Source organism: Nakamurella multipartita DSM 44233 (genome assembly GCF_000024365.1).
GTDB lineage: Bacteria > Actinomycetota > Actinomycetes > Mycobacteriales > Nakamurellaceae > Nakamurella > Nakamurella multipartita.
Genome location: NC_013235.1, coordinates 2974380 through 3031729 on the forward strand (window position 1 = coordinate 2974380; position 57350 = coordinate 3031729).

The 57350-nt window shown below is 70.5% G+C and carries 58 protein-coding genes (2 of these 58 cut by a window edge); 22 read left to right on the forward strand and 36 right to left on the reverse strand.

Annotated elements, in window-relative coordinates:
* The 20 genes from NAMU_RS13385 to NAMU_RS13470 form a co-directional block, all read left to right on the forward strand.
* Nucleotides 1-843, forward strand: the 3' portion of a protein-coding gene (locus NAMU_RS13385) for a hypothetical protein (protein WP_138180188.1). It extends 78 nt beyond the left edge of the window; only the last 843 of its 921 coding nucleotides appear in the window; its start codon lies beyond the left edge, outside the window; it ends in the stop codon at nucleotides 841-843.
* Nucleotides 844-916: 73 nt separating this feature from the next.
* Entirely contained in the window at nucleotides 917-2548 is a 1632-nt protein-coding gene (locus tag NAMU_RS13390) for a RecB family exonuclease (protein ID WP_015747937.1), read from the forward strand.
* A gap of 140 nt (nucleotides 2549-2688) precedes the next feature.
* On the forward strand, nucleotides 2689-3225 hold the full coding sequence (locus NAMU_RS13395; protein ID WP_015747938.1) for a hypothetical protein: 537 nt from the start codon (nucleotides 2689-2691) through the stop codon (nucleotides 3223-3225).
* Between the two features lie 220 nt (nucleotides 3226-3445).
* Entirely contained in the window at nucleotides 3446-3886 is a 441-nt protein-coding gene (locus NAMU_RS13400) for a hypothetical protein (RefSeq protein ID WP_015747939.1), read from the forward strand.
* A 149-nt stretch (nucleotides 3887-4035) separates the two neighbouring features.
* Nucleotides 4036-4683 carry a J domain-containing protein gene (locus NAMU_RS13405; RefSeq protein ID WP_015747940.1) on the forward strand — a complete coding sequence of 216 codons (648 nt, stop codon included), beginning with the start codon at nucleotides 4036-4038 and terminating at the stop codon, nucleotides 4681-4683.
* Nucleotides 4684-4797: 114 nt separating this feature from the next.
* On the forward strand, nucleotides 4798-5418 hold the full coding sequence (locus NAMU_RS13410; RefSeq protein WP_041368910.1) for a hypothetical protein: 621 nt from the start codon (nucleotides 4798-4800) through the stop codon (nucleotides 5416-5418).
* A 120-nt stretch (nucleotides 5419-5538) separates the two neighbouring features.
* On the forward strand, nucleotides 5539-5724 hold the full coding sequence (locus NAMU_RS29325) for a hypothetical protein (RefSeq protein WP_015747942.1): 186 nt from the start codon (nucleotides 5539-5541) through the stop codon (nucleotides 5722-5724).
* 62 nt (nucleotides 5725-5786) lie between these two features.
* On the forward strand, nucleotides 5787-6893 hold the full coding sequence (locus NAMU_RS13415) for a hypothetical protein (RefSeq protein WP_015747943.1): 1107 nt from the start codon (nucleotides 5787-5789) through the stop codon (nucleotides 6891-6893).
* 199 nt (nucleotides 6894-7092) lie between these two features.
* Complete coding sequence (locus tag NAMU_RS13420; protein WP_041368912.1) at nucleotides 7093-8193, forward strand: hypothetical protein; 1101 nt, start codon at nucleotides 7093-7095, stop codon at nucleotides 8191-8193.
* Between the two features lie 30 nt (nucleotides 8194-8223).
* Nucleotides 8224-9546, forward strand: a complete 1323-nt coding sequence (locus NAMU_RS13425) for an ATP-binding protein (protein WP_169312498.1) — start codon at nucleotides 8224-8226, stop codon at nucleotides 9544-9546.
* Between the two features lie 82 nt (nucleotides 9547-9628).
* Nucleotides 9629-10750: a hypothetical protein gene (locus tag NAMU_RS13430; protein WP_138180190.1), complete on the forward strand. Its 1122-nt coding sequence runs from the start codon at nucleotides 9629-9631 to the stop codon at nucleotides 10748-10750.
* On the forward strand, nucleotides 10747-11268 hold the full coding sequence (locus NAMU_RS13435; protein ID WP_015747947.1) for a hypothetical protein: 522 nt from the start codon (nucleotides 10747-10749) through the stop codon (nucleotides 11266-11268). The genes NAMU_RS13430 and NAMU_RS13435 overlap by 4 nt, the downstream gene beginning before the upstream one ends.
* Nucleotides 11265-13601, forward strand: a complete 2337-nt coding sequence (locus tag NAMU_RS13440; protein ID WP_015747948.1) for an ATP-dependent DNA helicase — start codon at nucleotides 11265-11267, stop codon at nucleotides 13599-13601. Before NAMU_RS13435 ends, NAMU_RS13440 begins: the two co-directional genes overlap by 4 nt.
* A 190-nt stretch (nucleotides 13602-13791) precedes the next feature.
* Nucleotides 13792-15738 (forward strand): SNF2-related protein, encoded by a 1947-nt coding sequence (locus tag NAMU_RS13445; RefSeq protein ID WP_015747949.1) that lies wholly within the window; start codon nucleotides 13792-13794, stop codon nucleotides 15736-15738.
* Nucleotides 15739-15798: 60 nt separating this feature from the next.
* Nucleotides 15799-16194, forward strand: coding sequence for a hypothetical protein (locus NAMU_RS13450; RefSeq protein WP_015747950.1), 396 nt, complete (start codon nucleotides 15799-15801; stop codon nucleotides 16192-16194).
* A 232-nt stretch (nucleotides 16195-16426) separates the two neighbouring features.
* A complete protein-coding gene (locus NAMU_RS29970) occupies nucleotides 16427-16603 on the forward strand; it encodes a hypothetical protein (RefSeq protein ID WP_015747951.1) in 177 nt (58 codons plus the stop codon).
* Nucleotides 16604-16732: 129 nt separating this feature from the next.
* Nucleotides 16733-17506, forward strand: coding sequence for an HsdM family class I SAM-dependent methyltransferase (locus NAMU_RS27430; RefSeq protein ID WP_015747952.1), 774 nt, complete (start codon nucleotides 16733-16735; stop codon nucleotides 17504-17506).
* 408 nt (nucleotides 17507-17914) lie between these two features.
* Nucleotides 17915-18409: a hypothetical protein gene (locus NAMU_RS13460; RefSeq protein ID WP_015747953.1), complete on the forward strand. Its 495-nt coding sequence runs from the start codon at nucleotides 17915-17917 to the stop codon at nucleotides 18407-18409.
* A gap of 145 nt (nucleotides 18410-18554) precedes the next feature.
* Nucleotides 18555-18875 carry a WhiB family transcriptional regulator gene (locus NAMU_RS13465; RefSeq protein ID WP_015747954.1) on the forward strand — a complete coding sequence of 107 codons (321 nt, stop codon included), beginning with the start codon at nucleotides 18555-18557 and terminating at the stop codon, nucleotides 18873-18875.
* Nucleotides 18872-19363, forward strand: a complete 492-nt coding sequence (locus NAMU_RS13470) for a macro domain-containing protein (protein ID WP_015747955.1) — start codon at nucleotides 18872-18874, stop codon at nucleotides 19361-19363. Before NAMU_RS13465 ends, NAMU_RS13470 begins: the two co-directional genes overlap by 4 nt.
* A gap of 147 nt (nucleotides 19364-19510) precedes the next feature.
* On the opposite strand, the gene NAMU_RS13475 is transcribed toward NAMU_RS13470, so the two are convergent.
* The 21 genes from NAMU_RS13475 to NAMU_RS13570 form a co-directional block, all read right to left on the reverse strand.
* Nucleotides 19511-20311, reverse strand: coding sequence for a hypothetical protein (locus NAMU_RS13475; RefSeq protein WP_138180193.1), 801 nt, complete (start codon nucleotides 20309-20311; stop codon nucleotides 19511-19513).
* A 101-nt stretch (nucleotides 20312-20412) separates the two neighbouring features.
* The gene (locus NAMU_RS13480; RefSeq protein WP_015747957.1) at nucleotides 20413-20742 is read right to left on the reverse strand and encodes a hypothetical protein; all 330 of its coding nucleotides are present in this window, start codon (nucleotides 20740-20742) and stop codon (nucleotides 20413-20415) included.
* A 133-nt stretch (nucleotides 20743-20875) separates the two neighbouring features.
* Nucleotides 20876-21037, reverse strand: a complete 162-nt coding sequence (locus NAMU_RS29975) for a hypothetical protein (RefSeq protein WP_169312499.1) — start codon at nucleotides 21035-21037, stop codon at nucleotides 20876-20878.
* Nucleotides 21034-21573 carry a hypothetical protein gene (locus NAMU_RS29330; RefSeq protein ID WP_138180195.1) on the reverse strand — a complete coding sequence of 180 codons (540 nt, stop codon included), beginning with the start codon at nucleotides 21571-21573 and terminating at the stop codon, nucleotides 21034-21036. Before NAMU_RS29330 ends, NAMU_RS29975 begins: the two co-directional genes overlap by 4 nt.
* Nucleotides 21574-21697: 124 nt before the next feature.
* Nucleotides 21698-22384 (reverse strand): hypothetical protein, encoded by a 687-nt coding sequence (locus tag NAMU_RS31030; protein ID WP_245544895.1) that lies wholly within the window; start codon nucleotides 22382-22384, stop codon nucleotides 21698-21700.
* 132 nt (nucleotides 22385-22516) lie between these two features.
* Nucleotides 22517-25288, reverse strand: a complete 2772-nt coding sequence (locus tag NAMU_RS13495) for a hypothetical protein (RefSeq protein ID WP_041368921.1) — start codon at nucleotides 25286-25288, stop codon at nucleotides 22517-22519.
* Nucleotides 25289-25611: 323 nt separating this feature from the next.
* A complete protein-coding gene (locus tag NAMU_RS13500; RefSeq protein ID WP_138180197.1) occupies nucleotides 25612-26187 on the reverse strand; it encodes a hypothetical protein in 576 nt (191 codons plus the stop codon).
* Nucleotides 26188-26233: 46 nt separating this feature from the next.
* On the reverse strand, nucleotides 26234-26530 hold the full coding sequence (locus tag NAMU_RS13505; RefSeq protein ID WP_015747962.1) for an acetate CoA-transferase subunit alpha: 297 nt from the start codon (nucleotides 26528-26530) through the stop codon (nucleotides 26234-26236).
* 76 nt (nucleotides 26531-26606) lie between these two features.
* On the reverse strand, nucleotides 26607-27059 hold the full coding sequence (locus tag NAMU_RS13510) for a hypothetical protein (protein ID WP_041368923.1): 453 nt from the start codon (nucleotides 27057-27059) through the stop codon (nucleotides 26607-26609).
* Entirely contained in the window at nucleotides 27056-28039 is a 984-nt protein-coding gene (locus NAMU_RS13515; protein WP_015747964.1) for a hypothetical protein, read from the reverse strand. Before NAMU_RS13515 ends, NAMU_RS13510 begins: the two co-directional genes overlap by 4 nt.
* Before the next feature lie 44 nt (nucleotides 28040-28083).
* On the reverse strand, nucleotides 28084-28557 hold the full coding sequence (locus tag NAMU_RS13520; protein ID WP_015747965.1) for a hypothetical protein: 474 nt from the start codon (nucleotides 28555-28557) through the stop codon (nucleotides 28084-28086).
* A 135-nt stretch (nucleotides 28558-28692) separates the two neighbouring features.
* Nucleotides 28693-29613: an HNH endonuclease family protein gene (locus NAMU_RS13525; protein ID WP_015747966.1), complete on the reverse strand. Its 921-nt coding sequence runs from the start codon at nucleotides 29611-29613 to the stop codon at nucleotides 28693-28695.
* A gap of 31 nt (nucleotides 29614-29644) precedes the next feature.
* A complete protein-coding gene (locus NAMU_RS29335; RefSeq protein ID WP_138180198.1) occupies nucleotides 29645-30370 on the reverse strand; it encodes a hypothetical protein in 726 nt (241 codons plus the stop codon).
* A 122-nt stretch (nucleotides 30371-30492) separates the two neighbouring features.
* Nucleotides 30493-33132, reverse strand: a complete 2640-nt coding sequence (locus NAMU_RS13535) for a C40 family peptidase (RefSeq protein ID WP_015747968.1) — start codon at nucleotides 33130-33132, stop codon at nucleotides 30493-30495.
* Between the two features lie 83 nt (nucleotides 33133-33215).
* Complete coding sequence (locus NAMU_RS13540; RefSeq protein ID WP_169312500.1) at nucleotides 33216-33827, reverse strand: HAD domain-containing protein; 612 nt, start codon at nucleotides 33825-33827, stop codon at nucleotides 33216-33218.
* 44 nt (nucleotides 33828-33871) lie between these two features.
* Nucleotides 33872-34378: an HNH endonuclease gene (locus NAMU_RS27440; protein ID WP_169312501.1), complete on the reverse strand. Its 507-nt coding sequence runs from the start codon at nucleotides 34376-34378 to the stop codon at nucleotides 33872-33874.
* Complete coding sequence (locus tag NAMU_RS29980) at nucleotides 34338-34541, reverse strand: hypothetical protein (RefSeq protein WP_169312502.1); 204 nt, start codon at nucleotides 34539-34541, stop codon at nucleotides 34338-34340. The genes NAMU_RS27440 and NAMU_RS29980 overlap by 41 nt, the downstream gene beginning before the upstream one ends.
* 240 nt (nucleotides 34542-34781) lie before the next feature.
* Entirely contained in the window at nucleotides 34782-35336 is a 555-nt protein-coding gene (gene ssb, locus NAMU_RS13555) for a single-stranded DNA-binding protein (protein WP_015747971.1), read from the reverse strand.
* Between the two features lie 119 nt (nucleotides 35337-35455).
* Nucleotides 35456-35641, reverse strand: coding sequence for a hypothetical protein (locus NAMU_RS13560; RefSeq protein ID WP_015747972.1), 186 nt, complete (start codon nucleotides 35639-35641; stop codon nucleotides 35456-35458).
* Nucleotides 35642-35697: 56 nt separating this feature from the next.
* Complete coding sequence (locus NAMU_RS13565; RefSeq protein WP_015747973.1) at nucleotides 35698-39966, reverse strand: DNA polymerase III subunit alpha; 4269 nt, start codon at nucleotides 39964-39966, stop codon at nucleotides 35698-35700.
* Between the two features lie 95 nt (nucleotides 39967-40061).
* Nucleotides 40062-40607, reverse strand: a complete 546-nt coding sequence (locus NAMU_RS13570; protein WP_015747974.1) for a hypothetical protein — start codon at nucleotides 40605-40607, stop codon at nucleotides 40062-40064.
* A 164-nt stretch (nucleotides 40608-40771) separates the two neighbouring features.
* Between NAMU_RS13570 and NAMU_RS13575 the strand changes: the two genes are divergently transcribed.
* Nucleotides 40772-41698 carry a hypothetical protein gene (locus NAMU_RS13575; RefSeq protein ID WP_015747975.1) on the forward strand — a complete coding sequence of 309 codons (927 nt, stop codon included), beginning with the start codon at nucleotides 40772-40774 and terminating at the stop codon, nucleotides 41696-41698.
* Here the strand turns inward: NAMU_RS13575 and NAMU_RS13580 are convergent.
* The 15 genes from NAMU_RS13580 to NAMU_RS29340 all read right to left on the reverse strand — a co-directional run bounded on the left by NAMU_RS13580 (nucleotide 41674) and on the right by NAMU_RS29340 (nucleotide 55841).
* Nucleotides 41674-42582 (reverse strand): hypothetical protein, encoded by a 909-nt coding sequence (locus NAMU_RS13580; RefSeq protein ID WP_041368928.1) that lies wholly within the window; start codon nucleotides 42580-42582, stop codon nucleotides 41674-41676. The two genes, NAMU_RS13575 and NAMU_RS13580, sit on opposite strands and share 25 nt — an antisense overlap.
* The gene (locus NAMU_RS13585) at nucleotides 42579-43667 is read right to left on the reverse strand and encodes a site-specific integrase (protein ID WP_015747977.1); all 1089 of its coding nucleotides are present in this window, start codon (nucleotides 43665-43667) and stop codon (nucleotides 42579-42581) included. Before NAMU_RS13585 ends, NAMU_RS13580 begins: the two co-directional genes overlap by 4 nt.
* A gap of 56 nt (nucleotides 43668-43723) precedes the next feature.
* Nucleotides 43724-44305, reverse strand: a complete 582-nt coding sequence (locus NAMU_RS13590; protein WP_015747978.1) for an RNA polymerase sigma factor — start codon at nucleotides 44303-44305, stop codon at nucleotides 43724-43726.
* Between the two features lie 131 nt (nucleotides 44306-44436).
* On the reverse strand, nucleotides 44437-45006 hold the full coding sequence (locus NAMU_RS27445) for a prepilin peptidase (protein WP_169312503.1): 570 nt from the start codon (nucleotides 45004-45006) through the stop codon (nucleotides 44437-44439).
* A 146-nt stretch (nucleotides 45007-45152) separates the two neighbouring features.
* The gene (locus tag NAMU_RS13600; protein WP_169312504.1) at nucleotides 45153-48515 is read right to left on the reverse strand and encodes a LysM peptidoglycan-binding domain-containing protein; all 3363 of its coding nucleotides are present in this window, start codon (nucleotides 48513-48515) and stop codon (nucleotides 45153-45155) included.
* A gap of 83 nt (nucleotides 48516-48598) precedes the next feature.
* Nucleotides 48599-49063, reverse strand: coding sequence for a pilus assembly protein TadG-related protein (locus NAMU_RS13605; protein ID WP_015747981.1), 465 nt, complete (start codon nucleotides 49061-49063; stop codon nucleotides 48599-48601).
* Nucleotides 49060-49542, reverse strand: coding sequence for a TadE/TadG family type IV pilus assembly protein (locus NAMU_RS13610; RefSeq protein ID WP_015747982.1), 483 nt, complete (start codon nucleotides 49540-49542; stop codon nucleotides 49060-49062). The genes NAMU_RS13605 and NAMU_RS13610 overlap by 4 nt, the downstream gene beginning before the upstream one ends.
* Nucleotides 49539-49973, reverse strand: a complete 435-nt coding sequence (locus NAMU_RS29985; RefSeq protein ID WP_015747983.1) for a TadE/TadG family type IV pilus assembly protein — start codon at nucleotides 49971-49973, stop codon at nucleotides 49539-49541. Before NAMU_RS29985 ends, NAMU_RS13610 begins: the two co-directional genes overlap by 4 nt.
* Complete coding sequence (locus tag NAMU_RS29990; RefSeq protein WP_041368930.1) at nucleotides 49970-50197, reverse strand: hypothetical protein; 228 nt, start codon at nucleotides 50195-50197, stop codon at nucleotides 49970-49972. Before NAMU_RS29990 ends, NAMU_RS29985 begins: the two co-directional genes overlap by 4 nt.
* 24 nt (nucleotides 50198-50221) lie before the next feature.
* Nucleotides 50222-51139 (reverse strand): hypothetical protein, encoded by a 918-nt coding sequence (locus NAMU_RS13625; protein WP_015747985.1) that lies wholly within the window; start codon nucleotides 51137-51139, stop codon nucleotides 50222-50224.
* Nucleotides 51136-52044, reverse strand: coding sequence for a type II secretion system F family protein (locus NAMU_RS13630; RefSeq protein ID WP_015747986.1), 909 nt, complete (start codon nucleotides 52042-52044; stop codon nucleotides 51136-51138). The genes NAMU_RS13625 and NAMU_RS13630 overlap by 4 nt, the downstream gene beginning before the upstream one ends.
* Nucleotides 52041-53399 carry a CpaF family protein gene (locus NAMU_RS13635; protein WP_015747987.1) on the reverse strand — a complete coding sequence of 453 codons (1359 nt, stop codon included), beginning with the start codon at nucleotides 53397-53399 and terminating at the stop codon, nucleotides 52041-52043. Before NAMU_RS13635 ends, NAMU_RS13630 begins: the two co-directional genes overlap by 4 nt.
* Entirely contained in the window at nucleotides 53396-54268 is an 873-nt protein-coding gene (locus NAMU_RS13640) for a hypothetical protein (RefSeq protein ID WP_015747988.1), read from the reverse strand. Before NAMU_RS13640 ends, NAMU_RS13635 begins: the two co-directional genes overlap by 4 nt.
* Nucleotides 54265-54825, reverse strand: coding sequence for an SAF domain-containing protein (locus tag NAMU_RS13645; RefSeq protein ID WP_169312505.1), 561 nt, complete (start codon nucleotides 54823-54825; stop codon nucleotides 54265-54267). Before NAMU_RS13645 ends, NAMU_RS13640 begins: the two co-directional genes overlap by 4 nt.
* Before the next feature lie 110 nt (nucleotides 54826-54935).
* Complete coding sequence (locus tag NAMU_RS29340) at nucleotides 54936-55841, reverse strand: hypothetical protein (protein ID WP_015747990.1); 906 nt, start codon at nucleotides 55839-55841, stop codon at nucleotides 54936-54938.
* Nucleotides 55842-57277: 1436 nt separating this feature from the next.
* On the opposite strand from NAMU_RS29340, the gene NAMU_RS13655 reads away from it, so the two are divergent.
* Nucleotides 57278-57350, forward strand: the 5' portion of a protein-coding gene (locus tag NAMU_RS13655; RefSeq protein WP_138180204.1) for a helix-turn-helix domain-containing protein. The gene runs 290 nt beyond the window's last position; only the first 73 of its 363 coding nucleotides appear in the window; it begins with the start codon at nucleotides 57278-57280; the stop codon falls past the right edge of the window.

Sequence of the window (57350 nt, forward strand, 5' to 3'; positions counted from 1 at the left end):
CCGGCCCTCAGCCTCGGCGTCGCCCATGACGACGCGACTGATCCGCACCCTGATGGCGAGAGCGGCGCCTCCGAGATCCGCCGCGAGTTCGGGTCAGACGGGCAACTGCTCGGCGAGACGAACCTGGTGCTCGGCGTGGCCGCGGATTGGCCGGACGGAACTCCGGCGGCGGTGAGGTATCACCCCGACGGATCGATCGAGTCCTGGCGGCGAGCGGACGCGTCCGAGCGGACGTACTTCCCGCCAGGTGGGGCGCTGAGTCATGTCGACCCGCGGGACGGCAGTCATGTCGTGACTGCCGGCGACGATGGCGGAAGGTGGATCCGCCGTGGTGTCGTCGCGCGTCGCGAGTCGTGGGTGGTTCCGCCGGTCGGGCCGAACGGCACGTGGCAGGCGAACGTGCCGCGCTTCGAGGAGTTGCGGGATGGACCCGGGGGTGAGCCGGCGGTCAGCTACGTGCGTCCCGATGGCTCGGTCAGCTCGGCCACCCGGTACGCCGGTGGGGGATGGACGCATACGGTCGACTACTTCCCGGACGGGCAGGTCGCTGTCGTGTTCAGCAACTCCGAGAACCCGGTCGTGCGTGGTTTTCCGGCCAGGGACCCGGTCTGGAAGGACATCGGTATGGACGGCGAGCAGTGGCAGGGCATCCAGCCGAACGATGCCCTGCACTTCGCGGACGCCGGTGTCACACCCGAAGAAGCACAAACCTGGTCGCGTGACCGCACCGGCATGGACGCTCCGACCGCCCTGAAATGGCGTCGACAGGGGTACTCGCCCGATCGCGCCGCCGCGGAAATGGCCGCGCGTCGGGCCAGCAGCGGTCGGGTGAGCCGAAGCTGATCGCCCAGCGGCGTCCGGAGTCGCGCCCATGCCCCCGGCGAACCGACGCCGGCCGAGGCGGCATAGGACGGGCATGGGTTCCTTGGTGTCGCCTGCGCTCGCGCCGCCAGACGTGCTGGCGTGGGACGACGACCGGTTGCTGGTGACGTCGTCGTCGGTGAATACCGACGTCCGTCGTCCGCGGTTGTCGGCGTCGGTGGCCAAGTCGGTGTCCTCGTGCGCTGCCCGGTATGTGGGCGAGCGGGTGCTGCGCATGGGGGTGGAGTCCGAGGACCCCTTCGCTCCGGCCCCGGTCGGCACGGTCGCCCACACAGTGATGGAACGTTTGATGCAGCTGGCTCGCACCAAGCGGACCCCGCTGGCCGCCCGCCGGATCATGTACCAGCTGATGGTCGACCTGACCTCGCCCAATCCGGACAAGCATTGGCCCGGCCTGCCGGTGGAGCGGACCCCGGAATGGCTTGCCCTGGTGGACAGCGCCTTCATGGGTCTGTTCGGGATCGTCGACCCGCGCAAGATCGTGGTGCACAAGACCGAACTCCGGTTGGACGACGTCTTCATCGGCGGCGTGCCGTTCAAGGGCTTCATCGACATGGTCTCGCAGGCCGAGGACGACGACGGACGCTGGCTGGAGATCGTCGACTACAAGACCGGGGCTCGGTTGCCCTACACCCCGTTCGGCGCGGTGAACGATCATCACGACCAGATCCGCATGTACCGCATCGGGCTGGCGCAGAAGCTCGGCTCGGACAAGCGGTTCCGCGGATCGGTGTACTACACGCGAGACAAGCTCGCCAAGTCGGTACGCGTGCCGATGCGCGGCCCCGACTTGGACGCCACCACCCGACGCTTCCAGTCCGCGTGGCGGCGCATGAACTCCTACGCCGACGACGCCGCGTGGCCGGCGAAGGCGACCCCGCTGTGCGGCTGGTGCCCGCTGGTCGCCACCTGCCCCACGGCCGCCCGGGAGCGCAAGGTCGCCCGGATCGAGGGCCTGCCAACCGCGGTCGACCTGCCGATCCCCGTCCGCCGACACCGTCCGAGCTGCTCGCCGGCCGGTCGGTCGGGGGAGGACGACTGGGCCGCGCACGAATCCGATGCACGCCACGGGCTCGACCGGGAGGACCTCGACTACGACGCCCTGCACGCCGATCTGGCCGGGCAAGACGGGGACGGACGAACCGATTGCCAGGCCGTTGTCGGCCCGGGCGCCGGACTCGACGCGGGCGACCGCATCGGAACCACGACGAAGGAGACGAACATGGGTGCGCTGCTGTACGAGGACAAGCCGTTCCTGGAGGTGCCCGAAAGCCGGGACACCCTGAACCCCAACAGCTTCGCCGCGATCGGGGTGTTCGGGATCGTGTCGATGACGGTGGAGCAGCTGTCCAAGGCCGGCCTTCCGTTGACGGCGCGCCGGGTCCGGGGACTGGCTCGGCTGTTCGGCAGCATCGTCGCCGAGGTGCAGCGCGACTACACCGGGTCCACCAACTGGCAGCAGGGCATGAACACGCGGGCCCGTGGGGCGCTGCACACCACGGTCGACTCCCTGCCGGTGCCGCTGACCGGGACGGCGGACGACCTGCGGGGCTGGCACGAGGCGGCGCGCAAGCGGGTCGCGGCGATCTGCCGGTTCTCCGTCGAGCTGTGGGACGACGGCGAGGCCACCTTCGACGGTGACTACGCGGCCGTCGTCGGCGGCTGACCCCTCGCCCGGTCGGCGGGGTGGGCGATCCGCCGGCACCGCACACGAACTGGACGACCGAACAGTTCGATCCGTCGGGAGTCGCGTCATACCCGGTCCGGACGAATCAGATCGAAAACGAGCAGACAGGGAGCGATCCGATGACCGTTGTGCTGGACAACCAATCACGAGCCGCGGTGCTGGCCGCCGCGTACGCCGCGGCCGGCCCCAAGGGTGCGTCGCCCGAGGAGGCGGCTGTGCACGCGGCCCGGGTGCAGCTGCGCACGGTGGAGATCGCGGTCGAGCTCACCGACGAGAAGTCCTGGTTCAATAAGGCGATCGAGCAGGTGCTCGGGCCGAACACCCGCACGTTCACCGGCACCGTGCTGGCGGTCGACGAGCACATGGGGCAGTCCCGCAATGGCGGCGGCAAGGTCTCCACCACCCGCAAGCAGGTCACGTTCCGCACCCGGGTGCACGAGGAGTACGCCCCCGACGGCACCGAGCAGGCCCTGACCGAACGCACCGACAGCCTGGTCGGCAAGGCCATCGCGAAGCGCCTGGAACGGCTGCTCGGACACCGGGTGCTGGTGTGGGTGGAGACCGAGTCCTTCCAGGCCAAGTCGGGCGCCACCCGCAAGTCCCGGGTGATCCGGCACGTGGTCGATCTCGGCCTGCCCCACGACAACGACGACTGAGCGAGTCGACGATGGGCTTTCTGGTGGTGGAATCGGCCGAGCACCCGGCACGGGTGTTCGGCGGTGACTGCGCCTTCTGCGGAACCGGGTTCGCCGAATGCGCAACGAGCGGGCCCGATCGCGCAGCGGGCTGCTGCTCGCGATGTCATGGTTCGGCCGAGACCCACCGGGTCACGCCATCGGTTGACCAAGCCGAACCGTGGCGGTCGCGGGGTGAGCGATGACGCTCGGTGCCCGGCCGGCCGGGGCCCTCACGATATTCGCCGTCGCGGCTGCGACCGTTTCCGCGGGCCTGGCCGCCCGGGGGGTCTCGGTGGGCGGTGCTCCGGTCGCGGACCCGGTTGCGGTGGCCGAGTACACGTTCCCCTACCAGCACCTGACCATGACGCCGCAGGAAACCGGCGTGCTGGTCATCCTGGAGGACGGAACCGGCTACCCCGCCAGGACCTTTGTCACCGTGCCCGGCGACGGAAGCGAGGTGGTGACCAACCCATCGGCCGCGTCCTGCCGGGACGACGGCCTGTGCGGACCTCTGGTCGTGGCCGTGCGGCCGGGACTGGAGGGCACGGTGCGGGCCGATTGGCTGGGCACCCAGTGCGAGGTGTCGGCCGGGCCCGTCCAAAGGGTCCGGGTCTCCTGCGAGTCGGCTCCGCGCCGGTGACCCTCGAACCATCACCCGGATGGTCGCTCGCTCACCGCGCATGAACCCGGCAACTCGCCAATCGAGAACCACGACCGCTCGGACGAGCCGCCTTTTCCGGGCCGACCACCACATCGACAGCTGCACAATCGAGTTCCGGGAGTTCGACCATGGTCACCGCCCAGTACCCCGAATCGCTGGCCATCCGGCCCTTGACCACCTGGCCCGGCCGGCTGACTCCGGACGCGGCTCGGGTGGTCTCGCCGTTTACCGCGCCGCTGGCGTCGACGCTGCGGATCCTGGACCGCGAACTGGACGCGATCGGCGCTCGGCACCCGGTCCTGGAGGTGGCGATCGACCCGACCCAGTTCCGGATCGACGGCCGGCCAAGGGCCACCGCCCGGGCCGGCCATCCCGGCGTCGTGTTGTCCCTGCCGCACACCGGCCACGGCCCGCTCCGGTATGCCACCGACCGGTTCGTCACCTGGCAGGAGAACCTCAGGGCGGTCGCGCTGGGCCTGGAGGCGCTGCGGCGGGTCGAGCGGTACGGCATTACCCGGCGCGGCGAGCAGTACGTCGGCTTCGCCGCGCTCCCGCCCGGGCAGGGAGCGCCGGGCAACGATCCGATGACCCTCGCGCGGGCGCTGGCCTTTCTGACCGAGCACAGCGGCCAACTCCTCTCGGCCGCCACCCCGATCGACGACATCGACCGCGCCTACCGCCGAGTGGCTCGCGTCCTGCACCCCGACAGCGGTGGTGATCCGGCGCTGTTTCACATCCTGCAGGAGGCGATCTCGGTGCTCCGCGCCGCACGCTGACACCCGCCCGCCGGGCGGTCCAACCGACCCCGCCGGGCCCCGACGATGCGCTGCCCACGCTGGGCCGGCAGCGGGAATGCCGGACGGCAGGACGGTTTGCGACTGATCGACGGCATGACCAACGTCCTGATCGAGCCGTCGACGACGGTGGCCGTCGACGACCCGGGTGGATTCGACTTCCCTGACCTGGCGGCCGATCCGCCCGACGATCCGACGTCAACGACCCGGCACCCACGCGGCGACAACCGCGACGACGAGGGGAGCGACCCGCCTCGCGGTGGCGATGACGAGGAACGTCAGGACCGCCGGCCGAGCCGCCATCGGCAACGCGCCGAACGGGTGCTCATCCGCCGGGCGGTCCATCGGTCCCGGGCACTGGCCGCAGCGGATCCGGACGACCTGCGCCTGCTGGCCGCGGTTCTCGGTTCCGGGGTGGACCTTGCCACGCTGACCGTGGCCGCGCTGACCGCCCCGCGCACCGCGACCGCCGCCCTGGACGACGTGCTGGCCCTGCGAGGCATGGACCGCGCTGACCAGATGGCCGAGGTCGCGTTCATGGAACGACGCCGGACGCTGAGTCTGTGGACCATCCTGTCCGAACTGGGCGCGGTCGACGGCCGACGGCCGACGGTGGACATCGTGGCGACGAAGGCGACGGTGGCGGCTGTGGCCGCGTTGTCCGACGCCACCGTCGCCCGCGTCGAGCGGGTGGTCGACCTGGCCAGGGGAGCCTGAACCGCGATGCCACGGTGCCGTTCCTGGTTCCCGGCGCAACAGGACCGCCACCGGAACCTGCACGCACCCGGCCGCTGCCGAACCTGCTGGCGCCCCTGCCACAACCAGGTTCCGCCGGGGGTGGAGCGCTGCCCGGACTGCTCGGATGCGCTGGCGACCCACCCGTCCCCTCGGGTGCGCCGGTCGCTGGCCGAACAGACCAGCGACCTCGCCGTCCTGGAATTCCTGTCAACCGACCTGGCCGGTGACGTCGCGGCGGCCGCCCGAGCCGGCATCCGCCGACTCGGAACCACCCTGACCCGTTGACGGACAACACATCCGCCCCGCCCGCCCGCTCGCCCGACAGATCGTCGAGGAGGACCAGACCGGTGACGCGACGAACCAGACGCCGCCCGAACCCGCTGAGCGGGTGGGGAACGGCAACCGAGGTCCCGGCGGTCCGCCCACCCGACGAGGCGAAGGGCGCCCGCCGCTACCGGTGGTACCGGCGGGCCATCCTGGCCGGCGTCGTGCTCAACCCGATTTTGGCGTTGGCCCTGCTGGTAACCCTGGGGACCTCGCCTTCCGCGGGGCGCTCGGCGGACACTGCCCAGCGGTCGTCCGCCGGGCAGGCCGTCGCGACAACCGAACTGTGGAGGTGGTTGCCGCAGGTGATGCCGGGCGCGCAGATCGTCCACTGGGAGGGTGCGGACGCCGGCCCGGTGCCCACCACCGGCGCCGGCGGCGCCGCGGCCGGGGCGCCGACCGAGCGGAACACGTTCGTGGTCGCCGACCGCAACGGCGGGCTGTACGAGGCCACCGTAATGGTGACCCTCGATCCACGCGAAGGGGTCTCGGCGGTCGGCACGCCGTCGTTGGTGCCGTTGCCCGGCGGCGCGGCGTCGTCCGTCGCCTCCCGTGCCGGCGGCACCACCGAATGGACCGGCCTGGTGATCGGCCGCCCGCCGCAACCGGTCGCCGACGCGGTGAACACCTGGGCGTCGGCGTTCACCGCCGGCGACCGGGCCAAGCTACGGCTGGCCGTCGCCGACCGGGACACCACGCACGCGTACTTGCCGTTGACCGGCGTCGAGTCGGTCGAGGTGACCACCGAGCAGGCGGCCACCTGGCCGGTCGCGGACGGCGAGGAACCCGACGGCCGGATGCTGGTCCGAGCCCGTCTCACCTTGGTCTGGCAGGGCACCCCAGCCTCGGCAGGGCCGACAGCCCCGGCGCAGGCGGCGATCTCCTACGACCTGCTCGTCATCGACGCCGACACCGGCGCACCCCGGGTGGTCGCCTGGGGCGGCCCGGGCGCCGGCCCGACACTGACCCCGTTCGTCAACGCGGTCCCCGCCGAACTCCCCGAGAACACCGCCGCCCCGGTCGCACCCGTCGACGGGCGGGACCCGTCAGCGACCGGCACGGCGACTCCCACCATCACGGCCACGACAACCACGACCCGCACGGTCATCTCGACGGGCGGTGCCGGATGACCGGCGACATCACGCCGGCGACCCGCACCGCGCCCCTCCGGTTCGACATCGCAGGGATCTGCGCTGCGGCGCGACGTCGGTGGGACGACCTGCATCCCGCCGGGATGGATCCACCGGCCCGGGCGCCCCAGACCAACCCCGACGAGGACCGACGGCCGGGGGGAAGGCGGGCATGAGAGGAAGGCCCAGGACGCTGGAATTGCCCAGCGCGCACACCCAACCCGACTGGCCGACGACCGTCCGCGGAACGCTGTCCGGCGGCCGCGTCCAGGGCACCGACGGCAGCCTGTGGCTGTACTACACCGTGCCGCTGGGCATCGTCGAGGACGCGAAATCCGTCGCCGAGTCCCTGCTTCCGGGGCACCCCTTGCGCAACGCGTTCGATCAGCTCGCGGCGATGGCCACCCCCAGGTTCAACCGGCGGCAGTCCGCGAAGTCGACCTACCGCCGGGTGCGGCTGCTGCTGGTGAACCTGCCCGGGGTGTACCGATCGAGCAACTCCGGTGCGTTGGGTACGTTCCAGAACACGGCCTTCGCGGGCGAGCCGGTCCCGCAGCGGATCCTGGTGCTGGGCGTGCGATTGGCGCCGCGGATGGGATCGGGTGGATTCCGCTCCGCACTCGACTCGATGGTCACGTTCATGTCCACCCAGGGCATCCCGCTGTCCGACTTCGACGAGGACTTCGCCCGGGTGTCCCAGACCCTGTCCCGGTGCGGGCTGTCCGTGCCCAGCGACGACGAACTGGACGTGCTGGCCTCCTGGTGGTCCACGCGCCGCAACCGCGGCACACCGATGCTCTCCCATCCGGCGCACCTGCATGTTTTCGACGACGTGAACAGCACCGAGGCCGCGGCCCGGATCGGCGTCAGCGACTGCGCCCAGTGGACCGATCTGCCCGGCCAGTACCAGCTGACCGTGGCCTCGGTCAGCCAGGTGTTGATCGGGCTGGGGTCCGCGGACGACCCCTGGACCCGGTGGGTGGCCCACCTGCGGCGGGAGAACCTTCTCGCGTTGTCCATCCAGGGGCTCGTGGAACCGGCAAAGGTGACGGCCGCGGAGCTGCGCCGCGTCCGAAAGCAGTATGAGGCGGACGTTTCCGAGCGCCTGGCCCAGGGCAAGATGAACCGCGGGGACCAGGACGAGATGCTCCACGAAGTCACCGAGTTCGAGCAGGCCTATCAGACCGGGGGACCGCCGAGCCTGATCGACAGCAGCGTGCTGGCTGCCTTGAATGGCGGTCGTCAGGATCTGTCCCGCCGAAGCACCTCTCAGCCCTACGAACTCGCCGAAATGGCTTAGCCCCAGACCGTCGGAATGGCGGAGATGTGGTTGGCCAGCCCCGTCCTGTCCAATCCGCACCTGCACGACCTGCCAGCACCCGCGATCGCCTACTCCGGCATCGCCGGCCTGTCGAGGGTCGGTGACACCGACGGCGCGCAGATCGGGCTGACGGTGACGGACCGGCAGCCCAGCTACGTCTCGCGGACCGAGGCGTCCCGCACCGACCGGGCGACCTGCATGCTGGTGATCGGCCAGACCGGCTCGGGCAAGTCCTTCGCGCTGCAGTGGCTGGCCTACCAGTTCGCCAAGGAACGCGACGACGGGCATCTGATTCCACAGGTGATCTTTGATCCGAAGGTGAATTCGGACTTCTCAGCGATGGTGCTGGCTGCCGGCGGGCGGGTGGTGTCCCTGGACGACCTGATCTCCACCGACGGCGTGCTGGACCCGATGCGGTCCGACGAGCCGGATCGGCACATCGACGAGGCCGCCGAAATGATCATGTTCGTGAACCCGTGGGGGTCGCGGGCGGACGACAACTACACGGCGCTGCTCAAGGCACTGAAGGTCGGCGCGAGCGCCGGCGCCCGCTGCACCGGTCAGGCGCTGCGGATCGCGGTGGAGCGGGGCGCTCCCCGCGAGGTGATCCAGCCGGTGTTCGACCTGGCCGAGTCGTCGCCGTTGTTCCGGTCCTGTATCGGGTTCGACCCGGCCGCGCCGGGCCTGGGCACGTTCGACGGGCTGACCTACATCAAGGTCGGCCGATCGGCGCTGTCGCTGCCGCCGGAGCAGAAGAATCCGGCGGACTACACCGCGCCGGAACGGGCCACGGTGAACCTGATCCGCCGCGTCACCCTCGGCTCCGTGCGGGCAATGGCCGGCCGCGGCGGGGTGCTGCACGTGGACGAGGCGTGGACGGTGCTGAGCACCGGCTCCGGCATCACCGAGGTCGGCAAGACGGCCCGGTCGATGGACGTGCTGGTGATCATGTACACGCAGAAGGGCATCGAGGGTGAGAACGCCGGCGTGGACTCCTACGTCAGCCGGGTCCTGCTGCTGCCGATGAATACCGACAGGGACGCCCGGCAGGGCCTGGCGATGATGGGCGTGGAGCCCACCGCGCACCGCCTGGAAGCGCTCACCGAGGGCCCCCACCTGGCCGACGGGAAACCCAACTGGCGCAGCAACCGCGCCCTGATTGACCCGACGACCAAGCAGGTCCTGCGTGGCACCGTCGGCATCTACTTCGACCTACGGGAACGCGCCGTCGAGGTCGAGATCAAGGTGCCACCTGCGCAGGCGAAGCTGTTCTCCACCACCCCGACGGGCTCCCGTCCCGCGTCGCCGACGGGGATTCCGTCCGAGAACTGACCGGTCGGCCGGGGTGACGGCTCGGGCCCGGGGTTGCCGGACCGTCTGCGGGCGCAGGGTTCGTGCCGCGCATGAACTGGGTGTGACGAGGACACTGCACTGCGCACCTGACCCGGTCGTGCTGGCCCGGCGGTCAGTGGAAGGCGCCGTCGACGAACGCTCGGCCAGGGCGGCGATCGGTCAGCTCATCTGGATGTCGCCGATTCTGCGTCAGGTCACCGGCACCGAGGTCGGATCGTGCCTGCATCTGTTCGACGACGCACTGGACCACCTGCGGGACACCATGCTCCGCAAGGCCCAGACTCCGCCGGAGAGTGGCGGCCTGGACTTGCGGGAGGTCGCCCGGTTGGGGGAGATCGACGGCTGGATCAGGCAGCTCGCCATCCGTGTGGTCAAGACCAGCGTCCGCACCGCGCGTCGCGCCCGCACCCGAACCGGGATGGACCTGCCTATTCCGATCGGACCGGCCGGCGCGACCCCGGACCCGGAACCGGCCGATCACCCGGCCGGCGCGGAGCCGGAACGCCCACCCTGGCAGGACGAACGGCTGGCAGTGTCCAAACCCGGTGCGGCGCTGCAATCGTGCGCTCGGTGGCGCGCCCACGAACTCGGACTGCCCTCGTTGGCGCACCGCTGCGGCCCGGACGCCGACCGGCTCGCGGCCGCGGTGATCGCCGACCCGGCGTTCGTGACCCGGACTATCAACCGGATTGTCGGCATGCGGGCCGACCTGGCTGTCGGCGCCGTCGAGCGGGCGCTGTCCGCCCATCTGACCTCGAGCTACCGGCGATCGGACCTGCTCGTCCTGCGAGCCGAGCCGCCGCTCATCGCGGCGATGCTGGTGTTGGCCAGCGTCACGCCGCGGCCGCGGATCGCGCATGTGGTCACCCAAACAGCGAAAGACCTCCTGTTCTCCCGCGCCCCGGGGGATCCCGGCTGGGAGCGGGTGGCGCGCGACCTGACGTCGGCCTATGTGGAAGCACTGGCGGACGTCCCGTCGGAATCCGCACCGGTGCAGTCCGGTCCGCGGGATGCCGGGACGGAGCGGGCCGCCCAGCAACGGCTGCACCGGATCCTGAACCTGGCCGCCCGCTATCCGGGCGCCCCAGTGGGAGACACCCCGGAGGCCGTGGCCGCGGCCCTGGCCCGGCTCATCATCGACGCCGAACGAGTGTCCGGTACGCGAGCGGCGGCCGCCGCATGAGCGGCCAGGACACTCCGCTCGGAGGCAAGCGATGCCCGATTGATCGATCGCCCGAGGACCTCACCGACGGCCGGGCGGCTCCGCGGCCGGTCGGCGTCCCGGCGTCGTGCCTGGTCGCCGGGTCCGTCACCGGCGCCCACGCGTGGGTGTTGACCGCCCTGGACGTGACGTCGTGGCCCGACCCGGCGCTCGTCCTGCTGGTGGCAGCGCCGATGCTGCTGGCGCTGGCCGGCCGCACCTGGTTCACCGTGACCCACCTGCACTGGTGGGTCGCCGTGCTGGGCACGACGATGCTGTCGCTCGTCCCGCCGTTGACCCTGGCCTGCGGCACGTTCTGGGTTCTGTTCCACACGGTGCGACAGTCGCGGCGTCCCGGGCCTGACCTGTCCGCCTGGGCGGGCCGCCGGTGGCTGCGTCCGCTCCGCAGTTGGGTCGCCCACCGCCTGACCCTGGGCCGGACGTTCCTGGCCGACCCACCGCCCGGCCCGCCCCGGAACGGGTCCGGTGAGCAGCGGTGATCGACGACGAGCATCGTCAGGTCCTGGATTGCGCGGTCGAGCTGGCCACCGGTGGCGCCGTGTTCCGTCCCCGCGCCGCCCAGCTCGATCTGTCGTGCCGGGTGCTGGCCGCGATGGAGCAGACCGGTCAGTGCGCGGTCGAGGCACCCACCGGTACGGGCAAGACCCTGGCATACCTGGCGTCGGCAGCGTTGCGGGCAGCCAGATGTGATGAGCGGACGGTGATCTCCACCGAATCACTGTCGCTGCAACAGCAGATCGCCGACAAGGACGCACCGGTGATCACCGAGGCCGTGGAATCGGTCACCGGGCAGTCGGTGTCGGTCGCCGTGTACAAGGGGTGGCAGAACACGGCATGTGCGATGAGCGCGGTCCGGGTCCTGCAGGCCCTGCTCGACGACTTTCACGCGCCGGTCCCGGTCACTCGGGACGGTCTGCTCGACCTGGCCGACGCGGCCGAGGAAGCCGTCTCCGGCATGCCGACGCGCACCAGGATCACCGTCGACGGACAGCTGACCGACCCCAGGGACGCCCTCGGCCCCGCCGCATGGGCGTTGCGGGCGTCGGCCACCGTCGGACCCGCGGACCGGCCCAGCTACCCGCACCCGATCACCGAACGCCAGTGGCAGTCGGTCTCGGTGTCCGCCACCGACTGCCTGCGGAACCGGTGCCCGCTGCTGGAGTTCTGCCGGCCGTTGGCCGCCAAACAGCGGGCCTCGACCGCCGATCTCGTGGTCACCAACCACACGCTGCTCGGCATCCAGGCCGCCAAGAAAGTTCCGGTCGTGCTGTCCAGCCGATCACTGGGCCGCTTCCACCACATCGTCGTCGACGAGGCCCACGGGCTGCCCGATGCGGTCCGCAAGCAGGGCGAGTCGACGATGTCCGGGCGCCGGCTGCTGAATCTGGTCCGAGACGTCGAACAGGGCGTCGACCAATGGTCGGACGGGAGCGGCAAGCTCGATAGCGACACCGCGGTTGCCCTCAAGGCCCGGTTGGGCGGCGCCGGCGCGCTGGCATCCCGCCTGGATGTCGCGCTCACGGCGGCCGCCGGGACCGCAAAGGAACAGGTACGCCTGGGCGACGGCGTCAGCCCCTTCGGTGACGCGGCGGACGACCTTGTCGCGTTCACCACCGGCGTCGGCGGAGTGATCCGCGCGCTGGGGCTGCCCGAAGATGGGGACACCGACAGGCAGCGGCTGCACCTGCGGCTCGTCAACCGCCTCAGCGCGTTCCGGTCCGCGGTCGATGCCGTGAGCACCCACCGGACCGGCGTCGCTCGGTGGCTGGAACAGCAGGAGGACCGGTCGTGGGTCGTCAAGGCGTCACCGGCGCAGGTCGCCGACGCCCTGCGACATCAGGTCTGGGTGACCGAACCGGTCGACCGGGCCGACCAACTCGCCCAGCAGAACCGAGGAACCGTCGACTTCGACCCCGACCCGGCCGACATCTCGGCATCCACCGGCGCCGCCGACGTGGCCGGATCCCGAGTGGTCGAACCCTTGTCGGTCTGCCTGGTGTCGGCGACGCTGCCGGTCGGGTTCGCGCGGGAGGTCGGTGTCTCCGCCCGGCCCGCCGTGTTGAAGTCCCCGCTGTTGGCGGCGTTCGGGGCCTCCGCCGTGCATGTGCCCACCCTCACCGACACGGACCTGCCGGCCCTGACCGAGCGGGGGCCGGGTGGCCGGGTGCGGCTGAACACGGCCGAGCATCCGCAGTGGGCGGCGCGCCGGATCACCGAGTTGGTCGACGCGAACGGCGGATCGGCGCTGATCCTGGTCGCGACCGCGCGGACCGGCCGGCTCTACGCCGACGCGCTGAGGCTCGCGGCGAAGGGCCGCTGGCGGGTCATGTCGCAGTGGGACGGCCGTCCGGCCGGGGCCACCGCGACCCTGTGGCGCGAGGACCACAGCGCGGTGCTCGTGGGCACCCGCTCGTTCATGACCGGGCTGGACGCCCCGGGCCTGACCTGCACCCTGGTGGTCCTGGACCGCATCCCCCGGGCCCCGCAGAACCCGCTCGGCCAGGCCCGCGTCGAACAGCTCGAGGCGGACGGTCTGAACCGCTGGCAGGCCGACCGGCGGGTCTACGCCGGCGATGCCGCCGTGCTCACCCATCAGGCCGTGGGTCGGCTGATCCGTCGGGAGACCGACATCGGCATGGTCGCGGTCCTCGACCCTCGGCTGCTCAAGAACAAGCCGTGGTCGTACCCGGAAGCCACGAGGAAGCTGTACGCGGAGGCGCTTGGGGACTTCGGGTTCCGCACCAGCCGACACGACCGCGCCGTCGAATGGTTGCGTGAACTGCGCGCGGCGCGCGCCCCGAAGGCCGGCTGAGCCCGTGGCCGCCCAAGATCGCACTACCGATGCCCGACACGGCCCGACCGCCCGCCCGGCCGGTTCACCCGTCGATCCGGTGATCCGGTTGACCGGGCTCCGCGGGCAACGCCACCCCGAAACCTGGGAGCCCCTGACAAGGTGGGTCCGCAGCCTGCCCAGGATTCGGCGTCGGGGGCGCACGTGGGAGGTGCTGGCGTTCGGCGGCGACCCGGCCGCGATCCTGGCCGCGGCCGGATTCCGGGTCGAACCCGATGCCGCAGAACTCGTCGGCGGGCCGCTGCTGGATGCCGATCCCGGTGACCCCAGCCTCGCGGTGATCCGGCCGTCGCTCACCGGCCTGGCCGGGTGCCTGGACCTGATCGGCGGGATGTCCGCCTACGCGGCGGCCGCCGCGACCGTCGACTCGGGAGTCGTCCGGGTGCCCTGGGAGCGGGCGCGGTCCCTGACGTTTCGGCGGAGCCGGGCGGCGCACGAGATCCTCGACCCGCCCACCCGGTGGTCGCTGCCCGCCCTGTCACCGGAACTGGCGGCCGCCGCCCGGCGCCTCGCGGCATCGACCGGACCGGACGGTTCGCCGCAGGTGGCCGTCGATGTGGCGGTGGTGTCCGAACGCTTCGGCGCGGTTCCGGACTGGTTCGCCGTGGAACTGGATCCGCACCAGGTCACCGGCGCCCTGGCCGCGGTCGCCGGTCACACCGCCATCGTCGACCCACCCGGAGTCGGGAAGACCCTCACTGTGCTGGCTGCGCTGGCGATCTCGGGGTCCGCCAGGACGGTGATCGTGACCCCACCGCAGCCGGTGATCGGCCACTGGCAGCGTGAGGTCACCCGCTGCGGGCTGGCGGACCACGCCGGCCGCAACGCACGGCTGGTCGCGCTCGACTCCGGCGCCCGCACACCGGTCTTACCCGATGCCGGCGTGGTTCTGGTGCCCGACACATTGCTCGCCGCCCGACCCGAACTCGTCGACCTGATCGCGGGGTGGCGGCCGGTCGGATTCGCCGTCGACGAGGTCCACCGGTGCAAGACCTGGACCAGTCTGCGGTCCCGCGCAGTGCGGCGGCTGGCCCGGCAGTGCAGCGGCATCCGGCTGGCCGCGTCCGGCACCCCGATGTTGGCGAACGTCGTCGAGATGGCGCCCATGCTGGCGATCACCGGCCACCTGGACGCCGTGTTCGGTGGACGGGCCGCGTTCCAGGCCAACTATGCCCGGGAGAACCGGTTCGGCGGGTGGGTGAACCGGCGCCGCGAGCTGCCCAAGCTGCGGGCCCTGCTCGATCAGCAGGTCTGGGTGCGCCGACCGAAGATCATGCCGACCACCAAGACCCGCCGCGTCCTATTCATCGACCCGGACCCCCGGATCGTCGCCGACGCCTACGACGACGTGCACCGGACGGTCGACGAATTCCTCCTGCGGCACCGACACCGAACCGGCACCTGGCCCGACCGGGGCAGCTGCCTGAAGTGGGCCTGTAGCCAGCTCGGCCTGGTCACCCAACTGCGACGGGCCGCCGGAATGGCCAAGGCCGCCGCGATCGCCGGCCGCGCCGCCGCCTGGATGGCCGGCCGCACCCGCCCTGCCCCGGACACGGCCGCGATCTGCGACCGGCCGTTGATCATCTGGACCTGGCATCGGCAGGTCGCCGCCGCCATCGCCGCCGCCGTTTCCTCCCGGCCGGGCCGGCCACGTCAGGTCGGCGTGATCACCGGAGCGACCCCCGGAGCCGAGCGCGTCCGGCTCTGCGACGAGTACCAGGCCGGCCGGCTGCCACTGCTGGTCTGCTCGATCCCCACCGTCGGCGTCGGCGTCACCCTGACCCGGGGATGCGACGCGTGGATGGCCGAGACCAGTTGGACCCCGGCCGAAATCAGCCAGGCCGAGGACCGGCAGTGGCGTCGCGGCCAGTCCCGCAATGTCGTCGTGACGACCTTCATCGGCCTCGGCACACTGGACGAGCGGGTCCAGGACAGCCTGGGACGCAAGGCCGACGACCTCGACCAGGTATTGACCGGCGGCGACAACCAGGTTGCGGTGCTGCACCGGTCGACCCGGGCGCAGCAGGCGGACCTGCTGTACACGGTGGTCGCCGACCGGATCGGCCACCTGAACCGGAACCATCGCCGGACTGCCTGACCGTCTCCGCTTCATATCGGCCGCCGTGGCCGATGATCGAGTGCCGCGCACGAAGGGGGCATGGGGACATCGGCGAAACCGCCCGGCGCGCTGCGCGAGTACATCACCTACGCGGATTTCGCGTGGGCGACGAATCGGTTCGGGCCCGGCGAGGACATCTACCTGCTCGGCATGTCCAGCACCGCCCGATACCGGGTGGTGGGTGCCTTGTCGGACAATGAGTTCCTGGCCCGCGGTGAACGGACCGGCGCGCTGGTGCTGGCCCGGCTGGAGCACTCCCGGCTGCAGAGCGAGGTCCTCGTGGTCTTCGCCGGCTTGGTCGACAACGGCAGGGACGCGCAGGATGTCATGCTCGACGTCGACCGGGCGAACACCTGGTTCGGCTGGGTCACCGACCCGCAGGTCCGGGCCATGCGCCGCCGGATCCGGCTGCGCCTGCTCCGCAATCCGGCATGACGGGATGGTCTGGCCTGGCCGCACACGGTGAGGGTATGAACGAAATCATCAGCATGACCGACAGCGGCCACGACGTGGTCGACCCGGAGCGCGACCGTGCGATCGACGACCTCACCTACCTGCTCGACGAGTCCGATGACCAGGATCTGCTGATGCGACACGCCCGGCACCCACATCCCTGGGTGCGGCAGGCCGTTGCCGGCAACCCGGCCACCCCGCAGGACACGGTCGCATGCTGGCCCAAGACGAGGCCCCGGTGGTCCGACGCAACGCCGCCGTCACCTGCGCCGAACCCGGCGTCCTGCGGATCCTCTCCCGCGACCCGGACCCGGCGACCACCCGCATCGCGAGAACCACCCTGCGCCGCCTGATGCGCCGGCCCAAGCCGCCGCGCGCGGGTCGGACCTGAGCAACCGGCACTGCTCCCCGCAGGAGCCGACTCGGGGCGACCGGTTCGCCGCCAACCCGGGTATCCCCGTGGCGCTCCCACCAACACGGCCGAACCGGCCGCCGGGCGACTGCCGCGCACGAACACTGCATGGCACACCGCACGGGCAGCACCGTCAGCAGGCTCGCCGACCGCCTTCGCGACGCGGCCGCTCGCCACGGCTGCGACGGGCCGGTGGCCATCCCGCTGGCCGCACTGGCCACCGGCATCCTGTTGCTGGGGGCGCCGCCGACACTCCGCACCACGTTCCTGCACCGACTGTCCGACCGAGCGCACACCCGCGACGCCCGAGCGATCTGGCGCGCCGCCGCCGCCGACTACCCCTACCTGTCCGGCAACCTCGATCCGCTGATCGGCTGGCTCACCAGTGAACCGCCTGACCATCAGATGAAAGCCCTCGCCGAATGTTTCGGCGCGCTGACCTTATTCGACCTGAAGGGTGCCGCGGAATCACCGGGTGTCGGCGGGGATCTGCTGGGCCCCGTGTACAGCGAGCTCCGCGGCGACCGCTCACGGCAGCGCACCGGAGCGTTCTACACACCCCCGGACCTGTCGGCACTGCTCGCCGCAATGACCGGACCCCGGCCCGGCGACCGGGTGTTCGAGCCGGCCTGCGGCACCGGCGGCATGGTCCTGGCCGCAGTCCGGTCCATGCGCGAGCGGGACCTGGACCCGAACAGCTGCACCTGGACGTTGAACGACCTCGATCCGGTCGCGGTGGCCCTGGCCTCGGTGAACATGGCCGCCCACGGCGTCCGGACCGTCCACCTCCGCTGTGGTGACGCCCTGGCGCAGCAAAGCGCAGCGGACGGGCGCGATGGATTGTCGGACGCATGGGCGGCATCGCACGCGGACGCGACATGATCGACAACCCCGGGGGCCCCACACCGCCGTGCGTCCGAGAGGCGGGAGATCAAGTCGGCACCATGCATTGCCAGAGAGGATCTGCGGAGGTCAGTCGTTCACTGGCTGGTGCATGGTCGCGTGCACGCCTTCGATCGGATCACCGACCCCCGGCAGGTCCACGTCAGCCTGGACGCCTGGAACCTGACCCCGACGCAGAATCCGAGATCGTCCGAATCATCGGCGCTCCCGAACCGTCCGACGTGACCGATCGGCAGACCCGGCACCTTGAGCAGGCAGTTCGGTGGAGGGCAGGTCTGCCTTCGCGTCAACGGTCGAGGTGCGGGTACCGCGCACGACCGCCGTGCGAGTGACAGCCGCCGAAGCGAACCCCGCTGCGGGCGGCGATCTCACGAAGGAGGCGCGGTCATGGGAATCACGATCGGATTGGAGATGCCGGACCAACCGCTGTCGTGGACCGTCGTCCACCGCGACGATGACTCGCCGTGGAGGGGCGGCTTCGCCGACGCGGCGGCCGCGGAGTCGGCGGCAAGGCGCCACGACCGCGTGTGCCACCACGAAGATTGCGTCGTTTACGGGTCACGGGTAGTCGCCGTGTTCGAGCCGGAATTCGACGCGGCACCGTCGGTGCAGATCTCGGCGTCCAACGCCCGGCACTTGGCCGACGTTCTCGGCCTGGGGACGGACATCTGGGAGGTCCCGGCGCTGGATCCGGACGCCTTGATGGGACGAGTGCTGCTCGCGCAGGCCATCAGCCCGGTCGACGTCGGCGTGCCCCCGGCCGTCGCTGGGCAGGTGATCGACTGCGGTCGGCGCGCCGGATGGACCGAGCACCGGCTTGCGCAAGTGCACCAAGTCGCGATGGCCGCAAGGAGGCTGGGCGTCAGGGTCATTTGGTCCTGACCCGAGCCGTTCGGTCGTCCTCCGAGTCGACTCTCCATCTCGTCGGTGTCTGCGTGGGCTGGCTGTTCGCGGGGGCGCGCACGATGGCCGCGCATGAAGGGGACGGACCGCGATCGTCGCGGGTGATCGACCGGAGGTGACCGGGATGGCGACCTACGACATCCGACCCGTCGATGGCGCGATGCCGAGCAACCCAGCGTTCGACGAGAGGGCCGCCTGTCGCGGCCTGGACACCGAGTTCTGGTTCTCGTCCAACGCCGCGGCCCGCGAGTTCGCCGTCGAGACCTGCATCGACTGCCCGATTCGGCGCGGGTGTGAGCAGTACGGCATCGCGTCGCGGCAAACCGGCATCTGGGGTGGATCGGTCCTGGACCGGGGGCGGCCGGAAGGTGCCGCCCGGGGTTGGCGAAATCCGTATCCGGTCGTGCCCGCAGGCCCTCGGCGACGCCAGCCGGTACCTGCATGAGTACCGACCTCCCAATCGGCAACGGCAACGTGGTCGAGCGGTCGGGTGACCTGTTCCGGTCCGGCGCCGACGCCATCGCTCACGGTGTCAACACCTTCGGGCTGATGGGCGCCGGAGTCGCGCTCGGTGCCCGAACCAGGTTCCCGCAGGCCTATCGCGAGTATCGGGGCTGGTGCCGCACCGGCCGCCTCCTTCCTGGCGGGGCGCACATCTGGGTGCCGCCGGCCGGTGCCGATCTGCCGATCCTGGTCAATCTCGCCTCGCAGGACCGGCCCGGCCCGCATGCCCGGCTGGACTGGATGACCGAGGCACTGCATGCAGCCGAGCGAACACTCGTAGAACTCTCCGATCGACGGCCGGGCTGGAGGCTTGCGCTCCCGCGGATAGGTTGCGGCATCGGTGGCCTGGACTGGTCGCAGGTCTGTCCGGTTCTCGACGCCTTCGCCGGCCGTGTCCCCTTCACTGTCGAGGTGTGGACACCGGGCTGAGCGCCTCGCCGGCATGGTCCCCGCATCGGGACTCCCGATGCGACATGGGCCCCTCCGTAACGGCCGAGGCGCTCTGCCTGGCATCGTGGCCAGGAACCGCGGTTGCGAGCAGGAACCGTCTCCCGAACGAGACCACCTGTTCTCCGCTCAGGACTTGGAGAGGTCGCCGCCGATCAGGACGAATCGGTTCGGCCCGTCGCGGTGGATGAGCGGATGGCTGCTGATCTTCCTCATGTTCGCGGACATCTCGGTGTATCCGGCGACGCGGAGCGCGTCGATCATCTCCTGGCGGGTGAGGTCGCGACCGGCGGCGACTGCGACCAAGGCACGGTATCGGGCCGGCGGGGCGAGGCCTTCTGGCGCACGCCATAGACCCCGATCGTCTCGGGTCGCACCGATAGCACGGAGCGCGCTGGCGAGCTGCTGGCTCGCGATGAGCGGACGGGATCGGGCGCGTCGGGCCCGCGTGACGGCTTGGTGCAGCGTGCTCATTCGGAGCGGGCCGACGGCGGCAAGAATTCGGCCGGCGACCCAGGCGGCCGCGCGATCGGATCGCGAGGACATGGGCGCCGCCGTGGCCGGAGGAAATGTCGGCTGGGCCCTTGGGGGGCGTGGAGCTGCCAAGCCGAATGTGCCCACGGCGCGGACTCGACCGAGGTGGTCCTCGCCCGTGCGGGTACGTCGGGCCAGCTCAGTGACCAACTCGATGGGAAGTGGGTGCCGCGACCCGGCGGCGGCGAGCATCTTCGACCAAATATTCAAGGTCACGGTGCTGACCCCGTGACGGGCGGCGACGACCGCCACGGGATCGGCGGGAAGCCCAGCGAGGCCGAGGCAATCGAGCATCGCACGGACTCGATCGGTGCGCAGGGGCCCGAAGACGCGGTAGGCGAGCTGCGACAAGACCACCGGCGGCGTCGTGCCGGGCAGCGGAACCCCGTCGCGCATGGGAGCCACCGTAGAGCCTTCGTTCGTTTGCGCGACCATTGGCCGGGAATCCGACTTGCTTGATCAGCTCGCTCGTCTTGGCCGGCCAGCTCTGCCAACGCTCAGGACGTCTGCTGCCGCATCGTTCGATAAGCCTCGGCGTCGTCGGCGATCTCGCCGCGCAACTGGCCCTGGCGCACGTCGGTCCAGGACGCCTTGCGGAGCATCCGGGCCGGCACGAGGTGCTCCTGATGCAGGAAGTCGCCGTATTGAAGCTTGACCTGGTACCGCACGGCGCCCAGCCACCCGACGCTGGAGAGCACCCAGGCGTCGAGCATGCCGACGACCTGAATGGACAGCTCGGCCAGAATCGTGACGTTCGGCCGTCGGAAGTGCGGTGGTCGCCCGTACAGTGCCGCCAGGTCGATCAGGACGAGTTCGGGTGGTTTCACCGGCCTGATGATGTCTGTGGTCGTCGGGGTGCCTGACCAACGTGAAGGTTGGGCAGGAGTCAACACTGATCGATCATACGTTCGACAGCACATGTGGGGCGCCGTTCGTGGTCACCCCCCGGCGAGTGGCCGCTCAAGCCCCGCGCGGATGATGCTGTTCCGAGTCGGCCGTGAGGTCGCGGAGGAACTCCATCGTGTCGGCCGCGCCGTCGGGACCCATCGCCAGGAGGTCGTCCATTGCGCCCGCCGAGATGCTCACGCCCGGGATGCCGCTGGGATAGTGCTCTTGACTCATCGCCTCCTTGGTCCGCTGCTCCGCCCATGCCATGAGGTGGGACGGCCCGGCGTCACTGTCCCATTCGAACACCAGGTCCGGGCGCTGGAGAACCGTGGAGGCCAGTGCGTGAGGCCGGCGTTGATCGCCTGCACCGACCACGCCGGCACCACCTCGGACTGCAGCAGGCAGTTGCCGGACAGGTGTGCCGCGAACTCGGCGGACTCCGTTTCGCAGAGGGTGTCCGCGGCCGGCGACAAGTATTCGGCGATGGTGCGCGGAAGCAGTGCCCGCGGCTCGATGACGCGATGGAGGCTCAGGTCCGGCGCCCACTCGAATGCACACAACGGATCGGCGTCACCGCTACGACCGTCACCACGATCGCTCGGCGGGTCCAGGGCCAACGTCCATGGCCGTGGGTCTTCGCCGCCCTCGACCTCATCGACGTTGATGGCCACCCAGTCCTGGGCCCACGGGTCAGATTGTGAAATCTGGTCGCAGTGCCATTTCACTCGGCCGTTGATGGGAAGCCCGGCGATCAGCAGGCTGGAAGGCATGGACTCGTCTTCGTTGTCTCGGTCATAACCTGCTCTATGCGCGGCCTCCCGAGTTCAGCCGCACGGCCGACGACCAACCGGACTGCGCGGTCGGTCAGCCACGCTTGTTTGGGCGCTGCCGGGGTCAGGTTTTGGTGAATCCGGCGTCGCGCAGGGCGCGCTCCGCCTGACGCGCGGACCTGCCCCGCGTGAGGAAGTCGGCGTCCTGCCCATCCCGGATCCGGTTGACGGTCTCCGTCAGGTCGGCCAGCTGCTGCGCCACCACCTCGAGCTTGCCGTCGTCGCGAATTGCCGGATCCTGCCAAACCCGGTTCGGGTAGTGGCCTTCGCCGTAGAAGTAGCAGACGTTTCCCCAGGTCATAGGCTGTCCCTCCCAAGTCATGCTGGAGGGTTCATCCTTCACCCGCTTGTACTCGTCCTCAGGCAACGAGGAGGAGTAAGCCTGGTCGACTGCTCGCATCACGCGAACGAGTTGTCGAACTTGTCCGGATGGCATCGGTGCCGGCGGAAAGTGCGCATCGGACGCTGCCGCGGCAGCTTCGTGAATCCGATCCCAATCGGCCGCAGACTGCCGGGATTCACCGCTGAAAACCCGCTCTCGTGGACGGCTGGAACTTGGGTGGGTCTTCTCCACATGTGCTTGGACCAGTTGCCGCCGGACGTCGGGGTGGGCACGCTGAACCTGCGCCAGGACCGCATCCGGTACCGGGCATCGCCGCCAGAAGGCGATCAGCTGTTCAGCGCACACGGGTTCCGGCGGGTAGGCATACGTGCCGTCTGCGTTGTACTCATCCCACTCCGACTCGGGCATGAGGCAATCATCGGCGCCACTGTCTAGGACTGCGCACTCGCCCCCCAGTAGTCGCAGCTCGCCGGGCGCTCGGGTGTTCTGGTCAAATCGGCCATCTGCGGTTCGGGGCTGATCAAAGTTGTTAGTTAGATGTCATACGGCCTCCGATCTGCTTCCGCCGTCGTTCTCGGCCAAAGGATCGGTCCCAAGCAATTGCATCTCGAAGGGCCCGTGACCCAAGTCAGTTCGCCGTCGAGGCGTGGGCGAGGTCGGGCTCCGATGGGTCGTACGTGCACGGCCCGGTTCGCTCGACGCTCCGGCAGCTCGACTCGCCCGTGCTTGGGAGCCGCCGCTAGGTTCTGATTCGGATCGTGGCCTTGCCTCGGGCTCGTCTGCTTTCGCTGCCCTCTGCCTCGACCCGGCATCCACACTCGCGCCATTCACGATCGCCTGAGCCGCACCCGAGGGCGTCGGCGGAACCTTCGGGGGTGCGCCACCGCCGGCGGTGCTGGAGGCGATGTTCTTGCGGTATTCGCGGACTCGGTTGCGCAGGGCGAAGCCGGCGGCGGCGGTCACGGCCGTCGCGACCGGTGAGGCGAGCGCGACCCCGCCCACGCCGGCGACCGCGGTGCCGAGGGTCTGGGCTGCGGCGACCACGGACAGCGCGGGTAGGCCGAGGACGGGCATGGCCGCCACGGTGCCGAGGGCAATCTTGCCCTTGTGCCGCCACGCGGTGCGTCCGACGGCGGCGGCGCGTCCGGCGATCGCGGACCAGGCGGCGGCGCGGCGTGCTGCCCGTACCGCCTGGGGTGTCGCGGTTGATTCGGTCGGTGGGTCGGCGCTGCGGCCGTTTTTCCCCGGAGCCGGCGTGTTCCCCGGCGTGGGCTGCTCGACGGCAACGCCGGGATCGGCCGGGTCAGGGCGCCCCGGGTCTGTCGGCGGTTCCGGGGCGGTGGCGGGCTGGGGGAGCGGCTGACCTTGGGGCTCGGGGTGCGGGTCACCGCCGACGGCCCCGGCCGAGGTCCCCGAGACGTCGGCGGGCCGGCTGGAGGATGCTTCGTCCGCCGATGGAGTGGTGCCGAGGGCACCCGATGGGCTGAGGTTGACCTTGTCGCTGGGTCCGCGCCGCTGGCCGTGCGACTCGGACTCCTCCTGCGGGCCGCGACCCGAGTGGCCGCGCCGACCACGCCGCCACGCTCCGGCGGCGAAGTCGCTGAGCAGGCCGCGACCGCGATGACCGAGCCGGTCGAACCCGACCGCGGCGGCGGCACCGATCCCGCCGATCGCCCCTGCCCACGCCAGCGCGCCGGACGGTTTGAACGGCGACGGCACCTTGAGCAGGTGCTTGAACAGCATGTGCAGGACGATCACGGCGATGATCGGCGACAGACCCGCCCAGACGATCGCCATGAACGAGCCCTGGCCGAAGATGCCGGACCCGACCGAGGACAGGAACAGGGTCACCAGGTTGATCAGGTTGAACAGCATGGTGATCCCAAAGACGAAGACCGTCAGGCCCAGGAAGTACTTAGCGAACTGGGTGAGCCGGCTCGCCCGCCCGGGGCTGCTGATCCACAGACTGAGCAGGGCGGCGAGGAACAGCAGGGCGAGCATCACCATCATGGCGACCTTCGCGACGATGATGCCCAAGGACATTCCGCCGTAGACGATCATCATGACCAGCGACGAGACCACGTAGGTCACGGTGGTGACCATCGCGTCCGCGGTCAGGTTGCCGTGCCAGGACAACAGGAAGTCGGAGATGCCGTGTTGCCCGGTGGCCGAGGCTTCGGCGTTGATGAACATCGGGTCGTCTTCGACGTTGAACGTGTCGTCGAGGCCGGAGGATCCGTAGTCGGCTGCGGTCCACCACTTTTGGCAGGCGTCCGGGGTGATCGGGTCGGTCCCGGCGGCGGTTGTGTTCGTGCTGTCGCTGTCGGTTCCGCCGGACTCACCGCCCAGCCTGAAGGTGGTCCAGTCGTTCGGCGCCTGGTTGTTGACGGTGAAGGCGCTGCCGTTCCAGTTGCATGCCGCCCAGGCGATCATCGTCTGGTCGAGCTGCCGGTCGGATGCGGCGGATCCGACGAAGACGGCGCCGCCCGGGGTGGGCATCCCGGCGCCGGCCAGCTGGGACAGGTACATCTGCCCGGGGAGCCGGTCACCGGGGTCGGTGTTGTTCAGGCGGGCTTCGAGCAGCCGGCAGAACACCCGGGCGGTGTTGGAGTTGGTCTCGTCCTGGCCGAACTGCACTCGGGCCCAGGCGGTGAGCCCGGTCTGTTCCCACATCTTGGACACGGTCAGTGGCACGGTCGCGGACAGTTGACGGATCCGGCTTGTGCCGAACGTCGCCGCGTACTCGTCGTGGAGCCGGCTCAGCATCTTGGCGCACGTCACGTTGACCCCGTCGTCGCTGAGCGCGGCCAGGTTCGACGGTGGGTCGGTGTCGGCGAAGCTGTTGGACAGGCTGCCGGCGACGGCGTTGACGCCCATGTTCACCTTGGTGGCCATCCACCAGGGGCTGCCGGTCCCTGGTGTGTTGTCGGTGGAGCGGGTGGCGCCCCACAGCATGACGGCGGTGAGGGAGAGCACCACGACGGGTCGGGCCATTGTCTTGAACGCGCCGGCGATGCTGCGCCGGCGGTAGGCCTGCCACAGGGTGGCCGCGATGGCCGCGGTGAAGATCGCCGGCAGCAATGCGCTGGCCGAGAAGATGGCGTTTCCGAACGACGCGGCCAGGCTGTCGGCCTTGAACCCGGCGTCGTCGAGGGGGCAGAACTCGGTGGCGGAGCTGGTCATGCTGGCCGCGACGTTCCACATCGAGTTGCCGGCGGAGAGCATGTTGGAGAAGACCAGGCGGCGCTGGATCTTGTCGTAGATGTCGGAGAAGAAATCGGCGTCCAGCCGGTCGTGGAGGGTGGACGCCACATCGGACCAACGGGACAGGGGCAGGTAGGACTGCGCCCTGACCGTTGTGGCAGCCGATCCACCGTTCACGTCCTGACCGCACGAGTCCTTCCCACCGTTCACCCAGGTACCGGCCGGGCTGTCCGGGACCACCGGCGCCTGCCGGGCCGCGGACGTTTGAGAACCGGGACTTCCGGCTGCTGCGGCTACGCCGGTTCCGAGGAGGGCGATGCCTACGCCGAGTAGGACGGCGACCAGCAGCCTGGCGATGACCGGGGCGTGGAGGCTTGTCGCCGGCGGATCGTCGGATGGCGGTTGTCGTGTCGGCACGAGAGTCCCGGTCGTCAGGGCAGATCGAAGAGGCTGAGGGACCGGCTGCGGTGGCGCAGTCGCTTCCGAAGTCGATTGGTCACTTGCCGCGGACGGTCTCGGCGGTCCCGCACCCGGCTCACCCGGCCCGCAGCCGGAGCGGCTTCCTCGGCTGCGCTGAGCGTCGCCGCCGGGCGATGGGGGTGCGGCAGCGGGGAGAAGACTTCCGCGGCATCCACTTCGGCTCGGACCACGTGTACTGAGGACGGGATGATCCGGAAGTAGCCGGTGGCCAACGGGTTGACGGGCCTTCCGCCGCAGAGGAACTGGTCGATGGGCTCCTCGTACCGATGCTTGATCGACTGCCACATCGGGACCCGCAGGCCGTCACGTGTCCGGTGCTCGACCAGCCACAGGGCCGCGGCCACACAAATCAAGGGGATCAGCATCGCCCAGTAGTCGACGAAGACGGCCGCGAAGACCGTGGGCACGATCGACACAGCCAGTCCCATCAGGATGATCACCAGTTTACGCAGCGGCATCTCGAAACCCTGGATGACAGTCTGCCGATTCCGGGAGCCGTCGCGGGTGTACTTGGTCAGGACGAACATCGGGGGTGCGTTGGTCTGCGGCGGCTCTCGGGTCACCTGTGTCTCCTCACACGCCGGTGCTGCGACGGATCAGCGAGATCGCCGCGTTGATCACCAGGTCGATCATCCAGAGCAGGATCGGGACGACGACTTTCGGCGCGGCCAGGAACGCGCCGATCATCAGAGGCGTGAAAATGGACGAGACGCCACCTCCGCCGCCGCGGCGCTTGTCCCACAGCAGCTTTAGGAGTGCCGCGACGACGACGATGACCCCGGCGGCGGTCAGCAGCACCCACAGTCCGCCCGGAACGTTGAGCGCGTTGATCAGGTCGTTCCAGCCGCCACGCAGATTGACGGTGTCCATAGCCTCCCGATCTCCTCGACGTCTGCCGCGGATCAGTCGCAAACGATGCCGTGCGCCGCCTCGGGCCGGGTTTCGTTCAGGACGCGGCCGAGATGCGTTGACGGCCAGCCAGACGCTGCACGGCCAGGTCTCGGCTCAGCGCGTAGCGCGCGGCCGCCGGTAGGTTGGGCGATCCGTGGGCGGCCACTCTGACCGCCGGGTTCGGGTCGGCGGCGGCGATGGTCAGCACTGTTCGACCGCCTCGGTTGACCGTGTCGTGGCGGACGCGGACCGGACGGTCGACGGACATCAACTCGGCGACAGCCGACGCGGGCAGGTCCGGATCTCGGCTCGCGTCGGCGACGGCCACCACATCCACCTCCTCGGCCGAACAAGAGTCGCCCGGTGAAGACGTGGGCTGCGCGAACTCCGTTCCGTGGCCGTCGGAGGACGGGGGCTGGTTGCTCAGGCTGAGCCGGGCGGTCGAACGGGTGGCCGGCGCGAACTGGCCGCCGGTCGGCTCACCCCGGGGACGCCGCGGCGGGCTCATCGGCCGCCGGCCGGGCGCCGGCGGGTGGCGTTGCTGACCACCTCGGAGAAGACGCGGTCGGTGTTCTCCGAGGTGCCGGCGAGCATGAACGTCTCCGCGACCTGATCCCTTCCGGTGTCGTCGATCTCGCCGAACGCGGCGAAGTAGGCGGCCGCGGCCTGCGGTGACGCGCGGCCCTCCCGCCAGGCCATCGCGACCGCTCGGGCGCCGCCCATTCTGGTGACCTGGCGCCGCAGTTCGGTGGCCTGCTGCTCGCTGAGCAGGTTGGGTTGTGGCAACGGGGCGGGTCGCAGCACGGTCATCGCCGCCCATCGGCCCTCCTGATGCCTGATCTGCTCGATCTCGGCCAGTCGGTAGGCGAACGCGGACTGCTCGATGTCCTCGGAATCGTCGGCGGCGGAGAGGTAGTCGACGTCGACGCCGAGGAGGCCGTCGGTCGGTTGGGCGTCGATCCGAACGTCCGTCCGGTCCCGGGACGGTCGGTGGTACCCGATCTTGGGGCGGCGCTTGGGTGGCATGCTCATCCTCACTCGGTCGGCGATACGGTCGGCCTCGGCGTCGCCGACGACTCGGTTCTCGGACTGTTCGATGCGGGCGACCTCGGCCCGGAACCGGCGGAATCCCTCGAAGTCCTCACCGGAATTCAGGCCCGACATCTTCCGGTAGGCGATCCGCGGGACGATCGTGTTGATCTCGCCCCGGGACATGGCGGTCCAGGGCCGGCCCCGGTTGTTCGACTCGACCATGGCCAGGATTGCGTCACCGGCGATGTCGTCGCTGTCCTGGCCGGTGCGGCGGGATGCGAAACGGGCCGCCGATCTCGCCTGGTCGACCACTCGCCGAACTTCGCCGTCGGCCTCGTCTGGCTGGCCGGCTGCGGTATCCGGGGCGAGGGTGACGGTGGAGGTGCTGCGGCGGTCCCGGGCGAACTGGCCTCCCGTGGTCACCCCGGCGGGTACCCGTGCCTGGTGCTGACTCATACGGTGTGCATGCGCGGGGGCGGCGTCGAACTGACGGCGACGGCTCAAGCGAATGCTTTGGCGTCCGCCGGGTCGGTTTCGGTCGGCTTGCGGCGCTTGGCCCGCCCGGCGCGGACCACCTGGCCGGCGCAACCCGTCGTCGCCCGGCAGGCGCGGATGCTGCTGCGGTACGAGGTCGACCAGCGCTCACAGGCCGGGCACCACTGGAGGGTGACCACGGTGCCGGTCGCACCCGGCGGGGACCGCAGGTAGGAAAGCGGCCCGGCGTGGGTTGGGTCTTTCAGCAGGGCCCACTGTTCCGGACTCATCCGGATCGCCTGCACCAGATCGATGGTGGGTCGGTCAGCGGCGCTCAGCCGTCGCGCCAGTTCGTCGACGGTGCCGGCGCGGGTCCATCCGAGCACCGACAACGCCAGGCTGGCCGTCTGAATCAGGGGTGGCGCGTCCGCGTCCTGCTCCCAAGCCACCACGACCGCCTTGCGCGCGCGGCGCCGTGGCGCCGGCTTCGCGACGGCCACGGGTCGCGGTCCGTGCTGGACCGCAACGGCATCGTCGTGGGAGCGTCCGCGGGGATCAGCATCCTTCGTCTGTGCGGGCGTTGATGGTTCGTCGACCGGTCCCGACTGGTGGCGATGATCGTCCATGGGCTCGGATCACCCCTCGCCCGGCAACGGCTGACCGGGGCAACCGGCGAGAACACCGGCGATCGCGTCGTGCTCGGTCGGCGTGACCCACAGGGCGTACTCGAGCTTGACGGCCACTTGGCGGCTGACGTACTCACACCGGTAGTCAGTGTCGGGCGGCAACCAGGTGGCCGCGTCCCCGTCGGACTTCCGTTCGTTGATCGGGCCGGACACTGCCAGCAGGTTCAGCGGGTCATTGGCCAGGTCGACCCGCTGGAGGTCGGACAGGTTCTGCGCCCCGGTCACCCAGGCGTCGCCGAGGGGCACCACATGATCGATCTGCACGGCGGCGGAGGTGTCCTGGCCGCGGGTGAACGCGATATCCGTTCCGGTGTAAGGGTCGTGCAGTGTTCCGGTGGCGACCAGGCAGGATCCGGACCGGTAGGTCACCTGGGTCAGGTCGCGTCCGAGGATGTCGTTGCGGGTATCGCACTGGTTTCCGCCGAGGTGCGCGGTGTTCTCGTCGGTCCAGGCCGGTCCGAATTGGTCGCGGCTGTACCCGGTCCTCAAGACCGGTTCCGCGACCGGCAGGGTGTTCAGTGCAGCGGCCGCGTCCATCCCAGGCCGAACCTCCGGAGTCGGTCCGCCTGCGGGGGCTGGGATGGTGTCGGTCGTTGGGGTGTCGGCGGACGACGATGGTGCATCCGAGGCGCCGCTGGGGGTCTCGGCGGCGGAGGCCTCGTTCAGCGCATCCAACAGGCCGGCCGCCAGTTGGTCGCCGACGGCTGCGGCATCGGGCAGCTGGGGCGGCTCGGACACCGCGAAGGTCCACCGAAAGGCCTGTTGGACCAACGGCACGAAACCGGGCAGATGAAAGTACCCGAAGGACAACAGGATGAAGACGACAATGACTGATCCGGCGAGACCGGCCGTGGGGCGTCGAGAGGCCATGTCCGGTTCATGCGCGGCATGCGGGCTCCGTTCAACCTGCGGCGGACCCGGCTGCGCCGAGGCCGCTGTCGCCGGTCACCCACCAACGATCGGGCTGTGCCGGTTCGACGGTCACGGAGGTGACCTCGTCGAACGCGGCCTCACCCATGGGGTCGCGGATGATCGTTCTGCGGTACGCGAGGGTGACCAGCCAGCCATGATCCGTGGGACGGAGCGCGATGTCGTTGATGCGCAAGCGAACCTGCAGGTGGTCGCGTTGCACGCGGGCCCAGTCCTGGGTGGTCGCAGCCTGTGCGACCAGCGCCCGGCCGAAGCTGGATTCGGTGTACCGAGCGGCGGCCTCGGCGCAGGCGGTCGGTCCGTCGTGGAAGCGGTCGCAGGTCAGTCGGGCACGCAGGTAGGCGGTGGCCACCATCGTCGGATCGTGATCGTCGATCGGCGGCATCAGGACGTTGGGGTCGAACGTCACCGGGGTGGGCTCCGCCAGGGGATGAGCGTTGTCGGTTGACGGACCTGCGTCGCCGGGGCGATCCGGCCCGGTCGAGGTGCCGTACGCGGTGACGGTTGCGGTCCGCGTCGTGGTGGCGGTCGTGACCGGACCGGTCAGGGTAGTCGAGGACCCTTGACCTGGAACCGTTGGCCTCGACCCGTCCGGTTCGATTCGCGTCGGCGCCGACACCTCGGCAACAGATGAATCGTCCGGACCTTCGTCGTGCCGACCATTGGAAACGAGAGCGGCCAACGCGATGGTGACCACCGCAGTCCCGGCAGCCACCGCGCGTCGGGTGTTGTTGCGACCACGCCGGGCGGGGCGGCGGACCGCCCGCCCGGCAGGCATCTCCCGCGGTCGAGGACGTCGGGTCTTTGACCGGCGCCGGTTCACCGCGGGGCCGTCCAGTATCGGTGGAGGACAGTGTCGGCGTCGGTACGGAAGACTGTGGTGACCCGGACGTTCAGGCCGACGTCAGGTGCCTCCAACTGGTACCGGACTCCGTCGATCGTGCCGAGATAGATTGCGACGTGACCCGGATATCCGATGATGTCGCCGGGTTGCGCCTGATCCCAAGGGATCCCGACGCCACCGGCCCGTTGTGCGCCCGAGGTGCCCGGGATGTCGGGGGCGCCGGAGCGGCCGAGAACGAACGCGGTGAGCCCGGAGCAGTCGAAGCCGATGATGCCCTGGCATGCGTTCTTCGCGCCGGCGGCGCGCACGCAGCCGTCGTCCGGACCTCGGGCGTTCCCGCCGCCCCACACGTAGGGCAGTCCGAGGGACCGCAGGCCGGCGGCCAGCCCCGAGGCGACGGCCGCCGACGGGGCGGTGATCGTCTTGCCCCGGGCTGCCTGCACGATGTTCGGGTCGTCGGGGAGGGAGACGTCCACGCCGTTGGTGGAGATGTCGACTCCGATGCTTTGGGCGGCCGCGGTCTCCGCGCAACTGGTGGTCGAGGGCTGATCCGCCCGACCGGTGGCAATGGGGTCTGTGCTCCGGCCGGCCGGGAGCGTGGTCGCGGGGGCTGCGTTTGGTTCGGCGCTGGTCGGTGAGGGTGGCGTTGCCGCGGTGGCGTCGTCGACGGACAGCGCCTTGGCCAGTTGGACCACCTGGAATGCGTAGAGCTGCTTGACGACGCTGAACTTGGCGGGGTCGGGGTTTCGGATCTGCGACCCGCCGGGTGACCAGCTGATCTGCCCGTTGTAGCCCTGCGCGGCCGTATCGATCGCGTCGTCGCCCGGGTCGTCCTTGGCGCCGAGGTCGGCCATGTAATGGGCGGCGCCGAATGCTGCGTCGGCGAAAAGCAGGACGTCGGGGTGCTCGGGCGAGCGGTAGGTCCCCCAGATCGGCCCGAACTGGAAGGGGCCGCGGAATGTGCCGCCGGCCGGCCACAAGCCGGTCGTGCCGTACGTCGCGAGCTTCCACTCGGAGCTGGTCGTGGTGAGTGTGAACGCCGATGGGTTGCTGCCGCCGTCGTAATAGGCGTAGGCGAAGCTGAATCCGTTGTTCTCCGTCAGGTAGAGCGCGGCGATGACACCGGGCGGCACGCCGTACGCCTGAGCGGCCCGGATCATCTCCGAACGCATCGGTTCGGGCACCATCGTGGACGACAGCCCACCTTCGATGGCGCCGCCGACGACGGCTTGGCCGTTGCCGCCGCACGCCGAGCGGGGGATCAACGCCCACCGCAGAGCCAGGTCGTACACGGCGCCCGCGGACGAATCCGAGTTCCCGGCGACGGGCAGGCGGCCGATGGCCGCGACCCAGGCGCTGCGTTGCTGCTGGGCCTGCTCGTGCAGACGCGCGGGAAAAGTCAGGACGGTGGCGCCGCCGTCGGCCCGTACGGCACCGTCGACCAAAGTGCTGATCCGGCCCCGACCGTAGCTGGCGGCCATGTCGGTCGCCAGCAGCGCGGCCAGAACCTGGTCCGCCCGGGCCGGTTCGACGGACCCTGCCGAAACGCGGGGGTCGTCGGTGTTCAGGACGATCGGGTCACCCGATGACGTGGTCGAGCCGGGCGTGCCGACCGCCGACGTCGAGCCGGCGGCCTGACCGGTGCCACCCGATGATCCGGAGAATGCCTTGGTCAAGGCGCTTTCCATGAGGTCGGTGCGGTTGCGGACGTCGACGTGCAGGTGGTCGCAGCTGTCGTCGAAGGTGTAGACGAGCTGACTGTCGGCCGGGAAGGAGGGGTTGACGCCGCATTGCTTCTGGCCGATCCCGCCGTATGTGTGGCTGCCGTCGGGTTCGCCGGGCAGGGCGGCCAGGAAGTCGGTGGCGAAGTCGCTGGCGATCTGCGAGTCCGCGCCGACGAAGTCGAGTCCGGGGCTGGTGGACTGACCGGTCTGCAGGTTGACCAGGCCCTGCAGGTCGACCGCGTTGCCTTTCGGATGCTGGAAGGTCCCGGTCTCGCAGTAGCCGCGGTCGCCGGGGAAGCCGAAGTCGTCGATGGTGACCTTCCACTTGGTTGCGGTCAAGCCGACCAGGGCGCCGAGCAGCAGCGGCGAGAGGATCATCTGCTCGCCGCAGGAGTTGATGGTGGGCTCGCCGTCTGCGGTGGCCCGCAACCCGGCCCGGGTGGCGTCCTGCTGGATGGTGACGCGGGGGCCGTTGCCCTCGCTTCGGTCCAGCAGTTCCTGTGCGTACCGTCGTCCGTCGGCCGGGGTGACCCCGGCGACCGGGGCGTTGACGGGTGCCGAGGCGGCGGCCTGCTGGTCGTGCACGGCGTGGAGGGCGCCGAGGATTTGCCAGGGAATGCCCTGGGAGGACGCTGCCGCCCGGATGCGTGCGGCGCGGTCCGCCGGCAAGCCCTCGGCCATCGCCATCCGTTCGCCCTGCGCCTCCGCTCCGGCCTGGGTGGCGATCGCCGAGGTGATCGCGACGAGTACCACGGCACCCACCACGGAGATGATCAACACCAGGATCAGGACCGGGACCAGGTAGGGCGCCAGGGCGACCAGCGCCTTCGACTTCGCCTTCCGGGCGGCGGACCTGGTGGCCGACCTGCCTGGGCCCGGCTGAATCCGCATGCCTGCTCCATGCGCGGACGCGCCGGGCTTCCCCGGGAGGCGGTCCGGTCCCACCAGGGCGGGCCGGTCTCGCGCGACCACGGTCAGGTGATGGTCGGGCCGGTTGCGGAGTCTGGAATCGGTCCGGCTTGTCTGCGGCGTCGGCGCAGCTCGGAGGGGGTGGGGCCGCGGTACAGACCGGGTTTGGTGATGGCTCGGATGGCCGTCAGGTCCTCGGCGAGCAGCCCGACCGCCGGGTCGATCCGGTACACTGCTGCCCCGGCGGTATGCCGGGCGGCCAGGTAGGCGGCGTCCGCGTCGGTGGTCTCGTCGTCGATCCAGACGAAGAACCGACCGGCCATCGCCCGCGCCACCGTCGCCGTCTTCCAGTGGACGCCCGGTCCGGCGTGCGGGATGGTCGTCGGGGTCGGCGGCACTGGGTCGAACGTGATCACCGGCAGCTTCGGCAGTCCGATCCTCGGTCCGATCCAGTCGTTGGCCGCGTGCTGCCAGGTGGTCGCCCAGGTCAGGTCGAATCGGTCGGTCGACGCGAGCAGCATCTGCCCGTGGCCGGGGTTGAGCCAGACCCGCAGCGGCCGGCGGTGACCGGGCATCGGGTACCGGTGGGTGAGGTAGTCGCCCGGTCTCCGGTTGGCCGGGGCGGCGTAGGGGTTGAGGACGCCGTCGACGTCCAGCAGCAACGCGGGTCTGGTCATGCACTGTCCGTGCGCGGTCGGGAACGTCACCGCCAGGAATTGATTCAGCTGGCGCGGTGCCCCCGCCATTCGATCCGGCGGGCCGCGCCGGGTGGGAAGTAGCGCCGCCGCCGTCGACGCAGCCGCCACAGGTACAGCCTCGAAGGAGGCTTCGCGCCTTTGACCAGATTGTGCCGCTGACAGAGCATCTGGAGGTTCGACCGGGCGGTCCAGCCTCCCCTCGACCAGGGGTAGACATGGTCGGCGTGCGCGGCCAACTGCCGGCAGCGGCGCCACAGGGGGTGCTTGTATTCGCAGCGGCCGCCGGAACGGGCCAGGCCCTCCCGGCGTTCGGCGGCCGTGAAGGCCCGTCGGGGCGCCGTGATGACCGGCATCCTCTGTCGGGCCGAACGGACCAGCCGGATGAGCACCAGCGCGGCAACGGCGGCGCCCGCTGCGGTGACCGGTGGCGCCGTCACCGACTCCCACCCGGCATTGTCGAGAAAGGCGAGCATCACCAGGATCCGGTCATTACGGCGCGCCGACCAGTCCGGCCGAGTCGAGTCGGGCATCGGGCGTCGACCCGGCATGTTCGGATGCGAGGGCGGTGGCCGGGCCATGGTCGCCGTCGAGCGCCGCGAGGGTACCGGTCAGACAGAACACCATCGCCGACAGCGCCCCGGCCGCGACGCGGGGCAGGTAGTGACGCAGCGTCTGACCGCGAGATCGGCTCAATCGGAAATGGTTTCCATGGCTCCCAGGAGGCGCCAGGGCCGGGTCGATGAACGTCCGTGGTGGCTGAGCGGTTGCCGCGGCGGGAACGACTGGGTCGAACGCCTCGCGGCAGCGGGTGCAGTCGCTGTACCAGGGCATCGCCTGCTCGATTCCGTGGTCCAAAGTGTGGGTTCTCGGTCAGGCCCCCGGCGCAGGCGGGGGGGATGGCTGCGCCGGGGGCCGGCTCACCGGGACGACGGTCTAGAACTCGTCGTCGTCGACGGGCGCCTTGGCCCGAGACCGTGCGGTGGGCTTGCCGCTCCCGCTGCGGGCGGGCGGTTCCGGGTCGGCGTCGCCGTCCTCGGAGCGGTTGGTGTCGTTGGTGTCCGGGTCGTCGGCGGCGGCCTTGCCGCGCTTGGCCGTCTCGGGCTGCTCACCGGGGTCACGGTCGTCGTCGTCCGAGTTCTTCGGATTGCGGGCGACATCGGCGCTCGCGTAGTGCAGTTCGGGCCCGATCGCGGTCGCGGTGAACTCGGTGATCGTGATGTTGCGGTCCTCGCCGTTGACCTCCACTTCCTTGGCGTAGGTGTCGATCCGGGCGACGACGACCACCCGGTCACCCTTGCCGATCGACTTCACGGTGTTCTCCGCGGTCCGACCCAGGACGTTGACCCGAATGAAGTGGGCCTTCTCGGTGCCCTTCTCACGGTCGCCCTCGTTGATCGCGACGGACAGGGTCGTCTTGCTCAGGCCGCTCTTGGTCGCACGCAGTTCCGGGTCGCGGACCACGTTGCCGACGAAGACCTGGTAGTTCATGGCGGTACCTCTTTCTGCCCCGCAGGGCCCTTGGGGCGGGCCGTCTCGTGCGGCCCACGTCTGTCCTATGCCGTTGGCTGCCCGACCGGTCGAGGTGACCGGCCGGCCTCGGTTGCCGATCAGATGAGTTCGGAAGGATGGACCGCACGGGGTCCGAGCTCGCCGTCCTGAACGAGGACGCACTGTCCGGGCAGCACATCGGCGATCACCACAGTCCGCCGACCGGTCGACGCAGCGAACTCGACCCGTTCACCGACGAGGGCCGCGCACTCGTGCCAGCTCAGGTGTTCGGGCCGGTTGGTCATGCCGTCCTCGTGTGCGGCCCGGTCCGACCGCCCGAGGTGGCTGCGAGGACCCTGGCCTACGCGACCCCGCCGGCGGGCAGCCCGGTCGACGGCGCCTTGCCGAAGGCCTGTGAGAAGGCCGTCTCCGCGGCTCGGTCGACGGTGCCGACGGGCAGGTCGAAGACGGGGAGCAGACCGGGTGCTCGCAGCCGCGCGACGTCGATCGGGTCGGCCTGGACCGGTCGGGTGCAGGCGACGAGCGCCTGCACCCCGGGCAGGTGGGCTCCTCGGGCGGTCAGGGTGATGCCGGTGGCCAGCCCGGGCCGCCAGTCGCGGGGGACGACGACGATCGTGAGCCGGTCGGCGCCATCCCGAGAACGCAGCACAGCGGTGCGCGTCCAGGTGGGCGCGGCCGCGATCGCCATCTGCACACCCTTTTTCGCCGGCCCGGACACCAGATGGCCGAAGCTCTGTCCGGTGAGCAGGGCCATCGTGGCGAGGTCGTCGACGGGCAGTCCCCGGCCGCTGCGCACGCAGAGCACATCGACCCGCAGGTCCTGATCCGTTGCTGCTATGGACGGGCCCGGGGGGTCGTCCGGGCGGCCGCCGTCGACGACCACCACCAGGTGCGAATCGCGCCGGCCGACGGTGGATGCGTCGGGGCCGTCGCGGCGGCCGGTCACCGGGGTTGGGCAAGCGATGGCCCGGCCTGATGGTTCGTCCTGTGTTTCGTCGGCGGTGCCGGCATCGCTGTCCGCTCCGCGGTCTGCGGCGTCCGGAAGGGAATCGACGGCGGGCTCGGCGACGGTGATGGGTGCGGCCGTCAGGATGGACATCAGGGTCCGGGCCGGGGGCAGCGGTCTGGTGTCGTCCGGCATCTGCACCGTCCACAGGTCGTAGACGGTGAGTTCCTTGCGGAGGTCGGTGACCGCCGCATCGGCCGTGGGGTCGTCGGAGGTGGCGGTGTCTGACCGCGGGTCGGCGTGACGCTGCGCCTCGACCATGCGGACGCGTCCGCGGACTGCGACGATCGAGCCGATCGGCGGGATGCCGCGCCCCGAGGTGATCTGTGCGTACTGGGTGGGCCAGATGATGCCGGCGAGTTGGGATCGGCTGCCTTCGATCACGATCCCCGCGCGTTCGCGGCCGGCGGAGATCCTGACGTCAATGCTGGCCAGGACGCCCAGGGTGAGGATGTCAGCGCCGTCGGCGGCCGGGACCTTGTGCACGGGCGTCGGTCTGCGCTGGAAGTCGGGGGTGCGCCAGGCGTGCACGGTCTCCTTGGCGGCCCGTAGTGGATTGCTGGACAAGGCGGTGCCGAGGACCCTGCGCTCGCGGATGGACCGTTCGAGGGTGGGCCATTCCATGTCCGGGACGGGCACCGGGTCGGGTGACTTGACCGATCCGATCAGTGCGGCGAGTCCCATGCGGGGCCCGAACTGGTCCAGGGCGCCGGATTCGACGAGGGCCAGCAGCGTGGACGCGGACAGCGGCCGGGTGTCGCCGCTGCCGGCGGCGTCCGGCACCCGGACCCTCCGGTACAGGTTGTGCAGGTCGGTGTAGTCGCCGCCGTGCGTCCGTTCCCGGACGATCGCCGCACCCGCGGAGCCGACACCGGCGATCTCGGACAGACCCAGACGCACGACACCGTGACGATCGCAGGACGTCACGTCGGCACCGTGATTGACCGACGGGCCCAGGACGGTGACCTGCTCGGATCGCAGGTCCATGAGCGCGGCCGCCCGCTTGTCGGCGGAGTCGGTGCAGGCCAGCAGGGCGGCGGCGAACTGGGGCAGGTAGGACGCCTTGAGCCACGCGGTCTGCCAGGTCAGTTCGGCGTAGGCGCGGCTGTGGGACTTGTTGAACGAGTAGGCGCCGGCGCCCTTGATGCCGGCCCACAGGGCCCGGGCGGTGGACCGCGCGAACGGCTGTTTGGCGGCGCCGTCGTCGGTGACGTCGCGGGCGGCGCCGACCAGGAATCGCTCGCCGATCTCGGTCATCGCGGCCGCGTCCTTCTTGGACACGGCCTTGCGCAGCTTCGAGGTCAGGGTGGGGCCGAAACCAGCGACCAGGGCACCGATCTGCATGATCTGTTCTTGGTAGACGATCAGGCCCTGGGTGGTGTCCAGCACCGTCCGCAGCGCCCGTTCCTCGGCGGGATCGGTGGTGAAGATCGAGTAGTCGACGGTGTCCGCGCCGGTCTGCCTAGCGGCGAACAGGTCGGGGAAGCCGGCGCTGATCGGTCCGGGGCGCCAGAGGGCCAGGATCGCGGAGAGGTCGTCGATCGAGCGGGGGCGGGCCCGTTCGCACAGGCCGGCCATTGAGGCCGACTCGAGTTGGAACACCCCGGAGGTCCGCCCGGCGCCGAGCATGGTCCACACCGCTTCGGCCCGCGGGTCGCCCGGCTCGTCGGCGAGGTGTTCCGGGTCGATGTCGGTGCCGGTGGAGGCCCGGATCTGGGCGACGGCGGCGTCGATGACGTCGAGGGTGCGCAGCCCGAGAAAGTCGATCTTGACCAGGCCCAGGTCGGCCAGGTCGTGCACGTCCCAGTCGGTCACCCAGATGGGCTGGCCGTCGTCCGCGGTGACCTGCCGCAGCGGCACCAGCGGCGGGAGTGGTTCGGAGGAGACGACGACGCCGCAGGCGTGCACGCCGGCCTGCTTGACCAGGCCTTCGATGCCGACGGCGCTGTCGAGGACCGCTTGATGGTCCGGGTCCGTGGGCACGGCCGCCCGCAGAGCTTCGCCGTCGGGATTGGTGGGGTCGATCAGGCCGGCCAGGGTCGGCGCGGTCGGTGGGACCTTGGCGGCGAGCTGGTTGCCGACCTGGATCGCCGCGTGTCCGGGGACGATGGCGCGGGCCGCGTCCCGGATCGACGCGCGGGCCCGGGTGTAGCCGGGCGCGCCGATCCGTGCGACGCGGTCGGCGCCCCACCGTTCGGACAGGTACCGGAACACCCATTGCTGCCCGGCGCGGTCCAGATCCGAGTCGATGTCGGGCATCTCGGCCCGGGTAGGATCCAGGAATCGTTCGAAGAGCAGCCCGTTGGCCAACGGGTCGACGTCCACGATGCGCAGTGCGTAGCTGACGGCGGATCCTGCGGCCGAGCCGCGTCCGGGACCGGTGCGATACCCGGCGCCGCGGGCGGCGTACAGGGCCTCTCGGACGATGAGGAAGTAGTCGACGAAACCCAGCTGGTTGATGACGGCCAGTTCGTGGTCGATGCGGTTGGCGACGTCGGGGCGCGCGGCGCGCCAGTCGGCTCCCCACCGCTCACCGGCTCCGTCGTCGACCAGGGACCGGAGCAGTTCGGCGGCGCAGGTGAAGGCGCCGAGCCGGTCGTAGCGGGGCAGCCGGATCCTCGACTCGGGCAGCACCCGGTCCTCGATCATGTCGGCGACCAGCAGCGTGTTCCGCAGTGCCCGCACCGCCCGGTCGTCGCCGCCGGCCAGCGCGTACATCTCGGCGGTCGATCGCAGGTGGTATCCGGTGCCGGTGAACCGCCACCGGTTCGTGTCGGTGATCTTGAACGGTGGTTTGCCCGCTCCTTGTCGGGTGGTTTCGCCGATGCACAACCACAGGTCGTGCAGGGGCGCGTCGTCGGCGTTGGTGTAGTGGGAGTCGTTGGTGAACAAGGTCTTCAGGCCGGCGCGGCGGGCGAGGTCGAACAGCTGCTCGGTGACCCGTCGTTCGGCGGCGATGCCGTGGTCCATGACCTCGACGAACAGCCGGTCCCGGCCGAAGATGTCCCGCAGGGTGATGATGGCCTGCTTGGCGGCGGCCCGGCCGTCGAACACGGTGCCGTCGGGTTGGCGGGTGCCGTCCCGCAGCAGCGCCCCGGCGACCGGGCCCGACACACACCCGGTCAGCCCGATCAGACCCGCGGAATGCGCGGCCAGTGAGGTGTAGTCCATGCGCGGGCGGTGGTAGACGTGCCGGGATGCGTCGGCGGTGAGCCGGGACAGGTTGCCGAAACCCTCACCGGTGGCCGCCAGCACGGTGAGATGCTCGTAGGTCTGCTTCTTGAAACCCACTTCGGCGTCCGCGCCGGCTCCACCGCCGTCGGCGCCGAGCAGATCCCGGGGCACCGGCCGGGAGCCACGCAGGGCGCGGTCACCGATCGCCAGGTAGGCCTCGACGCCGATGATCGGTTTGATGCCGGCCTGCGCGGCGGCCTGGCCGAAGCGCCAGGCCCCGCCGATCGAACCGTGGTCGGTCAACGCCAGCGCCGGCTGCCCATGCCGGACCGCCGCTTCAACCAGGTCGTCGGCCCGCGAGATCCCGTCCTGGTGCGAGTGTTCACCATGCACGTGCAGGTGGACGAACTCGTCGCGAACGTCGGTCACCGGTCGGGATCCTCCCTGCTGAGCGAGTGCGACGCTGGCGCCGGCACATCGAGTTCATGCGCGGCGCCGACGGCGCCACCTGCGGGTCGGCGACGTCAGCCGACGCGGGCCGGTGGGGTGGCGGTTCGGATCGCCCGCCGGTAGGCGTGCAGCCACGCCTCGATCGGCGCGACGAACACGTCCGGGTGCCCGTGCCGGCAGGCCAGGGCCACCCGACTCTCGCGGGGCCCGGCCAACAGATCGTCCCGGGCGTGGCGGGCGGCGGCCATCGCCGACCCGGTGACGACGAACTCGTCGGGTTCCAACGGCATCGGCCAGCATCGGCAGGCCGCGAGCCAGCGCACCGACGGGCAACGAGCCCCCATCAGGGGCACCATGCCCAACGCGTGCGGAACCTGCCGGTTGGCCGCCTGCACCATTGCGTCGGCGGCGGCCGTGTGAATCGCCTGCCAGAGGTTGGCGCGGCGCCGGACCTGCACGGCCACATCGGGAAAGGCCTTCAGATCGCCGACGTCGACGGCCCGCCCGGCACCGAACTCGCGCCCGGCGCCCGGCATCAGCAGATCGGAGGCCAGCGCCTGCAGCACGGCGAAACCTTCCCGTTCGGCCTTGTCGCCCATGCGCTTGTGTCGGTTGGTCATGCCGTGTCTATGCCGGCCGCCGGTCAACCGGTGCTGCCGGTCCGCTCGACCGCCCCGGCATCGGCCGGCGGTCGGTTTGCGACTGTTCGCCGGCGACGGATCGACCCGACACCCTGGCGCAGCACGACGCGAGAATGCCCACCGGACAACGAGGATGAGAACCTGTGACCGCAACCGTTGAGCCGCTCCGGCGGCGTTTCCTGACCGACCCGGGCGAACCGTTGGTCGGCGGGACCGACCCGCTGCAGTCGGCTTTGCGGTACGGCCAGGCCCAGGGCTACTGGGGGATCCCGGACAGCCACCTGATCCAGCCGCCCGTCGCGGGATGTCCCTTGCCGGTGTATCCGGCGCAGGGTTTCACCCGGCGCCGATGGGAGGGGCTCAACCCGGCGGCGATGTGGCATCCGTTGCTGTGGCTGCCGCCGCGGCTGCAGGGCCGGTACATGATCACCGGCGAGCACGGCGAGGTTATGGAGGACGACGACCTGTACGCGGTCCGGGTCCTGGCCGAGATGACGGTGGCCGGGTTGTACGACGAGCACACCGGATGGCTCGACGTTCTCGCGCTGGTCGGCCTGGACGTCGACGATGCGGCCGACGTCGCCCGGGTGTCGGCCTGGCTGGCCGGCGGTCCCGACGATCTGCTCGACGGCATCGACCTGAGCGAGTTCCTGCTCGAGGCCGAGGTCGCCTACGGCAACCAGGACTGGGCGATCAACTACGCACTCACCGGGTTGGCCGCGATCCGGGCGATCTGTTGGGCCGACGCGTCCAGTTGCCTGCTGGCGGACTGCGACTCGATCGTCGACTGTGATTCCGACCGGTCCGCCTACCTGAGCGCATCCACGGTGGCGCAACTCGGCCGGCTGTACTTCCGGGCCTTGCCGCCCGACACCGAGCCGGAGATGTCGTGGTGGTCGGCCGTGCACGGACGGGTCGAGCGGGCGGGCGAGGACAAACAGGCGCTGATCCTCGGCCCGGTGGGGGAGATGGCGAATCGGCTCTCGGAGATCAGGGACACCTACTGGCCGATCCTGCGGCAGATCGCCGAGGCCCAGCCGCCCGTTCAGCCAACCTTCGGCCCGTCGTAGGCGAGGGTGGTGATCGCCCGGTCCAGGTCGGCGATGCGCCGGTCCAGGTCGTCCAGACGATCGTCGAGCCAATGCATGTCCCGCACGCTCGCGGCCCGATCCCAGGGCACAGGGCACGGCGGGTCGGTCGGCGGCCGCGGCGCAGCCGACGGGGTGCGGTGGTCGGCCTCCGCGAGGTTGATGCGGCGAGCGGTGGCGGTGATCGCCCGGCCGCTGATCGGCCCAGTGGCCTCGACGTTGCCGTGCCGGTCGATCGCCGGCAGCAACGGCATCCGCGGCCAGGTCTCGCGCAAAGGTCGCGTGCAGTCGTGCAGGGCTTCGGTGGCGGCGACGCCCGGGAACTGCCCGGCGAGTTGCCGGCGCACCTGCCCCCAACCGTGCCGCTGTGCCACGGCGAGCAGCCGCAGCCACCTGGTCAGGCCGCACCGCGGGCATTCACCCGGCTCCTCCCCCGGGACCGTGAGGGCCAGGGCCCGGCGCACACCGTCGCCGTCGAGGACGGCCAGCTCCGGCCGGGACATGCCGGTGTGCCAGCGCAGCACCGCCAGGAACGCGTCCCGACGACCCGACACGGCCGCCGGCCAGCCCCGCACCACCGCGTCGCGCAGGAACGCCGGTAGCCGGGGATCGGGCTCGGGCGCACTCGGCTCCTGCCGGATGGGGTCGGGATGGCCGCAGCGCCGGTGCGCTCGGCTGATGGCCTGCCGTCGCCGGGTCAGGGTGGCCGGTGCGGCCGGGAAACGGCGCAGGAACTCGGCGATCGTCGTCCGGTCGGCGGGCAGCGGGGTGCGGCCGGTGGCCAAGCACCAGTCCCGGAACAGCCGCCACCCGGGATCGTGTGACCACCGCTCGGCAGGCTGCGAGTCCGGCATCTGGCCGGTCACAACCCCACCGCGGTGACCGCATTCCCGGCCAACGGGTCGTTCTCGCGGATGTAGATCTCCACCACCCGGTCACTGCTCTGGCCGGTCTGGCGCCTGATCTCCCGGCCGGTCGCGCCGCGCCGGGCCGCCTCGGTGATGAACCCGGCCCGCAGTGAGTGCGCCCCGAACCGGGCGGGATCGAGGTCGTCGGGCAGCCGTCGTTTGACGACCAGGTTCACCGCGTGCCCGGTGACGGCGCCGGTCAGGTGCCCGCCGGCCCGGACACCGCGCAGCACGGGCCGGTCGGCGTCGAGGTCGTCGTCGGCCGGCAGGTCATGATCATGGTCGGTCGATGTGGCGTGTCGTTCCAGGGCGGCCAGCACCCCGACGCGTCCCCGGCGGTCGGCGGCGTCGCTCAGGCGGCGCCAGTCGCAGTACGCGCACACCGGACAGGTCAGGGGTGTCCGGCCGCATGGGAGGCCCTTGGTCAGGCCGCGGCCGCGCTGGTCGGTCTTGGAGCGGCGGATGCGGATCGCCAGGCCGCCGGCGGTCGGGGTGACGTCGGTGATGCGCAGGGCGGTCAGTTCGCCGCGGCGGCACGCCAGCGCCCACCCGAACAGCAGCAGGACCCGGTCGCGGCGGCCCAGTGCGCCCTGCGGGCTGGAGTCGGTGTCCAGCGCCGACAACATCCGAGTCAGGTCGGCCAGCAGCAGCGGCGCCATGCGCCGCACGGGACGTTCGTCGCTGCGCCGGAACCCTTCCATGACAAGGGTGACCGCCGGATTCACCCCCGGCCGCGGGAGCCCGGCCCACTGGTGAACCTTGTTGATCGCCGCGAGCCGACGCCCCAGGGTGGACGCCGAACTGCCGGCGCGGCCCAGGTGGGCCAGGTAGGCGCCGACCACATCCGGATCGGCGGGCAACGGCCGGTGCGCGGCGACGGCGCACCGGTCGGCGAAGTGTGACCAGTCGGTCCGGTAGGCGCTCATCGTGGCCCCGGACAGCGCGGCCCGCCGGTAGGCGTCGGCGACCGCGAAGGGGTCGTCGCCCGCGAGGACCGGCAACCGCATCTCGTTCGCGGCACTCGATCCGGCGGCGGGCTGCACGCATCGATCCTGCCAGTGCGGTCGGACACCCAGAGCGGTCCGCGTCGGCGGCCATCTCATCGTCCGCACGCCGTGGCCCACTTGGCGGGCGACCCGGGTCCCGCATGAACCAGGGCGTCGCGTAGCCCAATGCGCGCCCGATGCGCCAGGGAACGGAGCGCGTTGGGGCTGAGCTGCAGTTCCGACGCCAGCTCGTGGATCGGGTCGCCGGCCACGATCAGCCGGAACAGGACGAGTCGCCACCGCGGGGGCAGGGACCGGAAGGCGGCCCTGATCTCCTCCGTCGGCGCACCCGAGTCGTCGTCAGGCGTCGAAATGCCGCGTTCGAGGATCCGGGTGTCGGGGACGAACACCAGCGGCCTTTCCCGGGCGGACCGTTCGATCGCAACATTGCGGATGACCGTCCGCAGGTATCCGACCTGATGGTGAATGGAATCCCGGGTCGGCGACTTCAGAATTCGAAGGGCGGCCTCGGCGACGAGATCGTCCGCGGTCATTCCCGGAACCCGGAACGTCGCGGCATACCGACGCAATGTCCGATGGTGCCGGCGAAATGCCTCCGCCAGTTCGGTCGCCGAATCACCGATGTCCGCAGTCGCTGATTGGTGCTGCCCGTTGCGTGCCACGCCCGTCTCCATTCGCCATCCACCCGACGAAATGCAGGCTTTCCGTCCGGTGTCAGCAGGAGGTCAGTCAGCGCGACCCGCCGCGGCGCTGACGGTCCGCTGGCATGTCAGCGGCCGACCCGGGCCGGTGCCCCCGGAGGCTGTCAAAGTCCCAGGAGACTGACCGCCGGAGTCGGCCCAGCCCTTGCTCGTGGGGAATCCCAACCCGGAGGTGTCAGAACCAGAGGATGGCGACGGCTCCGCCGAAGATCGCCGGGCCCATGGGCACCTGCCCGGGTTCGGGCCACCGCTGCGTCGATCGGTACGCGGCTCAGGACGATCGCGGTGACGATGGTCAACAACAGGGTCATGACCTGCGCCTGGGCCACCGCTGTCCAGCCCAGCGGTCCCACCATCGACGCGGCGAGCGCGGCGGCCCGCACGTCACCCTGGCCGAGCGCCGAAGGCGTGACGAACCGGATCACCAGGTAGCCGCCGCCGACCACGACCGCAGCCGCCGCTGCGCTCAGCAACAGGCCGGGGTTCCGGTCGACCACGGCGGACACGGTCAACGCGACGGCGACGGCGTGGGGATAGGTCAGTCGGGCGGGCAGCCGGTGGATCTGACCGTCGACGACGCTCAGGACAGCCCCGCCCGCAGCGAACAACCACCACGCGAGCGCCGGCCGCCCCGCCGAGGCCAGGGCGGTCAGGGCGACGGCGGTGATCGTCACGATCAGCGACCGGCGTCGGGTCACCGATCGCAGGCGCCACCAGGCTGTCGTGGTCGGGCCGGTCAACGCCGCCGACCATGACGCCAGGACCGGGCTGACCGCGACGGCCGCGGCCGCGGCGGTCAGTGCGGAGGCCAGGCCCGAGGTCATGCGGCGGGCGGCAACCACTGACGGCGCAGCAGGACCTCGTAGGTGCGGGGCGGCAGGTCTTCTTCGACGTCCGCCCCGTGGTTGGCCATGATCCGTCGGATGTAGACGTCGGCCTGGGCGACCTGACCCTGGGCATGGCACACCGCCACCAGGTCGAGCAGCGGGGTGTCCTCGCTCGATCCGGCCCGCAGCGCGGTTTGCGCGGCGGCCGCGGCCTCCTCCGGTTCGCCGTGGGCGAGGTGGTGGGTTGCGACCAGGTGGGCCAGGTCGACGACCGCCGCCGACAGGTGGTGATCGATCGGGGTGTCGGCCAGCCACCCGTACCCGCCGGGGCGGCGCGCCGCCAGCGGCGGGCCGGTGACCAGTTCGAGGGCAGCGTGCAGGTCGGTCAGGCCGTTCGGGCCCCGGACCTGGCCGCGGACGCGGAGCCGGTCGAACAGGTCGACGTCCACCAGCACGGCCGGGCTCAGCCGGTACTCGGCGGCCGCCTTACCGGTGTTGCGGGGCAGGTAGTCCTCACCGGTGACCGGGTCCGTACCAAGAAGCTTGCGGAACTGGCTCAGACTGGTGCGGACCTTGGACCGGACGGTCGTCTGGCTGACGATGTCGGGCTCGGTCGGCCACAGGTCGCTGGCGTAGCGGTCGATACCGACGCCCGCGGTTCGGGTGGCCAGGTACGCCGCGATCTCGACGTTGAACGCCGAGAATCGCGCGTTGCCGACCCGCACCGTCGGGCCACCGAACAGGGCGATGCGGGGCCGTGGGGTGTCCGGGTCGTGCCAGGCAGCAAAGTCCGCGTCGAGGCTGGTGTCGGCGGCTTCGGCGCGTTTCCGATGCTGCGATGACACCGCCGGTGCCAGGCACTGTAGGTCCCGCGTAGTGGTCGCCGTCGTCGCCAGGTAGGTGGAGTCGGGCTCCGCCAGCAGCGAGCCGGGTCGCGCGATCTCCTTCGGGCCAGAGTTGCCGCGCAGGTGAACCCGGCCGTCCTCGTGTGGGTCGCCGACCGGGGTGGGATCGGCGGCGAAGGACAGCAGCCGGGCGAGCCGATCCGCTTCGGCCTCCGGGATCTGTTGTGCGATGAGGGTGGCGCCCAGTGCGGGAATGCTCAGCAGTCCGTCTTCGGTGACGCGCAGCTCCCATCGGGGGCGGGAGGCAGTTCCGGTGGCCTCGCCGACGGTCACGACGGCGACGGTCGATCGTGCGGGCTCCCGCCCCAGATCCACCGATTCGGCACCGGTGGCGGCGTCCGGTGCCGCGACCAGCAGGACCTGCGAGTTCCAGGCGTCGCCGGCGACGCCGCTGTTTCGCCCGGTGAGGACGTCCGTCCCCGTCGCCTGCATCGCGTCAGCCGTGGCGTCGCGGTGCCGACGCAGCCGGGCGAACGCCGTCGCCGCACTGTCCAGGTGGGTGAGACGTTCCGGGTGCATCGCGGCCAGTTCCCGACCGAAGCCCGTCATGGTCACCTCCACCGACTCGGACCACGAATTGTGGGCGAGTTCGGCGACCATCGAGCGGGCCAGCCCAAGCGCCGTTTTCCGGTCGCCCGACACGGTCAGGGCGCCGGCTCGTTCCAGGTCGATCAGCCAGTGCTCACCGGCCGGTGTGGAGCCGACGGTGACGAGCGTGGGGTAGGGCGGGGCGAGCCATCCGCGGCGCGCCGGCTGGTAGCCGGTCGGGTCGGTTCGCTGCAAGGTCCAGCGGTGGCCGTCATTGCTGCCGACCCATGCTCCGGCGGCATCGGCTCGTGGGGTGTGCAGCAGCAGCGTCAGGTCGCGGTCGGTCAGTACGGCGGCGGCGACGTCGGGCGGCGGTGAATCTCCGGCCGCGGACAGGTGGGCGATGCCGTGCAGCGCGTGGTGCAGGAATTCCGCGTCAGGTGCGGCGGCTGATCCGGCGGCGAGGAGTGCGCGTTCCATCGCGACCAGGTCGTCGGGTGTCGCGGAGGGCGCATGCCCGGGTCGCCGATGCCGGAACTGGCGTCGCCGGTAGCCGATCAGGGTGGCCAGGGCCAGTGCCGCGAGCACCCCGCCGGCTCCGGCGAACGCCGCGATCGGAACGGCCGGTGGGGTGGTGGTGGCCGAGTCGCCGTCAACCTCGCCGCGTTCGGGTTCCGCGGCCGGTGTTGCAGCTGGCTGCTCGGTGCTGGGGTCGGATGTCGGCGGAGCCGGAGGGATGTCAGCGGGCGCGGGTGCCGACGCTGACGGAGCGCCGGAGGTGGGGGGAGAGGTGTCAGTGGGCGGCTCATGGGTGTCAGCGGACGGGCCCTCGCCGCCGCCGGTCGGTCCGGCCGGCTCCGTTTGTGCAGGTGGAGGGACGTCTGCGGGATCGGGAAGGGCCAACTCCCAGCCGACGTGGATCAGGTCCGGGTCGGTGAGGGCATCCCCGTCCGGCTGGGCGACGCCGATGTTGGCAGCCAACAGTTTGTCGACGGTGATGCCATGGTCGGCGGCGATCCGCGAGAGGGTGTCCCCGGACCGAACGGTGACGGTCGGCCGGGTGACCCCGTCAGCAGTGCCGCTCGTCGGGATCGTGATGACCCAGCCGGGTTCGATCAGATCGGGGTCGGTGAAGACTTCGCCGCCGGGCTGGCTGCGTCCCTCGTTCGCCTGCCAGAGTTCGGTCCAGTCGCCACTGTCGTGCTCGGCGGCGATCCGGGTCAGCGTGTCGCCCGGTCGGACCACCACCTGAGTCGGGGCCGTCTCGGTCTCGTCGCCCGGAGGGGGCGGGAGCGGGGCGCCCGGATCGGCGGGGACGAGCACGGTCCAACCGGGGCGCAGCATGATGCGTTCGGATGTCAGCGTGGTTCCGTCGGGCTGCGTTCGTCCGGCGTTGAGCGTCCAGAGGTCCCGCCACGCCGCACCGTCGCCGAGGTGCCGTTCGGCGAGGTCCCACCAGGTCCGCGCACCGTCCGCGGCGACAACGACGGTGGCGACCGCCGACGATGGGGTCGTCGGCCCGCCCCGATCGGCCGGTGCGATGCTCGAAGCCGGCGTGGACGGCAGGGCCGCGGTCATCGCGAGCGCCTGCCCGGCGGGGGCGACGGAGCTGACGGTCACCGGCAGGAGCAGCAGGACACCGTTGACCAGGGCTCGGGCGAGCCACTGTTGCGAGGCCAGCACCGCGGGGATGCGGGCGGGCATCGGTGTTCGGCGGATCGCCGAGGCCAGCTCGACCAGGAACGCCACGGCGAACTGGGCCCACAGGATCCAGGCGAGGCACGCCAGGGCGGCCAGGATCACCTGGTTGCTGATGTCCCCGGCGACCAGGTCCGGCCAATGGCGCAGCGGGTTGCCGACGGCGGCCACCAGGAGCCACGGCAGGCCGCATAGCAGCGCCAGCGCGACCGTGGCTGAGATCACGGAACGTCCGATCCGCTGCAGCAGGTTCGGTGGGCGGGTCCGCCAGGAACTGACGGGTGCGGGCCGGTGTGATGTGCGCATCCTCAGGGTGCTCCAGTGGTCATGCCGTGCAGGGGGATGGCCGTGGCACTGGCTTCGCCGCCGACTTCGTCGATCCCGATCAGGGTCAGCACGGCGGTTCTGTCGGTGGCCCGGGCCGTCACCGTGACCTGCGCGCCGGAGATCTGGACCTCGCCGGACACCCCGGCCGCGGCCAGGACCCGGTTGGCCGCCGCGCGCGCCTGCGCCGGGTTCGCGGTGAAGCCGCTCGGGGACGTCGACCGCAGGGAGGACTGATCCAACGCGTCGGCGCCGGCCCGCGCGGCCTGGGCCGCGGAGTCGGCGGCGCGACCACGCGCCGCCAGGGCTGTCCCGCCGTCCAGCACCAGTCCGGCGAGCACCAGTAGCGCCACGACGGTGCCGAGCAGCCAGGCGGTCACCGAACCTCGGTCGGCATCGTCGGCATCGTCGGCGCCGGCGGCATCCAACGGCGTGTCGACCTTCCTCATGGCTCGGTTCCGGTGACGGTGTACTGCCGATAGGTCTCCAGGGGCGCGGTTGCGGCCCGGGTCAGCGTGATGTCGCCGGGGAGCCCGGGGATCGCCAACGACGATAGGTCGGCGGTGCACGAGACGGTGACGGTCACCTGCCCGCCGGCGCGGAACGCCGCGGTGTCGACGACCGTTTCCACCGACCCGCAGGACAGTCCGGCATCGGCGAGGGAAGCGGTTGCCGCCGCCTGGGCCCGGTCGGCGGCTCCGGCCGGTGATGCGGCCAATGAAGCGGACCTCGCGGCCGATCCGGCGGCCGCTTGAACGAGTTGACGCCCATGCCCGATCCGACCGAACGCGACGACCAACAGCACCAGCGCGACGAGCAGGGACGCAAGGACGCACAGTTCCAACGATGCCGAACCGCGGTCTCGATGCGGCGGCGCGCCGCCGCGCCAGCCGTCGGGCCGCAACCACCCGGTGCCGGTGGGGGTCATGGCGTCGCCGGGGTGAACGCCTCGACCGGACTGGTTGCTTGTTCGTCGACTGTGAAGGTGGCGAACGGCACGATGGTAAGCACCTCGGCGTGAACCGACGCGGCCGCCTGCGTGCCCCCGCGGTCCACGTGGACCGAAGCGCGGGGCAACAGTCGGGGCGCCACCACCGCGATGTACCCGGCTCCAGCCGACTGGCCCGCAGCTGCCGTGCTCTGGTACGCCGCGGCGGTCCGGGCAGCGGACTGGGCGGCCGCCTGGGCAAGGTGCCGGCCGTGCCAGACCATGACGAACTGGACCACGAGCAGGGTCAGAACGACCACCAGCGGGAGAATGACAACTGCATCCAGGGAGGCGGAGCCTCGGTCCCCGTCGTTGTGCCGACGTCCGGTTTGCGGTCGTGGCCCCCACGGGGATTTCACCGGCCGGATCACTGGAGAACGACGTCGTTGACCTTCCCGAAGACCCAGTCCTTCAGGAGCAGGCCGACGCCGACCGCAATCACCAATACGACTCCCCAGATCACCGCGGTCTCCATGGAAACGGCGCCTCGGTCGCGTTCCTCCGCGCTGTCCGCGCGCAGTGCCACCATGTGCGCGACGAGCCAGGCGTAGGCGCGATCGATTTTCTCTTGGACCATGGTGTTTCCCTTCGTCATGCCCTTCTGGATTTCTTGGTCGAGTCATGAATTGAGGATCACGGCGAATGCCGGATATCCGATGAAGATGATGAAGCCGAATGCGACGAGGATCTGCGCGAGTCGCATGCTCTGGTCTGCCTTGCCGGCGTTTCCCTGCAGATCGGCCAATTCCCGCCGCCGCATGGTCTGCGCGCGGGCGGCCAGGGTCGACCGCACCCGCGCGCCGTCGTGGGCGACCAGTTCGATCATGCCGCCCAGATCCCGCAGTTCCGGGACACCGATTCTGGAGCCGAGATCCGACAGTGCGACCCACGGTGAACGGCCGCCTCTGGCCGCCCGGTACAGGGTGTCCCGGATCAGCAGGAACGGCCAGCTGGCGCCGACCCGTGCGGCCGTGGGCAGGGCCTCGGCCGGCGCCGCTGATCCGGCCATCTCCAGGGACGTCAGGTCCAGATACGCGCCCAGCGCGTGACGGAACTCGACCCGGCGGCCATGCGCCTCCCGCCGGATCCGGAGGTCAGGGATGAAGAAGCCGATTGCCGCGCAGGCGATCGCGGCAGCGACCATTGACCCCGCCGGAATGTGGAATCCGGCCCAGCCGGAGGCCACCACCGTGAGGCCTACGCCCAGGACCGGGCCGGCCACCGCCAGGATCAGCTTTCGACCCAGCACCACCGGCAGGCTTCCGGCGGTGATCGCCAAGTCCTGCCGAAGGGCGGCGTAACCGACGCCCAGACGATCGGACCGCAAAGCGAACCACTCGCCGACACGACCCGCGAGGCTGTCCCACCCGCCGGCGAGCCGGTCGAAAGCAACGGGTTCGACATCGGCGCTGACGGCGTGCCGGGCGTCGAGCAGCGCGAGTTCGACGACCGGTGCGGTGCGGGGAGCGGCGAGCCGGAGCAGCAGGACGAACAGCGACGCGCCCATGACGGCGCCGACGAGCATCGCGGTGATCATCTGACCACCGCAGCCGTTGACCGGTCGGATTCCGACGTGTGGGCGGGCCCCGAGGGGCGCTGGAGGAACCGGGCAACCGGGCGTTGATCGGCAAGCCGGCGCAGCCACGCGAACGCCGCCGCGAAGATACCGACGACGATCGCCAACACCACCTGGCCGGACAGCGTCGAGTAGGGCCGGACATAATCGCCGCCGAACACCACCAGCAGCCCCGCGAAGACAACAGTGACCACCACGATGATCTGCGTCCCTCGGCGGATCTCGGCGCGGTCGGCAAAGATGCGGCGGCGCATCTCCAGCTCCTCGCGGGCGGTCGTCGCCAAGCTGCTCAACCGCTGCTGCAGCCCGTCGCCGCGCCGCTTGGCCGACAGCACCAGTTCGGCGATCACCAGGTCCGCCGACGGATCGTTCAGCTCGTCCGCCAACATCACCAGCGCCCGATCGACCGGGACCCGGGCCCGAATCTGACCGACCAACCGCAGCAGGGCCGGTCGGATGAGCGGCGATGCGTGCACCGCGCTGGACGGCAGAGCGTTCTCCAGACTGTGGTGACCGGCGATGGTGTCGCGCAACGATTCGGTCCACGCCACCAGTGCGTCCAGGCGGGCGATCTGCCGTTGTTCGGCCTGCACCCCGCCGACCAGCCGCGGCCAGGCCCAGATCAGTCCACCCGCCGCGGCCGCAGCCACCGGCCAACCCGTCAGCGCCAGCACGCCGATCGCCGCGAGGGCCCCGCCGACCACGCGGATGGACATGCTGGGCGACCGGATCGCCGCGAACAACCTGGACCACGACGTCGGATCGGACGACCGGACGGGCCGCCGCATCGAACCGGCGACCATCAGCAGGATGCCCGCCCCGATGCCCGCGCCGAGCAGCACCGGCAGCCATGCCTGCCCGATCATGCGGACCTCGCGCGGATCACCGGCGGATACGAGTGGTGTCCGGCGGTGTCGTCGTAGCCGGCGTCGGCGAGTTCGACGCCGCGGTCCAAACCGAGCGCGACGTCATCGACGCGGATCGCTCGACCGTCGAATGGTGAGGCCGCGAAGATCGTCGACGACGCGACCTGGCCGTCCGGTGCTCCCGCCACTTCCAGCACCTGGGTGACGCACCGTCGCCCGCCCAGCAGACGGTTCTTGCCGATGAACACGACGAAGTCGACGGCGCCGGCGATCAGGCTCTGCGCGACCGGGAAGTCCACTCGCTCGTACTGCCCGGCATACTGGGCGAGCTTGTTGAAAACGTCTGCGGCGCTGCGGGCGTGCAGGGTCGACAGGCTGCCGTTGTTGCCCTGGCTCATGGCCGAAAGCATCTCAACGACCTCAGGCCCCAGGACCTCGCCGACGATGACGCGGCTGGGATTGTGTCGCCTGGTACGCCGCACCAGTTCCCGGATGGTCAGTCCACCGGAGCCGTCCGGGTCGGGCAGAACCTCCTCGAGTTCGACGACGTCGGCGTGCAGGTCGGGATGGCGCCGCAACCCAAGTTCCAGCGCCCGCTCGACGGTGATGAGCCGCTCGTCCGGCTCGATGCAATTGATCAGCGCGCGCAGCAGGGTGGTCTTGCCGGCGTCCGTCGCCCCGCCGATCACGATGTTCATCCGGGCCCGCACGCAGGCTTCCAGGAAGCACGCCAACCGCTCGTCGATCGTGCCCAGGTCCACCAGGTCTGACAGGAACATCTGCGGGAACCGGTTGCGGCGGATACTGACGATCGGCCGTTCGGAGGCGGCCATGACCGCCGACAGGCGCGACCCGTCGGGCAGCCGCAGGTCCAGTTCCGGGCTGGCGCGGGTGAACGGGCGCGCGTTGATCCCGGCGTAGCTGGCCAGGTTCTGGATGATCCCGATCAGTTCGTCGTCCGACCCGGCGATGGGCGCGCCGCGGACCTTGCCCCGGGCGTCGCCGAAGGTGATGAAAACCTCGTCCGATCCGTTGATGTCGATGTTCTCGATGTCCGAGTCGTCCAACAGCTCCTGGAGTTCGCCCGCCCGGTACATCGCCGCGTCGACCGCCGCGATCAGCCGAAGATCGAATCCCTCGTCGGTCGGGAGCTCGTGGCCGGCGGAGAGCAGATCGGCCAGGTACCGCTGCACCTCGCTGGTGATCAGGCTGTGCGCCAACTGTTGCTCGTCGGCGCCCCGCAGTTCCGGGCTACCGTGCCGCTCCCGTTCCTGCTTGGTCCGGGTCATCCGGTCCGCGACCCGCTCCCGCAGCAGGCGCACCACGTCATAGTCGAACACCGATGTCGCCGTCATCCTCGCCCCACCTCTGCCCGCGGCCCCCACCGTCGGGTCAATTCGTCGTCGATTCCGCCGACCTCGGAGTCCGGCTCGGCCTCGTCCTGCGCGGAACGAGGCAGCAGCGACGGCCATTGCGCCAGAACGGATTCGGCCACGGAACGCGCCGACCGGATCAGGTCGCTGCCGGCCAACCGGCGCGTCCAGCGGCCCTCCCAGAGCCCCTGCGCACCGCCCGGATCCTGCGCGAAGAAGCCGATCACCTGCACCGGCGACCCGATCGACAGCAGCACCTGCCGAACCTGCTGAAGGGCGAACGAACGATGCCGCGGCGCGCCCGTCACCACCACCCCGACCGGGGTTCGGTCCCGTCGCGGGTCACCCACGGCGGCCGCCAACTCCGCGACCCGCTCACGCAGCCTGGCCAGCCCCTCGAGGTCCACCCTGGTCACCACGAGGACCGCCTCGGCCGCCGCGGCCATCGCGACCGAAGGATTGCCCGGCTGCAGGCGCCCCAAGTCGGCGATCACCGTCCCCGACCAGGCCGACGTTTCGGAGGCCAGCCTGGGCCAAAGCCCGCGCAGCGGAAGCGCCCGATCGGCCGACAACATCCCCGGCACCACCGGAAGACCCAACGAGCACAACTGGCTGAATGGCAGCGCACCGGCCGGCGACAATCCCAGCCGCGCGGCGGCGGCCAACTGAGCGATCGACGGCGACGGCGCCAGCCGGTGTTCCCGGTCCTGCGTCCACAGTCGGAACGGGGTGTCACCACCCGCGGTGTCCGCATCCACCAAGGCGCGGTCGCCGGGCCACACGGTGCCCAGCGCCGTCGCCAGGGTGGTCGCACCCGGCGACCCCTTGTCCGAACAGACCGCAACGATCATTCTCGGGGCACCTTCACCACGACAGCGGAATCCGAGCCGCTCGCTCCGGCCACCCCGGCTGCCTCGTCCGCCGGAACCAACACGGTCAGCAGGAAGCCACCCGCCCGGGTCGGGTCCTCCATCGCCGCGAAGATCTCCGCGTCCTTGGCCACCACCTTCGGTGCCGCCGTGCCGGTTCCCCCGGCCTCCGGCAGGGCCAGCACCTGCACACGGTCGCCCGTCGTGACGCCACCGGCGGGGAGGCGACCGCCGGTCACTGCGACCCCGACCTGTACCATCCCGTCCGGCATCGAGTGGTCCTGGGTGAGCATGGAACGCTGCAGGAGAGTGCCGGTCATCAGACCGACCGCCGCCCGCTGGCCGACGACGGAATCAAGATTCGCCCCGGCAATCGCGGTGACACCACCGGCCACCTCGACGGTCGACAGGTCCGCCCGTTCGATGACCTCGCCCATCGCGATATCCGACTTGACCACGACCACCGGCGTTTTCTGCCCGGCCTTCGTGTATAGCCACCCGGACACCAAAGCCAGACCCACCACCAGCAGCAGCCCCACTGCGACCCACGCCGGCCGACGCTGCCTCGTCGGCAGCGGGGTGCGCATCTGCGCCCGGTCCGCGGCGCCCAGGGCCGGCAGTGTGAACTCCCGCTCTTCGGTCGACGCCTTCATCGCACCACCACCTGAATCTGCTCCACCAATAGCTGGTCCGAGACCTGCGAGACACCGTCGGGGAAAGTGCCGTCGGCACCGCTGTTTGAGGTCCAATCAACCTGCCACTGAACGGATGTCGTCGCGGTCAACGGTCTGTCCGGCGACACCCGGGTGTACGTGTAGGCACACCCGCCATTCGTCGGAGCCGCGTTCCCGTCCGCCGGTGTCCACGCCCGACCCGGTCCCGCACAGGCGACAACGCTGTCACCGTTGCCCGGATCGAAATGAACCTCGACCGGAGTCGCCGTCAAAGTAACCGAAACGCCCTGCAGCTCAACGGTCCGCTGCAACGGCTGCCAGTCGCCCACCCAGAACCACGTTCTCAGGCCGACAATCGTAAACGGCAAGCCGCCGTGATCGGGATCCGAGTTCGACTCCGACGGTGAACGGTACGCATCCGGCGCAGGCAAAGACAACTCCGCGTAAGCCTGCTGCGCCAACACGGCCGGGTCCGGTGGAGGCGGCGGCGCCGGCGCGGCTGCGGCACCCGCTGCAGCCGGCGGAGTCGGCACATACAGGTACTCCGACGGTCCGTTGCACGTGCGGACCATCAAAGTCCCAGTCGTCGCGTCGTTCCCACCCCACGCCGGATCGGTCGCGGGCAGCAGCGCCTCCCTGTAAGCGCACTCGCCAGAATTCGCCGAAATAGTCACGGGGGCAGCAGATGTGGATTGATCAGAGGGAACACTCCCGCCAGCGGTCCGATCGGCCGCAGCAGCCTGTGCTTCGGCAACAATGATTGCGGCCTGCTCAGCCTCGAGCGCGCCAGCCGCCACTGCGCCGTCCACCGTGAGTGTTGCGGCGTATGTCGAAGAAGGGAGAAGACTGCCGTTTCCTGCGGTCACTTCGATAACCGGCACAGGATCATCCTGTGGCCCAGCGATAGTGAGCGACGAACCTATCGTTCCCAGCCATAGGGCGCCTCCGATTGCCGTTGCTCGGTAACGAATCCCGCTCAGCAAGGTTCATCTTTCAGGTAGAAGACGTCAGACACCCGCCAAACGCCGTCCCCGCCGCGCATCAGGTTCCCCTGATAGTGATCACGCGAAACCCCGACGGTGACCTTGTTTCCACTCGATACCTCTACTGCGCCAGAGGCACTGCGGTCCTGGCAGTCGTCGATCAGCGCGGAGTTGCCCCCGTTGATCGGTTGGGGCCAACTGATCCGATGCCCAAGCTGTCCGTACGTCTGAAGTCCCTGCCGGTCGAATTCGGCAGCATCAGTGAGCATTCGAGTCTTCGCCGGATCGACGGTGACGGCGGCTGCGACCGCGTCCCGCTCATCGACCGGGGTAGTCGCAATCGCGAGATAGACGTCCCAGGACTTGACCCACTGCGCTTCGGCCGCGGCCCGATCGGACTGTTCGGCGCTATCGGCGACCGAGGAAGGTGTCGACGATGCCGACAGCGCGGTCTCACCCGATCCCGGCAGGCTGGCGGTCGGTTAGGTTGCAGACGATGATGGGCTGACCGTGGACGAAGCGACGCTCTGCACAGCAACGCCCGAGCCGTCGCAGGCGACCGCAAGCACGGCGGCGCCCACCAGGATGCCGGCGCGCATCAGCTTTGAGCGGTATCGCATTGCGGGCACCCCCTTCGGTGAGCGCTGCCCCTCGGTCGTGAGAGCCGTGGTGACGGCGCGTGCACGATCCATCACTTCTCTGTGTTGGGTCAAGTTGACCACCACCCGAGGGACATTCCCAAGCCGGACCGACCGAGAAGCGGTCGACACGGTGGACTGGCGCGTGGACGAGCGACATCCAGACCGAAGCGGCTATCTAGGAACTCGCCATGCTTGCCATGCGCGGCTGTCGGCCCTTCGCGCGACGAACAACAACACCTGATTGACAGCACCTCATGATCATTCTTGCCACCTCGACCAGCGTCGATCACGAGATTCGCCCGGATCAACCGCTTCGCAGACCGCGGAGACCGTTGGCCGTCCAGCGCTGTCCACTCAGTGATGCGTCAGCGTCCGATGAGTGGCCATGGGCAGCGAATCACGTCGCCGGTGACGGGAACATTGTTACGACCCAAGATCAATCAATCGGTAACATTTCGCCCGTGCGAGTCGTGACCCGAATCACAACGCACATGGACGCCGAGAGCAGTCGGGTTGCGGCCTACCTTCAGCGGGTCGAACCGCCAGCCCTCGACGCCGCCTGGGCAGGCACCGTGTCTGGCTCTCACGCCACATCGGGATGCCCACCCTTGCCGCGCATGAACCTGACATGATCCTCAACGAGTCGACAAAGACGGAACGGCGGCCATGAACCCCCGACCGGCCGACAGCCCGATGCGGGATCTGGCCACCCTCGGTCCGGACGAGGTGGCGCAGCTCATCGGCGCCTCCGAATGGTGGGTCCGCG

Excerpts from the sequence above, each read along its gene's own strand:
- NAMU_RS13390 (WP_015747937.1), top strand. The coding sequence starts at position 917 with ATGGGTTCCTTGGTGTCGCCTGCGCTCGCGCCGCCAGACGTGCTGGCG.
- NAMU_RS13395 (WP_015747938.1), top strand. The coding sequence starts at position 2,689 with ATGACCGTTGTGCTGGACAACCAATCACGAGCCGCGGTGCTGGCCGCC.
- NAMU_RS13400 (WP_015747939.1), top strand. The coding sequence starts at position 3,446 with ATGACGCTCGGTGCCCGGCCGGCCGGGGCCCTCACGATATTCGCCGTC.
- NAMU_RS13405 (WP_015747940.1), top strand. The coding sequence starts at position 4,036 with ATGGTCACCGCCCAGTACCCCGAATCGCTGGCCATCCGGCCCTTGACC.
- NAMU_RS13410 (WP_041368910.1), top strand. The coding sequence starts at position 4,798 with ATGACCAACGTCCTGATCGAGCCGTCGACGACGGTGGCCGTCGACGAC.
- NAMU_RS13435 (WP_015747947.1), top strand. The coding sequence starts at position 10,747 with ATGAGCGGCCAGGACACTCCGCTCGGAGGCAAGCGATGCCCGATTGAT.
- NAMU_RS13450 (WP_015747950.1), top strand. The coding sequence starts at position 15,799 with ATGGGGACATCGGCGAAACCGCCCGGCGCGCTGCGCGAGTACATCACC.
- NAMU_RS29970 (WP_015747951.1), top strand. The coding sequence starts at position 16,427 with ATGCTGGCCCAAGACGAGGCCCCGGTGGTCCGACGCAACGCCGCCGTC.
- NAMU_RS27430 (WP_015747952.1), top strand. The coding sequence starts at position 16,733 with ATGGCACACCGCACGGGCAGCACCGTCAGCAGGCTCGCCGACCGCCTT.
- NAMU_RS13460 (WP_015747953.1), top strand. The coding sequence starts at position 17,915 with ATGGGAATCACGATCGGATTGGAGATGCCGGACCAACCGCTGTCGTGG.
- NAMU_RS13465 (WP_015747954.1), top strand. The coding sequence starts at position 18,555 with ATGGCGACCTACGACATCCGACCCGTCGATGGCGCGATGCCGAGCAAC.
- NAMU_RS13470 (WP_015747955.1), top strand. The coding sequence starts at position 18,872 with ATGAGTACCGACCTCCCAATCGGCAACGGCAACGTGGTCGAGCGGTCG.
- NAMU_RS13475 (WP_138180193.1), bottom strand. The coding sequence starts at position 20,311 with ATGCGCGACGGGGTTCCGCTGCCCGGCACGACGCCGCCGGTGGTCTTG.
- NAMU_RS29975 (WP_169312499.1), bottom strand. The coding sequence starts at position 21,037 with ATGAGTCAAGAGCACTATCCCAGCGGCATCCCGGGCGTGAGCATCTCG.
- NAMU_RS29330 (WP_138180195.1), bottom strand. The coding sequence starts at position 21,573 with ATGCCTTCCAGCCTGCTGATCGCCGGGCTTCCCATCAACGGCCGAGTG.
- NAMU_RS31030 (WP_245544895.1), bottom strand. The coding sequence starts at position 22,384 with ATGCCCGAGTCGGAGTGGGATGAGTACAACGCAGACGGCACGTATGCC.
- NAMU_RS13500 (WP_138180197.1), bottom strand. The coding sequence starts at position 26,187 with ATGTTCGTCCTGACCAAGTACACCCGCGACGGCTCCCGGAATCGGCAG.
- NAMU_RS13505 (WP_015747962.1), bottom strand. The coding sequence starts at position 26,530 with ATGGACACCGTCAATCTGCGTGGCGGCTGGAACGACCTGATCAACGCG.
- NAMU_RS13510 (WP_041368923.1), bottom strand. The coding sequence starts at position 27,059 with ATGAGCCCGCCGCGGCGTCCCCGGGGTGAGCCGACCGGCGGCCAGTTC.
- NAMU_RS13515 (WP_015747964.1), bottom strand. The coding sequence starts at position 28,039 with ATGAGTCAGCACCAGGCACGGGTACCCGCCGGGGTGACCACGGGAGGC.
- NAMU_RS13525 (WP_015747966.1), bottom strand. The coding sequence starts at position 29,613 with ATGGCCTCTCGACGCCCCACGGCCGGTCTCGCCGGATCAGTCATTGTC.
- NAMU_RS13535 (WP_015747968.1), bottom strand. The coding sequence starts at position 33,132 with ATGCGGATTCAGCCGGGCCCAGGCAGGTCGGCCACCAGGTCCGCCGCC.
- NAMU_RS13540 (WP_169312500.1), bottom strand. The coding sequence starts at position 33,827 with ATGACCAGACCCGCGTTGCTGCTGGACGTCGACGGCGTCCTCAACCCC.
- NAMU_RS27440 (WP_169312501.1), bottom strand. The coding sequence starts at position 34,378 with ATGCCCGACTCGACTCGGCCGGACTGGTCGGCGCGCCGTAATGACCGG.
- ssb (WP_015747971.1), bottom strand. The coding sequence starts at position 35,336 with ATGAACTACCAGGTCTTCGTCGGCAACGTGGTCCGCGACCCGGAACTG.
- NAMU_RS13560 (WP_015747972.1), bottom strand. The coding sequence starts at position 35,641 with ATGACCAACCGGCCCGAACACCTGAGCTGGCACGAGTGCGCGGCCCTC.
- NAMU_RS13570 (WP_015747974.1), bottom strand. The coding sequence starts at position 40,607 with ATGACCAACCGACACAAGCGCATGGGCGACAAGGCCGAACGGGAAGGT.
- NAMU_RS13590 (WP_015747978.1), bottom strand. The coding sequence starts at position 44,305 with ATGGAGACGGGCGTGGCACGCAACGGGCAGCACCAATCAGCGACTGCG.
- NAMU_RS13605 (WP_015747981.1), bottom strand. The coding sequence starts at position 49,063 with ATGAGGAAGGTCGACACGCCGTTGGATGCCGCCGGCGCCGACGATGCC.
- NAMU_RS13610 (WP_015747982.1), bottom strand. The coding sequence starts at position 49,542 with ATGACCCCCACCGGCACCGGGTGGTTGCGGCCCGACGGCTGGCGCGGC.
- NAMU_RS29990 (WP_041368930.1), bottom strand. The coding sequence starts at position 50,197 with ATGACGAAGGGAAACACCATGGTCCAAGAGAAAATCGATCGCGCCTAC.
- NAMU_RS13625 (WP_015747985.1), bottom strand. The coding sequence starts at position 51,139 with ATGATCACCGCGATGCTCGTCGGCGCCGTCATGGGCGCGTCGCTGTTC.
- NAMU_RS13630 (WP_015747986.1), bottom strand. The coding sequence starts at position 52,044 with ATGATCGGGCAGGCATGGCTGCCGGTGCTGCTCGGCGCGGGCATCGGG.
- NAMU_RS13635 (WP_015747987.1), bottom strand. The coding sequence starts at position 53,399 with ATGACGGCGACATCGGTGTTCGACTATGACGTGGTGCGCCTGCTGCGG.
- NAMU_RS13640 (WP_015747988.1), bottom strand. The coding sequence starts at position 54,268 with ATGATCGTTGCGGTCTGTTCGGACAAGGGGTCGCCGGGTGCGACCACC.